The organism is Rhodocyclus purpureus, from assembly GCF_016653115.1.
In the GTDB taxonomy this organism is placed as follows: domain Bacteria; phylum Pseudomonadota; class Gammaproteobacteria; order Burkholderiales; family Rhodocyclaceae; genus Rhodocyclus; species Rhodocyclus purpureus.
This window is the reverse complement of sequence record NZ_NHRX01000013.1, coordinates 34460-83611: the sequence shown is the minus strand read 5'-3', so window position 1 is coordinate 83611 and position 49152 is coordinate 34460. Positions and strand designations below refer to the sequence as shown.

Here is a 49152-nt window from a genome sequence, read left to right as displayed (position 1 = left end):
GGCGAAGCGGGGGGCGGAGAAGGCGCAGGGGCCGGGGCAGCCGGCAGCACCGCGCAGGCTGCGCCTGAAGGCGCAGTGGCCACGCTCGCCGACGACGGCAGCCACCGCGCCGCCTACGAGACGATCATGGACTGGCCGGCTTTCGAGCGCTGGCTGGCGAAGATCGAGGCCTGCGAACTCGTCGCGCTGGACACCGAGACGACCAGCCTCGATCCCTTCGCCGCGCGCCTGGTCGGCATCTCCTTCGCCGTCGCGCCGGGCGAAGCCGCCTACCTGCCGCTGACCCACGTCGGCGAGCAGGCGCAGCTGCCGCTGGCCGAGGTGCTGGCGCGCCTCCAGCCCTGGCTCGAATCGCCAGAACACGCCAAGATCGGGCAGAACCTCAAGTACGACCAGCACGTCTTCGCCAACCACGGCATCGCGCTCAAGGGCGTCGCGCACGACACGCTGCTGCAATCCTACGTGCTCGAATCGGGCAAGGACGGCGCGCGCGGCCACGACCTGGGGCAACTGGCGCGCCGCCACCTAGGTCTCGAGACGATCTCCTACGAGTCGCTGTGCGGCAAGGGCGCCAGCCAGATCGGCTTCGAGCAGCTGCCCATCGAGCAGGCAGCGCCCTACGCCGCCGAGGACGCCGACCTCTGCCTGCGCCTGCACGCGCGGCTTTATCCGCAGATCGCCGCCGAAGCGGGCCTGGCGCGCATCTACGGCGAGATCGAGATGCCGGTGCGCGACATCCTCTTCCGCATCGAGCGCAACGGCGTGCTCATCGACGCCGCGCAACTCGCGCGGCAGAGCCACGAGCTCGGCAGCCGCCTGCTGCAGATCGAGCAGGACGCCTACGCCGCCGCCGGCCAGCCGTTCAACCTGGCGTCGCCGAAGCAGCTCGCCGAAATCCTGTTCACCAAGCTCGGCCTGCCGGTGAAGAAGAAAACGCCCGGCGGGACGCCATCGACCGACGAGGAAGTCCTCTCCGAACTCGCGCTCGACTACCCGCTGCCGAAGCTGCTGCTCGAATCGCGGCAACTGGCCAAACTCAAGGGCACCTACACCGACAAGCTGCCGCGCATGATCAACGCCGCCAGCGGCCGCGTACATACCAGCTTCTCGCAGAGCGCGGCGGTCACCGGCCGGCTCGCGTCGAGCGACCCCAACCTGCAGAACATCCCGGTGCGCACCGGCGAAGGCCGGCGCATCCGCGAGGCCTTCGTCGCGCCTGCCGGCAGCGTGATCGTCTCGGCCGACTACTCGCAGATTGAACTGAGGATCATGGCGCACCTCTCCGGCGACGAGCGCCTGCTCGACGCCTTCGCCCGCGGCGAGGACGTGCATCGCGCCACCGCCGCCGAGATCTTCGGCGTCAGCGCGCAGGAAGTCGGCGCCGACCAGCGCCGCGTCGCCAAGGTGATCAACTTCGGCCTGATCTACGGCATGAGCGCCTTCGGCCTCGCCCGCCAGCTCGACCTCGACCGCGGCGCCGCGCAGTCCTACATCGACCGCTACTTCGCGCGCTATCCCGGCGTGGCGCGCTACATGGAGGAGACGCGGATGAAGGCGCGCGACCGCGGTTACGTCGAGACCGTGTTCGGCCGCCGCCTGTGGCTGCCCGACATCCGCGCCAGCCAGCAAGGCCGCCGCCAGGGCGCCGAGCGCGCCGCGATCAACGCGCCGATGCAGGGCACCGCCGCCGACCTGATCAAGCTGGCGATGATCGCGGTGCAGGGCTGGATCGACCGCGCGTCACTGGCGACGAAGATCGTGCTGCAGGTGCACGACGAACTGGTGCTCGAGGTGCCTGACGCCGAGCTGGCGCGGGTGCGGGAGGAACTGCCGGGACTGATGACGCAGGTGGCGACGCTCAAGGTGCCGCTGGCGGTCGAGGTCGGGGTTGGAGGGAGCTGGGGGGAGGCGCACTGAGCGTGGCTCGTCCATAATGTTCGCCCCGTACTGACGTTTCACCTTGAAGATGCGCCTCTCCAGCCAACAAACCCGGAAGATTCGCCAGATCGTCCGCGAACTTGTCGGAGAAAAGGCCCAGGTGCGGCTGTTCGGCTCGCGCCTGGACGACCAGCGCAAGGGCGGCGACGTAGACCTTTTGCTCGAACTGCCGGAGCCTGTCGCTGACCCCGCCCTCGTCGGCGCCCGTCTGTCGGCACGCATCTCGCGCGCACTGCTCGGGCGGCGAGTCGACGTGCTGATCCTCGCGCCGAATCTGCGACACCTGCCGATTCACGACATCGCGCTCAGCGAAGGACAAATCCTGTGATCCTCGATCAGAAAAGTGAAGCCAGACTGCGTTTCGTCCTGAACTTGTCGAAGGGCGTTGCCTGCACCGGGCTTTGACAGGGCTTCGGCAAGCTCAGCCCGAACGGAGGCTAGGGAAGCGTAGTGGACATTTGCGGCATCCGCAGCCGGGGAATCCGCTTCCGGCGCTTGCCGAGGCGACGCGGCGCAGCCGGTACGCCAATCGCCCATGACGTGCCGGCGCGATATCGCGCGCGGCTGCCGGTCGAGGTGTCGGCACCGGTATAATGATTGATTGCACTTCAGTGCGATCGGTCGAACGTGCTTGCCTCAAGATGAGCCTCAAGATACTCCATACTGAATCCTCCACCGGCTGGGGGGGGCAGGAACACCGGACCTTCAAGGAACTGGTGGCCCTACGCGAGCGCGGCCATACCCTCGAAGTGGCGTGCCGGCCTGGCGCCCGGCTCGGTGATCGCGCCGAAGAGGCCGGCTTCGCCGTGCACCGGATCGCCATGCGTGGCGGCGGCGACCTGATCGCCGCCTGGAAGCTGGCGCCCCTGCTGCGGCGCAAGCGTTTCGACATCGTCAATACCCATAGCGGACACGACAGCCTGCTGGGCGGCCTGGCCGGCCGCCTGGCGTTCACTCCGCTGATCGTCCGTACGCGCCACCTGGCTTTGCCGGTGACCTCGCTGGCGACCTACAAGCTGCTGCCGCACAAGGTCGTCACCGTCAGCGAGTGGGTGCGCCGCTACCTGATTTCAGTCGGCGTCCCGGCCGATCACGTCGCCACCGTCTATACGGGAATCGAGCCGCCGCCCAAGGTCGAGCACTCGACCCTGCGCGCCGAACTCGGTCTTGCTGCAGACGACATCCTCATCGCCACCGTCGCCATCCTGCGCTTCGAGAAGGGGCATCGCGAACTGATCGACGCGGCGCTGCCGCTCCTCGCCGAACGCCCGCAGGTTCATCTCGTCTTTGCCGGTGATGGTCCGATTCATGAGCGACTGGTGGCCTACATCGCGGCCAAGGGCGTCAGCGACCGCGTCCATCTCCTCGGTCTGCGCCGCGACATCCCGAATGTCCTCGCCGGCTGCGATTTCTTTGCCCTCGCCACCTGGCAGGAGGCGCTCGGCACCTCCTACATCGAAGCCATGGCCGCCGGCCTGGCGACCATCGGCACCGCGGTGGATGGCGTTCCGGAAGTGATCCAGGACGGCGTCAGCGGATTGCTGGTGCCGGCGAAGGACGAGCAGGCGCTGACGCGGGCGCTGTACACGCTGGTCGATGATCCGGAACTGCGCCGGCGCTTCGGCCGGGCAGGGCAGGAGATCACGCAGACCCGCTTCAGCGTTGCCACGATGGCCGCCGAAATGGAAGCCTTCTACCTGAAGAGCCTCGCCGAGAGGGGCAGACGATGAGGGCTGCGCGCTCGGTTCCGGTGCTCATGTATCACCACGTCTCGCCGTCGCCGGGACTGGTCACCATCAGCCCGGCGAACTTTGCCGACCAGATGCGTGGTCTGCGCGATGCCGGCTACCGGACCCTCAGTGCCCGCCAGTTCGCCGATTTTCTCGCGGGCGCCGCAGTCCCCGACAAGTCGGTGTTGCTCACCTTCGACGACGGCTATCTCGACAACTGGGTCTACGCGCACCCGGTACTGCAGCGCCATGGCTTTTCGGCGCTGATGTTCATCGTCACCGACTGGGTCAAGGATGGCGCGCAGCGCGCGTGTGCTGGCGTGGACAAGACCGGCATTGTGGATGCGGCAGCGGCCTTGCCGGCGACGCCCGAGCACAATGTCTGCAAACAGCTCATCGCCGCGGGCAAGGCCGACGACGTGATCGTCCGCTGGAGCGAAATCGACGCCATGCGCGCGGCCGGAACTTTCGAGTTCCACAGCCACACGCATACCCACACGCGCTGGGATGCGCAGTGCCCGGATGCAGGCGCCAAGAGCGCCGGGCTGGCTGGCGACCTCGCCGCGGCGCGTGCGGTCCTGAGCGATCGCCTTGGCAGTGCCTGCGACCACCTGTGCTGGCCGCAGGGCTACTTCGACGACGATTACCTCGCGGTCGCCGCCAGCGCCGGTTTTCGGCACCTCTATACCGTTGCCCCCGGCGCCAATCAGCCGGGCGACGATCCGCGCCATATCCACCGCATCGTGACCAAGGACAAGCCCGCCGGCTGGCTGCTCAGCCGGCTGTGGCTGTACCGCCGGCCGACGCTGGCGCGCTGGTACGCGCGCGGCCGTAAACGTTGAGCTCCGCCATGCTCCAGCCTGTTCTCCTCTTCCTCTTCAGCCGGACGGCAAGCTGATGTGTGGCATCGCCGGTTTTTTCGGTCGCCGGGCGATTGCCCCGGCCACGCGCCGGGCGATGCTCGCTGCCCTCGCCAAGCGTGGCCCCGACGCTGCACACGAAGCGGCATGGATCGGTCCGCGTGCGGTGACGCCTGACGCGGAGGCGACCAGCGCGCTGCTGCACGCGCGCCTTGCCATCCGGGACCCGCGCCCGGTCGCCGATCAACCGATGGTCAGCGACGACGGCAACGTCTGGCTCTGCTACAACGGCGAGGTTTATGGCTGGGAGGACGAAGCCGCCGCCCTCGCTGCCCGGGGCGCCGCCTTCCGCACGCACTCGGATACCGAATTCATCCTGCGCGCCTACGAGGCCTGGGGCTTTCCGGCGCTGCTCGACCACCTGCGCGGCATGTTCGCGCTGGTCATCCACGACCGCCGGCTCGGCAAGGTTTTCCTGGCCCGCGACCGGATGGGGCTGAAGCCCCTGGTCTATGGCGTGCGCCCCGACGGGCTGGCCTTCGGCTCGACGGTGCGCTCGCTGCTTCCCTGGCTGCCGGAGGGGGAACGCGGGTTCAGCCCGCAGGCGATCGATGCCTACCTCGCGCACCGCTACGTTCCGGCGCCGCGCACCATTTTTGCCGGGCTGCAGCGGCTCGAAAACGCCCACTATCTGATTTACGACATCGCCAGCGCTCACCTGGAAAAACGCCGCTACTGGGCGCTGGGGGCGACCGCTGACGGCGCGACCACCGCCGACGAGGCCCTCGCCGAACTGCGCAGGGCAGTCTCCCTGCGCACCGTCGCCGATCGCCCGCTCGGCGTCTTCCTGTCCGGCGGCATCGATTCGAGCGCCATCGCGAGTGTCCTCGCCACTTCCGGCCATGGCGACCTCGGCACCTTCACTGCCGCCTTTCCCGGATCGGGCTTCGACGAGAGCGCCGACGCGCAGGAGATTTCCCGCCAACTCGGCCTCGCCAACACGGCGATTCCGGTCCCGATGCAGTTGGGCGGAAACTTCGAGCGCATCGTTGCCGATCTCGACGAGCCCTTCGCCGATCCGTCGAGCATCCCGACCTGGTACCTCGCCCGAGAAACCGTGCGCCACGTGACCGTCGTTCTCGGTGGTGACGGCGGCGACGAGATCTTCGCCGGCTACAAGCGACATCCTAAGCACTTGCGCACCCTGTGGCGCGCCGGCCTGTCGCTGCCGCTGCCTGCTCCCGCCTCTCTGGCCGGGAAGGGCTGGAGCAAGCTCGCCGACGAACTGCGCATGTCCTGGAGCGATGCTTACTCGCTGCGCTTTTCCGGCTTCTCGCCGGCCCAGCGCCGCTATCTGCTTGCCGACGGCCGCCTCGAACACGATGTCTGGTGGCGCCCTGCCGACGCGCACGCGGCGACGCCGATCGAGCAACTGCTCGCCTGCGATTTCGCCAACACCCTGCCCGAATACATCCTGCGCAAGGCCGACCTGTGCACCATGGCGCACGGCCTGGAGATGCGGGCGCCGCTCCTGGATCACCGCTGGCTGGAGAAACTGGCCGGGGTCGCCCGCGAACAGAGGTTCACACAGCCGGCCAAGCGTTTCCTCGAACCGGTCATGGCGCCGCTGGCGCCACTCAAGCTCTTCGAGCGCAAGAAGCGCGGTTTCAACCCGCCGCTGACCGACTGGCTGCAAGTGGATCTGAGGCCGCGTGCCGACGGTCTCGGCGAGCGGCTGGCCAGCCTCAGCGACGGCCTGCTGCGCAGTTCCGCGGTCGACGAACTCGCCGCCGCCTACCACGCCGGCGCTACCCATTTCGCAGAGCAGTTGCTGCAGCTCTACCTCCTCGACGAAAGCCTCTCCCAACTCGCCGTGCTGCGTGGCCAGGCATGAGATTCCGTTTCTTCAGCAACTCGCGCCTGCCCGGCCGACTGCTGGTCTTCTTCCTGCTGCTCTGGCGCCTGCCGACACTGCTGCGACGCCGGCGTCCCGAACAGCCGCAACGGATCTGGGTGCTGCACCACCTCCTGCTCGGCGACACCATCATGCTGGCGGGGCTGCTGGCCAAGCTGCGGCAGCGCTACCCGGCTGCGCAACTGCATCTGGCCACGCCCGCGGCGACGGTTGCGCTGTTCTCGGCTCATCCCTACGGCGTCGAGGCTCACCCGTTCAACCCGCGCAACTTCAGCACCCTACTTGCCCTGTGCCGGCAGCCCAGGCCGGATCTCGTCATCATCCCGGCCGAGAACCGCTATTCGCTGCTCGCCGCTGCCCTCGGTGCGCGCTGGATAGTCGCCTTCGAGGGCGACAGCCCGGCCTGGAAGAACTGGCTGGTCGACGAGTTGCGTCCCTACCCGGACACCCCGACCGCCTGGCCGGACATGGCCGCCACCCTGATCGACGGACCCGCGCCCGAACCCTTTCGGCCGCAGGACTGGCCGGCCCCGGCCTGCCGCCCCTTCGCTCTCCCGGACAGGCCTTATTGCGTCCTCCACGTCGGCGCCAGTTCGGTCCTGCGCCACTGGGCGCCCGAGAACTGGCGGGAACTCGCCGACTGGCTCAGCGCCCGCGGCTACACCGTCGTCTGGAGCGGCGGCCGTGGCGAGGAAGACCTCGTTCGCCAGTGCGATCCAGAAGCGCGCTACGCTTCCTTCGCCGGCTGCCTCGATCTCCCGCAGCTCTGGCATCTTCTCGCCAACGCTGCGCTGCTGGTTTCTCCGGACACCGGCGTCGCCCACCTCGGCAAAGCCGCCGGCGTCGCCTGCGTGACCTTGTTCGGTCCCGGGTCGTCGCTGATCTACGGACCCGGCCACTTCTGGGCTGGCCTTCCCTATCAGGCGGTGACTGTCGAGGACTTCCCGTGCCGCGACGGCAGGATGCTGTTCGAACGCACCTTCGTGACCTGGGTGCGGCATTGTGCGCTGCCTCCATCCGCCTGTGCCTGCCCGCGCTGCATGCAGGCGCTGACCCCGGAGGCGGTGCAAAACGCCGTCGCCACACTCTTGCCTTCAGCAGATCCGATCCATGACCGCAAAGCCCGCTGATTCGTTGTTGTCGTCCTTGTCGTCATCCGATCGCTGGCTGATCGGGTTGGCTTGTGCCCTGCTTTTCGTCTGGTCCTTGCCGGGGACGATCGCCTTGCGTCTCTTCATCATCGTCGTCCTGCTTGGTCTCGCCGTCTGGAAATACCTGCAACCTGGCCTCGGTATCGGGGAAACGCTTCGTACGCACCGCAAGCTGTTTTTTACCTATGGTGTCCTCACTCTCTGGATCGTCGTCGAGGCACTTCTCTTTGCCGACGACACGGCAGCCGTCCTGAAGGAGTTCTGGGGTCAATGGATCAGGAGCGGCATCACGGGTCTGATCGGCTTCCTGGTCGCCGCTCTGCTCGTCCGCCGCCTGCCGCATCGCGGCGGGCCGCTGCTGGCCACCGCCTTGATGCTGACCCTCGCGCTACAGGTCGGTCTACATGACCTGGATACGCTCTGGCGTTGGTGGGACGAGGGGAGTTTGCCTTTTCAGGAAACCCGCATCACGCAAAACCGGGCCGGGCTGAGCTTCGTCACCAACCTGCTGATGGCCTTGCTGAGTGCCGAGGCGATGTCCCGCCTGCTCTATCGCCGATCCTACATGCCGATCCACTGGGCATGGCTTCTGCTTCTGGTCGGCCTCTGCTTTTTCGCGACCTATGTGCTCGGCACTCGCTATGGAACGATGGGCTTCCTTGCCTTGCTTATCTCATGCGCCATCGTCGCGCTGATTGCCAAGCGCCGCGAGATCAATCTGGCGCTGCTCGTAGGTGCAGCCGCTGTCGTGCTTGCCGGAATCGGCGCATTCGGTTGGTCCGCCATGAAGTCTGATCAGCGCTGGCTGAGCTTCGCCGAGACAGTGCCGATCGCGCTCGACACCGAGCATCAGCGGGCGTGGAGAGACGATGCGCAACCGCTGCCCCTGATGGCCAACGGCTCGCCGGTGGATCACTCTGCATACATGCGCTTCGCCTGGGGCAAGGAGGCTTTCCTGGCTATCGGTCGCGACCCGTTCGGCGTCGGCTACGGACGGAATGCCTTCGGCACTGCCATGCTCCGTATCCATGAGGATTACGCATCGAGCAAGCACTGCCATAGCGGGGTGCTCAACTTTGCTGTCGGTGCCGGAATTCCCGGACTGCTGCTCTGGTTGGGCTTTCTTGGCATCTTGGCGGTGAATGGCTGGCGCTCATTCTTCAGGGACGAAAACCCCGCCGGCTTGCTGCTGCTCTTCGTGGTCAGTGGCTTCTTCATGCGCAGCATCGTCGATGGCAACTTCCAGGACCACATGTTCGAACAGTTCATGTTCCTGGCGATGCTGTTCAACGCGCTGGCTCTGGAGAGCCAGCGAACAGAATGAACGATATCACTACAGGCCGGTCGGTACCTCGATCAGGCCCTGCTTCTGCTTCCAGTAGAGGCAGAAGCGAAGCAACTTCTCGGCGCGATGTACGTAGCGATGCTCGGCCATGACTCGATGATGAGCCGCCTCGGCGATGCGCCGGGTGACATCGAAATTGTCGACGTGGTAGCGGATTTTTTCGAGGCAATCGTCGAAGTCGGTGAATGATGCCCATTCGCTGTCGACGACGAAATCGTCGAAGGCGTGTGCCCGTTCATCACTGAGCAGGAACCCCCCGCAGGCAGGGACGCCGAAGCAGCGCTCGGGCAAGCCCCAACTGAAGGGTTCGCCGTGGTAACCGCCCTGGTAGCGCACGTCACAACCCGCGTAGAAACTCAGATTGATGACCGAGGTCTGGATCAGTTCGACCTGAGCCTGGAGCGGCGTATTGTGATCGCCAAAGAAATAGCGCAGCTTCATCGCCTCCAGCGCCGGCTTCAACCTGGCAACGAATTTCGCACGTAACTCTGTTTCCGGGTATTTCACGGGATCGATGCGCCCGAAGAACGAGACGTCGTAACGGTATTGCGACCGATCACGCAAGGATTCGAGCGTTGCACCGGCAAGGTTGTAGCGTTCTTCCCAGACGGCGTTGGGCAGATAGATCACCTCGTCGGCGAACTTTCCGGCATCCTGCATGGTATGCGTGGCATAGGCGTCCATGAAGGCGACGTGCTTGAGCAACCAGATGCGCCAGGCCTTCTCGCCCATATGCGACGGACCGTCGCGATCCCAGAAGATGAAGGGAGCGCCCAGGCGATTGATCCTCTTCTTGATCGCCAGACTATGGAACGGGCGCTTGATGTCCGTGTGGATATTGCTCAGACAGGCGACCACCTCTCCGTGCGACAAGCGCTCCAACTCGCTGTCCGGAGGGTCAACCCAGACCTCGTAGCCGAGTTTTTCGAACCCAAGGACCAGTGGGTCAATGTTCCAGATGCCGCGTATCACCACGATACGGCCTATCCCATCAGGCGTCGGGTTTCTCTGACTATCGACCATGCTGCATCTCCGATTCGGTACTTCCAAGCAGGCCTTGCTGCCTGATCAAGCCCATCAGGTAACGTGAGCCTTCCGGTGTCAGATGGCTGTCGTCGAAGGCCATGACTGCCTTGGCAAAGTCATCGTGCTTCGGCTGGACCAGGCAGCCTTCCTCATTGCACAACAGCGCCAGCGGCGATATGTAGCGTGCACCGCTTGCGTGCGCAATCTCCCTGAGCGAACGGTCGATGACGAATTTTTCGCGGTCGAGCCCTTCCTTGATCCGTTGGGGAATTTGCTTGAATGGCTTTGCCTTGTATTGCTTCAGCAGCGTGGCTGCCAGATCGGGATCCCATCGCGGTACCGGTCCGACGACAAGCACCTCTCGCACGCCGGCTTCACGGATGCGGAGAATGGTGTTCCTGATTTTTTCAGCTTCGCCCACGCCCAGCCAGCGGGAAGCGAGCAGGACAGTCTCCGGCTTCAGTGCGCGTACCCTATCCATGACGAACTCGTTGACTTCGAGGCATCGGGGGAAACCCGGAACGTCCCAACCCAGGATCGGCTGGCAGCCTGGCGACGTATATTGTTCGAGGCGCAGGTTGGAGAAGTGCTGGCGCAGCCCGGAATACAAGTGCGCGGCGTGCGAGTCGCCCCACAGGAAGAGCGCCGGCTTGTCAGCTTCGCCGTTCGCCGCACACTCCTTGGCGAATCCCTCCGGCCCTGCGTTGACGCGCAGGTGACAGGTCCCGGAGCGGAAGTATCGATCATCGTCGAACTTGAAGACCATGATCGGTTGCAGCACCGTCGGGTAGCGAAACGCCCAGCCACTCCGGAAAGGCAAACCGTTGCGTTGGTAGTCATTGAAGCCGATGTAGCCGATCAGGACGGCCCCGACGATCAGCAGAGCCGTCTTGTAGGGGCGCTTGCTGCCGAAGCGGATCGGCTTTTCGATAAACCGGTAAGTCAGCCATGCCAGGAGGATGCTCGCCACGACGATCAGCGCACGACCGAGGAGCGTGACCCCTTCGAACTGGATGATGCGGGCAAAGGACAGCAGGGGCCAGTGCCACAGATAAAGGGGGTAGCTGATCAGCCCGATGAATACTAGCCAAGGACGAGCGAGCAGATGACGATTGACCAGCGCGTGCGGTCCGGCGGCGATCAGCAGGACGGCTCCAGCGACGGGAAGCAGCGCTCGCCAGCCGGGGAAAGGATCGTTCGGGCCGATGAACGCCAGCGCGATGCCGATCAGTGCCAGACCCGCCAGCGAGGCGAGGTCGAGCAGTCGTCGTGTCGGTAAAAAGGATTCGGAGGCGTCTCCCCGGCCCTGCCGGGGTGGGTCCGTCTGGCGGAAGAAATGGCGCAGGTGGAGGCTCGCGAGCAGCGTACCTGCCAGCAGTTCCCAGCCCCGAAACTGGGGAAGGAAGAAAGTGGCCGTCGGATTGTCATGGATCGAGAAGAGATTGAGACAAAACGACACGCCGGTCAGCAGCAACAGCACGCCAAGGATGCTTCCCCGCCAGCGCCAGAGCAGCCAGACCAGCAGCGGGAAAACCAAGTAGAACTGTTCCTCGATACCCAGTGACCAGAGGTGCATCAGTGGTTTGAGTTCGGAGGCGCGGTCGAAATACCCGGCCTCACGCCAGAGGATGAAGTTTTCAGAAAAGCCGACACCCGCGGCGATGTGCTTGCCGAGTTGGGCAAACTCCTCGGGCAGCAGCGAGAACCATCCCGCGATGAAAGCACTGAAGAGAACTACGACCAGCGCCGGGAAGATGCGGCGGACCCGGTTGGCGTAGAAGTGGCGGAACGAGAAATTTCCCTGCTGCAAGCCGCGGAAGATGATGCTTGAGATCAGGAATCCGGATATGACGAAGAAGATATCGACGCCGACGAAGCCGCCGGGAAGTGCGGTGGGAAAGGCATGGAACAGCACCACCGAGCCGATGGCGATGGCGCGCAAGCCGTCGATGTCCGGACGATAAAGCGGATAGTTAAGCGCTTCCGCGTTGCCGGGAACTGGTGTTTGCTGTGACTTCATTGGCTGGCCGCTGCCTCTCGCAAGGTCGTGCTCAGGCGCATTCAGTCCGGATCGCCAAGCTTGAGATAGCGCACTCCTGGCTGCGAGGGCTGCGCGCGCCAGAGCGCAGGGCGTACCAGACCACCGAGCGCAAGCGAACTCACCCACGCCAGGCGACGCCAGAAAGGCCCCCGGCTCCGACGATAGGTCGGGAATTTGTAGAGGAATGGCAGGCCGGAAAGCTCGCTCTTGATGTCTCGGCGGGGCAGCGATGGATCGTCGACGCTGCCGGCCCTGAAAAGATGCTCAGGCCAGTGCAGGCAGGAAATTCCTAGGCCGGCTGCCATGATCCGCTGATTCAGTCCAAGTTCACCGTCGACGATCGCCGACGGGTTGTCCTTGCACCGGCAGCCGGGAAATTCGTCGATCAGCGGCGCAAGATGTCGCCACTCGCTGAGATAGACGTAGGTCTGTACATGCCGGACATCGTCGGTCGTGACGTGCCAAGGCGGGCCGACGAGGCTGATCGTGCTGCCGACCAATCCCGTATCGGGATGCTTCTCGTACTGCGCGACATACGCACTGTACCAGTCATCGCAGAGTGGTCCGTAAGCGCTACGGTTGCGCAGCATCACGTAGTCGGTGGGCGCGGCGACCTCCGCCATCGACTGCAAACAGGCTTGAGCCGAACTGAAATCCCTGCCGACATTGCCTTTCCAGATCACCGTGCGCACGCTCAGCCACGGCGAAGCTTCGGCCAGGCGTACCAGCGCGTCGATTTGCCGGAGATTGGCTCTGGAAACGGGGCGGACGCGGCTGATCGCGATCGTTATCTCGACGTGCTCCACTCCGGGGTGACGCCGCGCCATGTTGCGGAAATTCAGATAGTCGATACTGAAATCCCTGCCATCGTTGGCGGTCAGGTAGGCCAGGCGGTAACAGGGGGGACGATCGGCCATTGGCGAAATCAAGCAGCCTCGGCGACTTGGAGGTGATGCAGTTGGGCATAGGCCCCGTTTCTGGAGAGCAGTTCGCCGTGCGTGCCTGACTCCACGATCTCCCCGCCCCTCAGGACGAGAATCCGGTCAGCGCTTTCGATCGTCGACAGCCGGTGCGCGATCACGATCGTCGTGCGCCCCTTCATCAGCGTTTCCAGTGCCGCCTGGACATGGCGCTCCGACTCGGTGTCGAGCGCCGAGGTGGCCTCATCGAGGATCAGGATGGGGGCATTCTTGAGGAGGGCACGGGCGATCGCCAGACGCTGGCGCTGACCGCCGGACAGCTTGAGTCCTTTCTCACCGATCTGCGTGGCGAAGCCTTCCGGCAGCGTTTCGATGAACTCCAGCGCGTGCGCTGCTTGTGCTGCTGCACGGATTTCCTCGATGCTCGCTCCCTTCTTCACACCGTAGGCAATGTTCGCCGCGATCGTGTCGTTGAAGAGCATGACTTCCTGACTGACCAGCGCGATGTTGTCGCGCAGGCATTCCAGCCGGATGTCCTCGATCATGTGTCCGTCGATACGGATCGCGCCTTCGTCGATTTGATAGAAGCGGGGCAACAGGTTGGCGATGGTCGTCTTGCCGCTGCCCGACTGGCCGACCAGCGCGATGCTCTCGCCGGGTTCGGCGGTGAAACTCACCAGCTTGAGCGCACTGCGTTCGGCTCCGGGATAGGCGAAGGACACATTCGCGAATTCGACCAGACCTTTGGCGCGGCCGATCTCGACCGTACCGCTGTCGGGCTCGGAGGCCTCGTCCATCACGGAGAAGACACTCTCGGCAGCAGCCAGGCCGCGCTGGATCGTTGCGTTGACATCGGTGAGGCGCTTGACCGGCGCCAGCAGCATCAGCATCGCGGTTATGAAGGAAACGAAGCCGCCGACCGTGGTCTGGTCGCTGGCTGCCTGCTTCAACGCGATCGCCATGATCGTCGCCAGCGCAATCGCCGCAAAAAACTGGACGATCGGCCCCTGCGCAGCCGCGGCGATGGAGGCGCGCATGTTCAAGCGGCGCTGTTCCTGGATCACGCCCCTGAAGCGATCGCATTCGTATTGCTGGCCGCCGAAGATCTTGACGACCTTGTGCCCCTCGATCGCCTCCTGCAGCACCTGCGTGATCGTCCCCTGCGAGGCCTGGATGCCGCGTGAAACGCGCCGAAGACGTCCGCTGAAAGCTCTGACGGCGAGCGCGATGAACGGCACCATCGCGAAGGCGACCAGCGTCAGCTTCCAGTTGAGATAGAGCAGCCAGCCGAGCAGGCCGATCACCGAAAGACTGTCCTTGACCAGCGTCGTCAGCGCCCCCGTGGCCGCGCCGGCGACGCCATTGACGTCGTAAGCCACCCGCGACATCAGGCGGCCGGAAACATGTTCGCTGTAATAGCTGACCGGCAGGTTGACGATGCGCTCGAACATCACCTGCCGCAACTCGGTGATGACGTTGTACGCGACCCAGCTCATCGCGTAATCGCCGATGAAACCAAGGAGCGCGCGTGCGAGAAAGACGCCGACGATTGCCGCCGGGTAGAGCAGCCAGTCCCAACTGTCCTTGGCCGTGGCAAAGCCGTTGTCGAGCATCCCCTTCATCAGCGCCGGAAAAACCGGTTCGACGACCGAAGATAGGCCCATGCAGACGATGGCGGCGACGAAGGCCAGCCAGTAGGGCCGGACATGATTCAACAGGCGCAGATAGATCTGCGTACTGTTGAGCTGGGGTGTTTGGCTGGGCGTCATTGAACCCACAATTATACAAGCCCCCACCTGCGCTGACCCGGTCTCCGTTGCCGAAGGACTGTTCAGCTTCCGCTGCAGTGTGAGCTCCCGGTGTGATCTTTTGGTAGGAGCTTCTGGTGGGAGCTTCTGGTGGGAGCTTCTGGTGGGAGCGGCGGCAGCCGCGAACGAGCGCGTTTCTCAGCAAGGAGGGCCGGAACTCGCCACGATCGTCAGGCGCGCAATGACCCTAAGAGTGCCTCGCCGGCTCATACTCCGGCACCCAGCGCTGCAGACCGGTTCGCACATCCTCATCCGCTACTGGCCCCGGCTGCGCAAGCCATAGCCGAAGTTCGTCGAGGAAGCTCTCCGCCACCGGCCGCGAGCGTGCGATGCGCAGCTTGGGATGCGGGGTTTCGCGAGTCTGCTCGGCGTCGGCGAGGAGTTCCTCGTACAGTTTCTCGCCCGGACGCAGGCCGGTGAATTCGATGCGGATCTCGTCCTCGCTGTAGCCGGACAAGCGGATCATGTTGCGCGCGAGATCGACGATCTTCACCGGCTCGCCCATGTCGAGGACGAACACCTCGCCGCCTTGGCCCATCGTCGCCGCCTGCAGCACCAGTTGCGCCGCCTCGGGAATCGACATGAAGTAGCGGTTGATCTCCGGATGCGTCACCGTCACCGGCCCGCCGCGCGCGATCTGCTCGGCGAACTTCGGGATGACGCTGCCGGTGCTGCCGAGCACGTTGCCGAAGCGGACCATCTCGAACTGCGTGGAAGACGTGTCGCTGCGCGACGAATGCAGCGCCTCGCAGCACATCTCGGCCAGCCGTTTCGTCGCTCCCATCACGTTGGTCGGGTTCACCGCCTTGTCGGTGGAGATCAGCACGAAACGCTCGGCGCCGTGGCGCAAGGTGTGCTCGGCGACGTTCAGCGTCCCGAGCACGTTGTTGCGCACCGCCTGCCAGGCGTTGCCGACTTCCATCAGCGGCACGTGCTTGTAGGCCGCGGCGTGGAACACCAAGTGCGGCTTCCAGGTGCCGAAGATCTCTTCGAGCCGCAGTGCATCCTTCACGTCCCCGGCAAGTGGCACCACCGCGAGTTCAGGCCGATGTTGCTTGAGCCATTGCTCGATTGTATACAGCGCAAACTCGCAGGCCTCGACCAGCACCAGCCGCGCCGGAGCAAAGCGGGCGATCTGACGGCAAAGCTCGCTACCGATCGAACCGCCTGCGCCGGTGATCAACACTGTCTTGCCTGTGAGCATCGCCTGCACGTGCTCGCCGTCGATCTGTACCGGCTCGCGCCCGAGCAGATCCTCGATTTCGACCGGCCGCATGGTGTTGATCGCAACGTGGCCATTCATCAAATCTTCGAGGCCGGGAACAGTGAACACGTGAGCGCCGGCACGCGTGGCGATGTCGGTGGCACGAGCCAGGGTCTCCCGAGCTGCCGAAGGCATCGCCAGAATCACGTGCTTCGACGTGTAGTCCTCGAGCACTTGCGGCAACAAGTCCACTCCGCCCACGACCGGATGTCCATGGAGTTCCAGCCCCCATTTCGCCCGGTCGTCATCGACCAGCGCCACCACGCGCCAGTCCGGGCTGCGTTCGAGTTCGCGCACCAGCATCGCACCGCCGGTGCCGGCGCCCGCCACCACCACCGGCTTGCCAGCGCCGATCAGGCCGCCATAGAGACGATGTTCCTTCCACATCCGCCCCGCCGCCCGTCCGCCGCCCATCATCACCAGCAGAAGCAGGGGATAGAGGACTAGCAGCGAGCGGGGAATCGCAAGCTCGCTGCTCCGGTCCAGAGCCGTGAGGGCGACCAAGACTGCCGTCGAAACCGCCACCGCCTTCAGCACACGCTTCAAATCAGGGAGACTGGCAAAGACCCACATGCCGCGATACAGCCCCGCCCAGCGACAGGCGATCCCTTGTGCAGGCAGCAACACCGCCAATCCGAGCAGCATCTTGGGCACGTACTCGGCAGGCCAGTCGAAGTTGAAGCGGATCAGGAAGCCGCAGCTCCATGCAAGGATGGCAGCAAGAAGGTCGAAGAGAATGACGAGTGGCAGGCGCATCGATTTTTTCATCTGTGTTACAGCTCGTGACGACGCGAATATGTTATTCAGCTTGTGTCATCATTCTATCACCTCATAAGAGCGCATCGACTCGCAGGAAATGGCCAGAAGCCATGGGCTGAGCGCAAGCGATTGTTACTTAATGATTTTTAGATTTTTCAGTCGCAATTTTTGGCATAAAATACCAAGAGTGTTTTGCTGATGGCTTACTGAGTTTGCGGAGGTCATTGCAGGGGCCTATGACTTTAGTCGTATTTACAATAAATAGCCGATGACCTATCATTGACCGACTTGTAGGCGATGAGCGTGATTCTGCTCACGGGTGGCGCTCGTCTCATTTACAGTAACCTGAATCCGTGACCCTCCACGCTCAGGACGTAGCCATAGTTTCTGCCCGTGAGATTTGAGCAAAATTCCGAGATACTTGCTCGGGCGACCCCGATGCTAGGAGCGAGTCGTTCGTGTTATGCGTTTGTCATCGATTCAGCGTGCCGTAACGCTCTGGTCGAGCGCTCGCACGGACGCACAGTCAGCCAGATCGCTTCGGTGCTGCCTGCCAAGGGGACATTGATCTGGCCGAGTGGCCGAAATGCGCGACGTTCGGCCGTATCGACTCGATCCGGATTGGCGACGACAATGAATCCGGGCTTGATCGTTGTTACTATATCAGTTCGCGCACGCTGAGCGTCGAGGCGCTCAGCCTGAGCACTGGGCGGTGGAAAATCGCCTACATTGGACGCTGGACGTCAGCTTCAGCGAAGATGCTGGCACGCTGCGCAGGGACCACGCGCCGCAGAATCTGTCGCTGCTTTGTAAGATGACCCTGAATATCGTTCACTTCAACAAGATGATACGAGAAAGGCGAGTCTGCGTTTGAAGCGTAAGAGTATTGTTTGGGAGATATATATGCCCTCGACCTCTTTTGTCAAAACTAAGGTATGAGAAATTACAATCCTCGCAAGCGCCTCTTCTTTACGGGTGGATCTTGCTTCCTCGGTTCTCGCCTCATCGACAGCCTGCTGGATCGCGGCGATGAAGTGGTGTGCGCCGACAACCTCTTTAACGGCACCAAGCTAAACATCGAGCATCTTCTGAACCATCCCCGCTTCGAATTCATCCGACACGATGTCACCTTCCCCTTCTACATTGAGGCTGACCAGATCTACAATTTGGCCCGCGTCGCTAGCCCTGTGACTAGCAACATGACCCCGTGCAGACTACCGAGATCAGCGTGGACGGCGCCATCAACATGCTGGGTCTGGCCAAGCGTCTCAAGGCTCGCATATTCCAGGCTAGCACCAGCGAGGTGTATGGCGTCGCGTCCGTCCACCCCCAGACGGAATCCTACTGGGGCACCGTCAATCCCATTGGACTGCGTAGCTGCCACTACGGAGGCAAGCGCTACGCCGAGACGCTGTTTTTTGGTTACCATCGGCAGCACGGCTCCGACATCCGAGTCGCGCGTATTTTCAACGCCCACGTTCCGCGAATGCATTCCAACGGTGGCCGGGTGGTGAGCAACTTTATCGTGCAAGCCCTGCACGGGAATGACTTCGCCATCTGCGGCGAAGGTCTGCAGACCCGTAGCTTCTGCTATGAGAACGACCTGATCGAGGGCTTCTTCCGTTTCGTGGACATCCCCCGTGGGGCCGACGGCGCGCCAAGCTTTCCCGGCACCATCAATCTGGACAATCCCGGCGGATTCACAATCCGCCAACTGAACGAGGAGGTAATCGCCATGACTAGCGCCCCTCCCGCTTGGTGTTCAGGCCGCTACAGGCCGATGACCCCATGCAGCGCCAGCCTGACATCAGCGGCGCCTGGCAGCACTTGCGCGGCTGCGCGCCCCAGGCGCCGCTGGAGGAAAGCCTGAAGAATAACATCGCCTACTTTGACCAACTGCTCGCAAACGAGGACTGATGAAGATCGACTGTCTCTCCTACTTCAGCCCCCTCAAGTACGGCGGCGGCGGGGAAATGGTCACTCGCGCTTTGATCGAGGAGGGGCGTCGCCGTGGTCATACTATTCGCCTGCGCTCGGTGCGGCCTCGCGTTGACGAGAGCGACGGTCCGGCCGACCTGTACTGGCTGGTGGATGTGTTCAATTTCCCGCAGACGCTCAAGAGTCGCGGCGCTTGGCTGTGCTTCCCCCCCGCGCTGCTGGAAGACATCGCCGCCAATCGCCTTTTTATCCACATGAGCAACGCCTATACGGACGTTTGCAACCTAGGACACTTGCCGTGTTCCGGCCAAGCGCAAGCGCAGTGCGCGCACAAGTCGCCGCTGCGCCTGGTGCACAACTTGGCCTTGCGTGATTTTGGGGTGCAGTGCTTTGCGCAGAACCCGCTGGTGCGCAATCTGTTTTCTCGGTCTGCGCTCAACATCTATGTATCGCCCTTGCATCAGCGCACCATCGAAGGCATCTTGGGTGAAGCCCGGGGGCGGGCCTCCTTCGTCCTTAAGCCCATGATCGACAACACAGCCTTTTGCGACCGGGGGCTGGTGCGGGACATGGACTACCTCTTCGTCGGCCTCATCGGCGAAGCCAAGGGCCTGTCTACCATGCGCGAACGCTTCCACGATGCCGATATCCATTTCGTCGGCAAGATCGCCCCCGGCGAGAAGCTTGACTTCGGGACCTACCACGGCAGCGTGCCCTACAGCGAAATACCGAATTTCATGAACCGGGCCCGGCACTTCGTCTTCCTGCCGCGCTGGCCCGAACCGCAGGGCCGCGTAGTGACCGAGGCGGCGCTGTGCGGCTGCAAACTTATCACCAACCAGAACGTGGGCGCCACCTCCTTCCCATTTGATATCGGTAACCCAGCTAACTTCGCCCGCGCCGGCGACGAATTCTGGGCCGCCATTGAACAACTCCGATCATGACCGAATTACCCAAAATCAGCTTCATCATCCCAGTGCTGCACCTAAAGCGGCCTCTCAACAAGGCTCGATTTTTTATTCCACGTTATGCCTTGCCAGATGTGTTGCGTGACCTACACGAAAATGTCACCTTGCCACATGAGGTGATCGTGGTGTGCAACGCCCAAGATAAAGAACTTGTCGACTTTGTCTCTTTGCATCCGCATATCGACAAATATTGTCTCAATAATATGAATGTTGGTGTTGCGCGTTCGTGGAATATGGGCGCGGAAATGGCAGAGAGTGAGGCGCTGTGCTTCGTAAATGATGATGTCGAGGTCGGCAGGGGCGGCATTGAGCGTTTGTTCGCGATCCTCGCGGGCAGCGTGGAGGTTGCACAAGTCGGACCGATGGGCGCGCTGTGGAACGGGGCCGAGCACCTGCGTTATGTCGGCGAAAATGCGATCGAGGAGGCGCACGCGATATCCGGCTTCCTGTTCATGCTGCGTGCGAGCGCCTTCCGCAAGGTCGGCGGTTTCGATCCAGCCTACTCGCCAGCCGGCTTCGAGGAAATCGACATGAGTTTCGCCCTGCGCAGTTACGGCTGGAAGTGCCTCGTCGTCCCCGGCCTCAACATCAAGCACCATCATCACCACGGGGTCAGTAGCTACCGCAGCCGTGTTGCCTATCTGGGCAAGGAAATCGATACCCAGGAGTTGCATGAGCGCAACAAGGCCTACTTCATCAGTAAATGGCTCCCCGACCATGCTTGAAAGACTGATCCGCCGGTTGTTCCGGAAACCGGTCGTCTATGGCGACGAATTTTTCGGCGACGCATGGTTCCGCGAATGGGCGATGCTGGACGAGGTCCTTGCAGCGCTCATCGAAAGCGAGCCCGGGTGGCGCGCGGTGCTCGACTTCGGCTGCGGCCCCGGGATCATGATCGACAAGATGGCCGCACGCGGCCTCGATTACATCGGCTGTGATTATTCTGCAGAGGCGCGCGCGCTCTACCTTCGGCATTTCGGGCAGCACCCACAGCGCTACGTGGCCAGCCTCGACGATGCATTGACGCGCAGCTTCGACCTGCTGCTCGCCTTCGACGTCCTCGAGCACATGCGCGACGACGAGATCGTCCGGTTGCTGGGCACTGTCTGCGGGATTCCCGAGTTACTGTTCAACATTAGTCGCACACGCGGAATCCCCGGACACATCAATCTCAAGTCCGACCGTGCATGGATTGCCTTCATGCAGCGACAGGGCTGTCATTTCGAGGAGGAACGAACCCGGCGCCTGCGCGAACTCTACAGGCAGCACCGGCCGGGGGCGCCCGACCAGTGGGATCGCAACCTGTTTCTCTTCAGTCGCAGCACTTCATGACAAAGGAAGGTCTTGGGCTGGGCGAGGAATATTTCTCCGGGCAGTGCGCCGAAGTCGCCGCGCTGGTACCGCCGCATTGTGCGCGAGTCCTCGACGTTGGCTGCGCTTTCGGCGGCCTTGGCCGCGGCCTGCTGGCGTGCGGCGCCGAGCAGGTCTGCGGAGTGGAACTGAATCCCGCGGCCGAGTTAGTCGGGGTGTATGTCTTCGAGCATGCCCGCGCCTTTGCTCATTTTTTACGGTGAAGCAGTGGCATCAACCCTAAGAAAGGATTTGGCTTGGTCTTTGGGGCTGTATGGCCTTAGCTTTCTGGCGAGTTTTGCGAGCTTGTTCTTCATTTCCTACCATTTCGGTGCTTCGGCCGAGTTGGACGCCTACTGGGGAGCCTTTGCTCTGATGAATCTGTTGGCTTTTCCACTCGCCCCGCTACGCGAAGGGTTGGTGCCGGAGTTACACCGGCGTCTGCAGCAAGGGAGGGAAGCGGCCTCCGCTTATTTTTCTCCCGCGATGACCTTGATTCTCTTGGTTGCCAGTGTTGGTGGGCTGGTGGGCTGGTGGCTGGCTGAACCACTGACGGTTTTGGCGGTGAGCGAGAGTCAGCTACGTGTGCGCACCTTGGTGGTGGGCCAGCTTTACTGGCTGGCGCCGGCAGTCCTGCTGCTGGCGGTGTCGGAAACTCTCAACGCGATTTTGGCCGCTTACGATCGGCTGGTCCTGCAGTCTCTCGCCCGCTTGCTAGGGGCAGCCTCCACTTTGACGGTGCTGGCGTTGTTTGCCAACTTCTTGCAGTCACATGTCTTGCCTTTGAGCTTCATCGCTGCACAAGTGACTACTGTACTGGTACAGATCGTCGCTCTGCGCAGCCATGGTTTGACCTTCAAGCTGTCGTGGCCGCGTGCGCTGGGTGAGCGCTTCTTCGCAGTCAGCGGGGCGCTGCTTGCCACCTACGCTGCGAGCCAAGCTTACGCTGTGTTCGAGAAGCATACCCTGATCACCTTTGTGGCTGGTTTGGTGTCATCCTTCCAGTACGCCGTCTCCTTGACCAACGTACTCATTACCTTGGTTGGTGTCGTCCTCGCAAATGTCTTTTGGCCACGCTTCATGGCACAGGTCGCAGCGGAAGATCGGAACAGCCTCTATGCGGATCTTTCCACGCTGTCACAGTTTACCTTCTTGGTATTGGGTTGCTTGTGTGCATTGACTTGGCTTAATTCTACAGCATTGATCACATTGATCTTCGCACGCGGCGCTTTTGATGCGTCGGCAGTCACTCTTACCTCAGACGCGTTACGGATGGCAGTATTTGCTGCTGTGCCGATTTCGATAAACATGATCATGGGTCGGGCCCTGATTTCTATCGGAGCTGCGCGCGGCATTGTGGTCGCCGGGTTTACTACAACTTTTGTCGGCACCACCATCTTGGCTATGGGGCAGTTCCTAAACAGCCCAGCCTTGGCTCTTTCTCATTGGTTGCTAGCTAACTCGGCTGGCCTTGCGATTCAGGCGATATTCTTGGCGCGAGCCTGCGGCCATTTTGCCGGCGCTCCCGGCCGCGCGCTCTGGTGGCTGTCGCGTTGGTTTGTCGCTTTGGCCCTTTCTGGAATCACCACCCAAGCGATACCGGTAGCCCAGCATGGCATGATCGCCTTGGTGGCGGACATCGCCATGCGCGCCTTAGTTTTCAGCGCGCTATTTGGTGCCTTTGCTTGGATTTTCGGCCTGATGCGCGGTCTTCCTCCTTTTTTTCGGCGATAGTCTAGCCATGCTTATCCTCGTTGACACAAAGAACCTCGCCCTCTATGGAGGCGGCATCTCACATTGGTTTGCGCCACTGCTTGCGGCTTGGATCGTAGATCGGCCGGATGCCCGCTTTCTATTGGTCGGTCCGTCTTTCGATACTGCTTTTCTTCCCGAGTGCAGCAATTGGGAGCATGTGAGTCTAACTTGGCCCGAATGGCTTCCTCGCTCGTTCCGACATCCGTGGTACGACAATGTGCTGTTTCCCCGCGTCGTTAGGCGGCTGCGCCCGGACTTTGTCATGAGTCCATATCATGACGTCCGTATCCCCAAGGGCGTGCCGAGCGTTATCAGCGTGCATGACTTGTGCTTGGATGAACTGGAATCCGTCTACCCTCGCCGCATCCGTGCTTATTATCTCACATTGCTGCGGCGCAACCTGAGGCAGGCGGCTTTCGTACTCACCGTTTCAGAAACCAGCCGCAGCAAGCTTATTGAGCGCTACGGCGTGCCTCCGGATCGGGTGGGAGTAGTTTACAACGCCCCTCCTGCTGCGTTCGATGGTGATCATGGAGCGGAAGGAACCATTGATTTTCGAGCACGTTTCGGCCTGCACGGTCGTCTGCTGTTTTACCCTGGGGGGGCCGAGTACCGTAAAAATATGATGCGCCTAGTGCAGGTGTTCGCCAAACTTGCACAGAGTTATGATGATCTCTTCCTTCTTGTGACTGGGGAAAACAATGCCCGCTGGAGCGCGGCCATAGCCGGACTGCCGAACGTGCTGAGTCAACGGATCGTGTTCACCGGTAGGCTAGATGACGCTGATCTTCGCTTAGCTTACTCCGCTGTCGATGCTGTGATCTATCCTTCCCTCTGCGAAGGTTTCGGGCGGGTCTGCTTGGAGGCCATGGATACAGGAACGCCATTGGCATGCTCAGATTTGCCGGTGATGCGCGAGGTGGCCGGTGACTACGCCCATTATTTTGATCCATACTGCGTTGACTCCATGTGTCAGGCGACGGCAGCGGCTCTGTCGCAAGGCCGCCGCCATCCGGTGAAGGAGATGCGTTTTCAGACGGTTGCTGTCAGGGACGCTTTTCTGTGCGCGATGGATCGCTTCACGGAGGCGAAACCATGAATTCCCTCGCTACATTCTTTTCAAGAGGCTGGGCATTTTTCAGTGGCAGACCTGCCGCTGTAGTTACGTTCATTTTCCTTGTACTTAGCTGCCTACTTGTTAGCCACTACTTCCGGCGATTCGTGTTCTGGTTCCCCCTGTTGTTATCGGTGTACTGGCTGGTTGTTGTCCGCCGCGACTCAAACATGGTGCGGAGATTTGCCACCCTGCTGCCGCTTGGCATGTGGCTGGCACTTGCCGGCTACATGCTGTCTCTGCTGGTAGCGAGTCTGATTTCTCCGTCTTGGGAAACTGGGGTCAGGGAGTTGCTGCTGGCGGTGGTCAGCCCCGTGCTCATCGCTGTTCTCGCAGGAAGAATGACGTGGCCGGAGGGCGTTGAACGTCGGGTGCTTCTTGCTCTGGTGTGGAGCGGAGGACTTCTTGCCGCCACGGATGTAGCCCATCACATCACCGATTTGGCGACCAGTGGGCAGTTTGCCAGCGACTTTTCCCATCGCTGGCGCGCCACGGGTTTTATCCTTTTTCTGCCATTTCTCATCCTCTTTCGAGATACTCTGATGGGATGGCGAAAGGTAGCACTCAATGTCGGGCTGTTAGTATTTTTTCTGCTGGCTGCTTGGACAGGTTCGCGTACTGCGTGGGGAACCATCATGCTCGAAATTGCTTTTCTCGGCATTTTGACACGCCAGCCCCGGTATTTTGTCGATATTGCCATTTTTGGTTTTGCCATAGCGATCGCTCTGACGTTGATGCCACATGAAACAGGAATGGCTAGCCTTGAAAGAGGTCTTAGTGATAACAATCGCATAAATGGGCATTGGCTGCCTGCCATACAGATGAGCGAGGACTCTTTTTTTTCTTTCTTGATCGGTCACGGCTATGGCAGTGAAGTCGTGGTGCCTCCCCAGTTTTCTGGTCAAGCCACTCCTTTGCTGGCTGGACCACATAATGTTTTCCTGCAAGCTTTTCTAGCTGGTGGATTGGCTGCTCTGGCGACTTTGAGTTGGCTATTCGCTGAACTCGGTAGGCTGTTCTGGCGTTTCCGTAAGCATCACGATGCGAGACTGAAAAGGTTGGCGGTTGGAGGGGGCATTTCGTTCGCTGGCTACTTTTTGATCGCAGGAATGGTGGGCGACCCGCGCCCGGAACCACTCGCCATGTTCATGCTTGTCGCGATGATTCTGTATCGATATGAATCTGCTGCAAGGCTTTCCTCAACTCGCTCTCCTTCTCACGAAATTGCGTCAAGTCATGCCTGAAGCCACTTGCTCTGCCCCGGTCAGCGTCATTATTCCATGCTATCGATGTAGTGGGATGGTGGAGCGTGCGCTTGATTCGGTGTTGAATCAGACGCTGCCCCCTGCTGAGATCATACTGGTTGACGATGCAAGCGGAGATGACACGCTTGCTCTCCTACACCGTCTTGAGAAGAAGTATGCGCCCACTGTGAAGGTGCTTGCGATGTCAATCAACGGTGGGCCAGGACTGGCTCGTAATGCTGGCTGGGAGGCAGCTAGTAGCCCGTGGCTCGCGTTTCTGGATGCTGATGATGCTTGGCATCCGCGCAAGCTGGAAATTCAATGGACTTGGCTCAGATCTCATCCAGAAGCGGTTCTGTGCGGCCATCTTTCGCAATTTTCTGCTGGTCGGATCGACTTTCCAGTGAAAGATGCAACAGTCGCTATTCGGCTGTCGCCTATGCAAATGCTGATTTCGAATCACCTAGCGACGCGGTCGGTTATGCTGCGGAGGGAATTGCCATTTCGTTTCTGCGCAAGAAAATATTCTGAGGACTATCAGCTTTGGCTAGAGATTATTTTGGCTGGACATCCTGCTTATCGCTTGGAATCGTACTTGGCTTATTGTTTCCGTCCGGAATTTAGTCCCGGCGGTTTGAGCGGGGATCTTCGTATGCATGAAAAAGGGGAAATTTCTGCTTTGCGGACCATGTACAACTTGGGCAGAATTGGTTGGTTGATGTTTGCCTTCTCGGCTACTTGGTCCTTCGCGAAGTTCCTGCGACGCTTGTGGCTCATGCGGGGGCTCCGGTGACTGCAAAGCCGAAAATGTGCGTAGTCGCTGCTACGCCGCTTACCATTTATTTTTTCTTGCAGCCTCATCTCGTCGAGTTATCCCGGGAATTCGATGTAACGCTGGTGTGCAACCCAAGCAACGACGCATATCTGCCTCCGCTGGAGCTGCCGGTGCGTCAAATTGCTATCGGGATGAAACGCAAGATTTCGCCACTGCGTGACTTACATACTTTGCTCGAGTTGTCGAGACTGTTCCGGAGAGAGCATTTTGATATCGTGGTATCGGTGGCGCCCAAGGCAGGCTTGCTTGGAATGCTGGCTGCGGCGTTTGCTGGTGTGGAATATCGTGTTCATATATTTCAGGGCGAGGTCTGGGCGTCTAGAACTGGCTTGATGCGCGTTTTCCTCAAAGCGATGGACCGCATTACTGCCACGTCGGCTACGCATATCATGGCCGTGGGCCGGAGCGAAAGACGATTTCTCGAAGAACAGGGGGTGGTAAAGGTTGGTCGTGTAGAAGTGCTCGGTTCAGGGTCGATTTCGGGCGTGGATCTGGAGCGATTTCGCCCCAATCCGCTGGTGCAGCGGGAGTTCCGGAGCGAGCGTGGCATTCCTGACGACGCGATCCTGTGCCTCTTTCTCGGTCGTCTGACAGCCGACAAGGGTGTCTTTGACTTGGCTCGCGCATTCTCGTTGTCGGGAGCGGCAAATCCTAAACTCTGGCTGATTCTGGCGGGTCCGGACGAAGAGGGAGTTGGAGAGCAACTTCGCCAAGGTGTTGCCGGCGAAGTGTCGAAGCGCATGTTGATCGATGGATTCACCCATGCCCCGGAGCGTTACCTCGCAGCTGCGGATTTCCTCTGCCTACCAAGTTACAGAGAGGGATTTGCGATGGTTATCATCGAGGCAGCAGCCGTCGGCATCCCTTCTATCGGCACGCTGATTTATGGGATCGCTGACACAATCGTCGATAATGAAACGGGCGTCCTGGTTAGTGCTGGCGACGTTTCAGCGCTGGCGGAAGCCATTACCAAGATGTCGACGGATGCTTCGCTAAGAGAACGAATGGCTCGCGCTGGGCGCGTCAGGGTTGAGGTGGAGTTCAGTCAAGGAAAGGTTGTTGCTGGTTATGTGGATTTCTTTCGACGGCTTTTGTCATCGTGAAAAGGTTGTTTGATCTGACTCTCGGGATGGTCGCAGCGGTATTGCTCGCAATCCCGTTCCTGCTACTCGCGATTTTGGTACGGTTGACGTCCGCGGGGCCTGTCATCTACTGGTCTGACCGCGTTGGCGCGAACAACCGTATCTTTCGGATGCCCAAGTTCCGCAGCATGCGCATCGACACACCTGCCGTGGCCACCCACTTGCTACAGAACCCGGAGCAATGGCTGACGCCGATTGGTTCGTTTCTGCGCAAATCCAGCTTGGATGAATTGCCACAATTGTGGAGCATCCTCAAGGGCGACATGAGCTTTGTAGGGCCTAGGCCCGCCCTATTCAACCAAGCGGACCTGATCGCCCTGCGAACGGAGAAGGGTGTTCATGAACTGCTTCCTGGCTTGACGGGGTGGGCCCAGGTAAATGGTCGCGATGAATTACCCATTCCGCAAAAGGTGCAGTTCGACGCAGAGTATCTCCAGCGGCGTTCATTACTATTTGATCTGAAGATACTTTGGATGACGGCGGTGAAAGTACTGGCCAAGGACGGAGTGTCTCATTGAAGAGAAAGCTTGATCCTCTGGGCTGGATGCGGCGGTAACCGATGATGACGTGAGCTGGTGTCTTACAGCCGCAGGTCCGCCAGTTCCTGCGGCAGCACATACTTCAGGTCGTAGAGCACATGCTCCGACCTGCCCAGCGCCCGCAGCGCCGCGGCGCCCATCTCCCTGAACTGCCGGTGCGCGACGGCTACGATCACCGCGTCGTAGGCGCCGGCCTCAGGCTCGGCCACCGGTGTGATCCCGTACTCGTGCCGGGCTTCCTCGGCGTCGACCCACGGGTCGAAGACGTCGACGCTGCAGTTGTACTCCTTCAGTTCGTCGACGATGTCCACGACGCGGGTGTTGCGCAGGTCGGGGCAGTTTTCCTTGAAGGTGAGGCCGAGCACCAGTACGCGCGCGCCGTCGACCTGGATGCGCTTCCTGGTCATCGCCTTGACCAACTGGGCGACGACATAGGCGCCCATGCCGTCGTTGATGCGGCGCCCGGCGAGGATGATCTCCGGGTGGTAGCCGATCGACTGCGCCTTGTGCGTCAGGTAGTACGGATCGACGCCGATGCAGTGGCCGCCGACGAGGCCGGGGCGGAAGGGCAGGAAATTCCACTTGCTGCCGGCCGCCTGCAGCACGGCTTCGGTGTCGATGCCCATGCGGTTGAAGAGGATCGCCAGTTCGTTGATCAGCGCGATGTTCACGTCGCGCTGCGTGTTCTCGATCACCTTGGCCGCCTCGGCGACGCGGATCGTCGAGGCCTTGTGCGTGCCGACGGTGACGATCTCGTTGTACAGCGCGTCGACCAAGTCGGCGACCGCAGGGGTCGATCCGGAGGTGATCTTGCGGATCGTCGTGACGCGGTGTTCCTTGTCGCCCGGATTGATCCGCTCGGGGCTGTAGCCGGCGAAGAAGTCCTCGTTGAACTTGAGCCCCGAGAACTTCTCCAGCACCGGGACGCAGTCTTCCTCGGTGCAGCCGGGGTAGACGGTTGATTCGTAGATGACGATGTCGCCCTTCTTCAGCACTTTGCCGACCGTCTCGCTGGCCTTGATCAGCGGCGTCAGGTCGGGCCGCTTGAACTCGTCGATCGGCGTCGGCACGGTCACGATGAAGACGTTGCACTCGCGCAGGGCCTCGCGTTCGGTCGTGTACGAGAGATGACGAGCGGCGGCGAGTTCCTCGGCCGAGGTTTCGAGCGTGCGGTCCTCGCCGGCCTGCAGCTCGGCAATGCGCCGGCTGTTGATGTCGAAACCGACGACCGTGCGCTTCTTGCCGAATTCGACTGCGAGCGGCAGTCCGACATAGCCGAGGCCGACGATGGCGAGCTTGATCGTATCGAGAGTGTGCATGCTTGACCTCCGCAGTCGGGGGGGTAGGGAAATCGATGGTTCAGGCAGTCTGCCGCTGACGCGGCAGCAGTGAGCGGTAGAGGTCGATCATCTTCGTGGCCATGGCCTCCAGGCTGAAGGCTTCGGCGGTCTGTCGGGCCACCGGGCGCATCGCGGCAAGCCGCTCCAGATCACAGAGCGCGCGCATTCCGTTCGCCAAGCCGGCGTCGTCGAAGGCGTCGCAGACGTAGCCGTTACGGCCATCGACGACGAGCTCGGCGCCGCCGCAAGTCGTCGTCGTCAACACGGGCAGACCGGTCGCCATTGCTTCCAGGACGACATTGCCGAATGGTTCGTAGATGGTCGGGAAAACGAAGGCATCGGCGGCACCGTAAAGCTTGCCGACATCCTTCTGCGGGCCGGCAAAACGCACACGCGCGCCAATCCCGAGGGATTTTGCCATATCTTCGTAGTGCGACTGGCGGCGGTCTTTCCCCACGACCAGGAGCCAGGCCGCGGGCGGCAGATTGCGCAGGAGCGCAGCCAGGCCCTTGCGCTCGAAGCCTGAGCCGACAAAGATGAACAGCGGTGCGGCAGCGTCGATGCCGTAGTGCGACCTCACTTCCTGGCGATGCTGCTGCAGGCGGGGATTGAACCGGTCCAGGTCGATGCCGTTGTAGATGACGTGCAGGCGGGCATCGTCGATCCCGAAATTGGCCTTGATCTCGTCGCGCACCATGCGCGAGATGCAGATCACTGCTTTCAGCCGCGGGCTGCGGAAAAGCGCCTCTTCGGCCGCCAGGACGTAGCGGTTGTAGGGATTGAGGTCGAGCCAGAGACGGCCGGCCGCTCCCTGCTGTTTGCGGCGCTGCGCGAGCCAGACGCGGTGTACGCCGTCGCCGGCGCGATAGATGTCGCAGCAGGCGACCTTCTCGTGCGACTGCACCAGGTCGAAGCCTTCCTCGGCAACCAGTCGGCAGGCCTCGCGCGCAAAGCTGCGGTCGCGCCAGGTGCTTCCCAGATAGAAGGGGTCGCAGCGCAGTTCGCGGAAACTGCCGCTGCCGACACTGGCGTTCGCAGCCCACTGCCGGGTGATCAGGGTCGTCTCGACAGCTTCCTGGGTGCCGAGCGCCTCCAGTGCGCGTTCGACGAAGCGCTCGGCGCCGCCGAAGGGGTTGTAGCGTTGCCGGATGATCGCCAGTCTGATGCTCATTGCAACTCCCGTGCAGCAGCGAGGACGCGCTCGACCGACAGCGAGGCCAGGCAGTCGCTCACCTTGCCGCCGCCGCAGCCGTCGATGCCGCAGGGGCGGCAGGGGTGGCGGTCGCTGGCGACGACGCGGTGGAGCAGCGGGGCGTCCACTACCGGCGCCTGCCACGGCCCCCATTCGCGGTCGCCCGAGGGGCCGAACAGCGCGACGCAGGGCGTTCCCATCGCCGCGGCGATGTGCATCGGCGCCGAGTCGACGCCGACGAAAAGTCGGGCGCGGGCGACGAGCGCCGCCAGTCCCTTGAGCGAAAGCTGGCCGGCGAGGCTGATCGCCGGGCGTTTCAGGCGGGCCTGGATCGCGTCGATCATTGCCAGTTCGGCGGGGTCGGGCGCGGCGCTGAGCACGACCTGCTGCCCTGCGCCGTGCAGGCCATCGATCAGCGCCGCCATCTTCTCCACCGGCCAGCACTTGAAGTGCCAGCGCGACGCCGGATGGACATGGACGAAGCTCCCTTCGGCGACACCGTGCCCGGCGAGCAGCGCCGCCACGCGCGCGTCGGCGTCGGCACCGGCGACGAGCGTAACCACGCGTTCTTCGGGCGCCGGGTAGATGCCGATCCGGCGCAGCGCGTCGAGGTTGCGTTCGACCGTATGCCGTAGCGCGTTCATGGGCGCGCCGGTGAAGTGCGTGAAGGCGTTTTTCCAGAAACGCCCGCGCCCGCGCACCTTCGGCGCCACCGCCCAGCGCGCACCGACGAGGCGCGCGATCCACGCGCCGCGCGGGTGTTCGGTGAGGTGGACGACGAGGTCGTAGTGCCTGCTGCGCAACGTTTGCAGCAGTTGCCACTCGGCGGATGCCTGCCCGAGCGGTCCCAACTTCTTCCAGTTGCGGTCGATCGTATGCACCTGGTCGATCGCCGGGTGCAGCGTCAGCATCTGCGCCGTATCCGCATAGACCAGCGCGTCGATCTCGACCTGCGGCGCGCGCGCCTTCAGCACCGAGAAGACGGGCGCACTGAGCAGCACGTCGCCGTGATGACGCAGCTTGATGACGAGCGCGCGGCGCACCTCGCCGAGCGGGACGGGATCCTTGACCATGGGGCGCTATTTTACCCGTTCGAGGTATGCGGGGCTGCGTTCTCTGAAATGATCTGACCAGGTCTGAAAAGTGAAAAGGGGCCAATCTGCGCCGTCATTGCGAGGCGCGTAGCGCCGTGGCAATCCAGTTCGTTCTCCCAGTTGAGCGGCCTCGCCAACTCGGGCGACCCGACAGCAGCCCTAGGCACTGGATCGCCACGCCCTGCGGGCTCGCGATGACGGGCTGCCGATCGCGACGGCATCGGCAGATCAGGTCGGCCGATATTTCGGGCCCGCCGGTCCGCCCACGAGAGTGTGGAAAGGGGCCAGGCTGCGCCGTCATTGCGAGGCGCGTAGCGCCGTGGCAATCCAGTTCGTTCTTCCAGTTTCGCGGCCTTTCCAACTCGGGCGACCCGACGGCAGCCCCAGGCACTGGATCGCCACGCCCTGCGGGCTCGCGATGACGGGCTGCCGATCGCGACGGCATCGGCAGATCAGGTCGGCCGATATTTCGGGCCCGCCGGTCCTCCCACGAGAGTGTGAAAAGGGGTCAGGCTGCGCCGTCATTGCGAGGCACGTAGCGCCGTGGCAATCCAGTTCGTTCTTCCAGTTTCGCGACCTTTCCAACTCGGGCGACCCGACAGCAGCCCCAGGCACTGGATCGCCACGCCCTGCGGGCTCGCGATGACGGGCTGCTGATTGCGACGGCTTTGGCAGATCAGGTCGGCCGATATTTCGGGCCCGCCGGTCCTCCCACGAGAGTGTGAAAAGGGGCCAGGCTGCGCCGTCATTGCGAGGCGCGTAGCGCCGTGGCAATCCAGTCGTTCTTCCAGTTTCGCGGCCTTTCCAACTCGGGCGACCCGACAGCAGCCCCAGGCACTGGATCGCCACGCCCTGCGGGCTCGCGATGACGGGCTGCTGATTGCGACGGCTTTGGCAGATCAGGTCGGCCGATATTTCGGGCCCGCCGGTCCTCCCACGAGAGTGTGAAAAGGGGTCAGACTACGCGGTCATTGCGAGGCGCGTAGCGCCGCGGCAATCCAGTTCGTTCTTCCAGTTTCGCGGCCTTTCCAACTCGGGCGACGCGACGGCAGCCCCAGGCACTGGATCGCCACGCCCTGCGGGCTCGCGATGACGGGCTGCTGATTGCGACGGCTTTGGCAGATCAGGTCGGCTGATATTTCGGGCCCGCCGGTCCTCCCACGAAGGGCCCATGAAAAGGGGCCAGGCTCAATAATTCATGCAAAGTTTCGCTTTAAAGCTAAAATTCAGACATGCATGAGATCGTCCACTACCTCGACGAGGCCGAGCACGACCTGTACCTGGACTGGCTGGACTCCCTGCGCGACCGGGTTGCGAAAGTGGCGATCATCAAGCGTGTCGCCCGCATGGAGGTAGTCCTGTTTGGTGACTGCAAGCTCTTGCGCGAAGGCGTCTGGGAACTCAAGGTCGATGTCGGTGCGGGATACCGCGTGTGCTACGCGCACGTGGGCAACAGGGTGATCATGCTTACCAGCGGCGGCGACAAGAAGTCGCAGAGCCGCGACATCGAACGTGCCGTGAAGTTGTTGAAGGACTGGGAGAAGCGAAATGGCTAAGACACACCGAACTCACGAGGATGCGACTGTCGAGATGTTCCGCAAGGATCCGGAACTGGCCGCTGACTACCTCAACTCTGTGCTGGAAGACGGCGACGAGACCGATCTGATGCTGGCCCTGCGCACCCTGAGCAAGGCGTTCGGTGGTGTGCAGGAGGTGGCCCGGCAGGCAGATGTCAATGCCCACACCCTGTACCGGACACTCTCCGAGAAGGGCAACCCCGAACTCAAGACCCTGTCGGCGATCCTGAAGGTGATGGGCATGCGCTTGGCGATCCAGCCGCTGAACCTCCACAGGCAACAACAGGCCCACGCTTGACACGGCCACGGCGGTGGCCGAGATGCGGTTCGTCGCCGCAGGCCGCCTGCCGGCCGCCGGCCAGACCGTTGCCGATGCGCTGGCGAAGGCGAGGGCAGCAAGTTGAACGAAGAGTCTTTTGCTCTCGAATCATTTTTAAACTAAAATCCTAAGTTAGTGCGGCACGAAATTAGGAGATTGCCATGGTTGCATCGATTCATCCCCCAACGGTCAAAGTCATCGGAAGCAATGGACAAATCTCGCTCGGCAAGCAGTACGCTGGGCGGCAAGTCTTGGTAGAGGAACGGGAGCCTGGCGTTTGGGTCGTGCGCACCGCCACGGTCATTGCCGACAATGAGCGTTGGTTGCATGAGCCCCGAGCGGCGGCTGATTTGCAGGCCGCCTTGGCTTGGTCGATGACACATTCCCCGTCAGACGAAAACGTTGATGACGTCCTGCACAAGGTCGGCCATGGGTCGGAGTGAAAGCCATGTCAGGCTTGACCTGAACAACCCCGTTTTTCAGGAAAACCTGCTGACACTGCAAAAACCTGAGCGACACGCGGCCTTGGATACCCTCAACAAGATTCGGCAGTTGAGCTGGAGCCAGGTCTATCGCGATCAGGGGTTGAAGTGGGAAAAGATCACCAGCGTGAAGCCGCCCGGAGGTATCGATGCCATCTACTCACTGCAGATTACCCAAGCGCGTCGTGCGACGGCTTACCGCGAGGGTGACTTCATGCGCTTGTTGACGATTGCAGCAGATCATGACAGCACGTACGGGCGCAAGTAATTAAATTCTGGGGACGTTATACTTAATTACAGTGAATGGGCCAAAGGAAACTGCCTCGCCCGGAGAAACGTATGAGATTGGCCGAAACGGAACGATCAGCGATCCGCGAAGTCATTCGCGAGGCCGATACCGAGGCTTTGGTCTACCTTTTTGGCTCGCGCATCGATGATTCAGCCAAGGGCGGCGATATCGACCTGTTGGTTTTTTCGAAAAAAATCACGCTCATGACGAAGCTCGGCATACTGGCGAAGCTTCACCAGAAGCTTGGTGAGCGAAAGATCGACATTGCCGTGTATCCAGATGATTCAAGGCCCTTTCCCAGAATGGTCATGCAGGAGGGAGTGCGCTTGTGACGCGAGTGAAACTTGAACTCTTGCAAGAAGAACTGGCCGGCTTGCAACTTGCCGCCGGATATCTTCAATACTCCATGGAGCGATGCCGCAATCTCGTCGGCCAGGAGGCATTGCCGCCCGAACAACTCGAGCGTCTGGAGTCGCTGACCAGCCGCTTTGCTCGACTGGCTGACTTGCTCGTCCAGCGTGTTTTCCGCCTGGTCGATGAGATCGAGCTTGTGGGAGGCGGTTCCATTCTCGACAGAATCTACCGCGCAGAAAAACGCGGTTGGGCAAACGCGGCGGAACTGATCAATATTCGCGAGCTGAGAAACCTGATCGCGCATGAATATGCTACAGAGAAAATGGCCGAGATCTATTCTGCCGTAGCGCTACTGTCCCCGGTTCTCCTTGAGACGGTGCCCAAGGTGGTCGAATACACGGAAACGATGATCCGGAAATATCCAGCCTGACGTCGGTCGTGTCGATCAAAAAGGGGCCAGGCTCGAATTAATTAAGGGGTCAGGCTCCAAAAAAGGAAAAAGGCGCAGTCCAATCAGATAAATTGCTGCCAAGCGATGTATTCCGAGCGACGCAGCCGATACCGGGCGATGCTGCCTTCGTGCAATTGGTGCAATGCCACCGTTAGCATCTCCCTGAAGGCGGCTTGGTCGGCCTCTGCGGCGTGATCACGTGCCACTTCCGCGATGACAGCTTGACTGGGCTGCCGCAGCCCCTTGACCACTGTCTGAACCGCCAGGATCAGGGCCTCCCGATACCTGATCTTCAAAGGGTCGGGTTCGACCATGGTTTGCGTGATGGCTAGATAGCGCTGGCAAGAGCGCTCATACGCCCAGACAAACACATCACGCAACAACTCGATCTGCTTAAGCTCGTACACGCCCAGAGTCGCCTCGATGTAGGCACGCTCCGGCACGTCGATGAAGGACAGCGGGCAGAGATTGTGCTTGATGAGCGGAATATTTGCACCGATGCGCGAGACGCGCTTGTTCACATCCTCAAACGGCTGCAGATAGGGCAGTTGCACCATCAGGAAGAAGGCCTGCTCGAACGGGTCAGGGATGGTGGCTGCCTTGTCCAGCAGCAGCGTAAAGCAGTCCTCAATCACCTGTGGCAACCCAAGTGGGTGAAACACCGTGCCAGCGATGTCCACCGGCCGCCGACGCAAGCGCCCACTCGCATCCGGGTTGCGCAGCAAGTCCTGGGACAGCACAGCGTGGAGGTTCTTGAAGGTGAAAGCATCAAAGCCCACCTCTTCGGCATCCTCGATCAGCATCTCGATGGCCGCCTTGTGGTTCAGGATCATCTGCGTTTCGATGACATCCTTGCCCTTGGCGACTTGGCCTAACTCGATCAGGTTCTGGGTGTCGAGCCGGCTGTAGGTGTTACCTTCCAATTTCGATGAGGCCCATGACAGATCGACGAGCAAGCGACCCAGGATGTCTCGGGCATAGGTGCCTGCTGGTCTCTCATCAGCAGACGTGCGGCCCATCTCGTGCAATTGCCGCCGCAGCGATTCAGGCAAGTAGAAGGTTTCTCCGGGCTGGTAGGCCTCCAGAAATTCGCGCTGGTAACCCACTGGCCGGCGGTGCATCAGTGGCAGCCTGACCTGATCGCGAATGGTGGCCCCTTGCGGGGATACTGGTACATAAAGCTCCGCCTCGACCGTTGCATTGGCTGTCACTGTGCCGCTGGTTTGAACCACGGCACCAGAGATCAACTTGTAGACCAAGGCGATGCTTTCCCCCTTGGTGGTCACGTGCTGCTGATCGATGAGCTTCTGCAGACGGCGTTGCAGTGTGCGACGGTTGAGCTTGTCTCCTTGGCGTCGCGCTATTTCCGCTTCGATGTCGGCAATGCGGATGCCAGACGGATGCGCCGCGATGATGGATTCGATCAGCTCGAGTTCTTCGGTTGGTGTGGCGCGTGGCATCTGCGCTGGCTCCCTGGGGGCAATTTGTCACGCAATGTCGCGCAGGAGCGACAAAGCACGGCACTATTATGTCGCGCAAGGTGTCGCGCTTCAAGTGAATACTGTCGCGCCCAGGTCCGTCACAGCAAAGGAGCCAGGCTCAATTCTGAGGGCTTGGTCGAAAAACCATAACGTCCCGGGATTGAGAGTTCAGCCGTTCAGTGTGTGCAGCACGGCTTTCCAGTCGCCGGCGTTCGCGCCCTGACCGGTATTCGCCGCCAGCGCTGTATTTTCGGCGACGAAATCGACCCGCGTCAGCGCGCCGAATTCGAGCTTCAGTGTGCTCCACTCGGCGAGCGGCAGTCCGAGCCAGTGGCCGAGCAGGACGCGGATGACACCGGCGTGGGTGACGAGGACGAGGGTGTCGCCTGAAGCGGCCGGCTGACTGCTCGCTCCGGTGGCGCGCTGAATTCCGGGCAGCGTGTCGACACCGGGAACGCCGAGGTCGGCGGCGCAGGCGAGAGCACGCGCGGCGAGCTCGCTGACCGATTCGCCGCCAGGCGGCACGAAGTGCATGAGATCGGCCGCCCAGGCGTCGATCAGTTGCGGGTCGATGTCGTCCCAGCGGCGGCCTTCCCAGTCGCCGAAATCCTTTTCGAGCAGGCGAGCGTCGTAGTGCGGCGTCGCGCCGAGTGTGGCGGCCAGCGCGTCGGCGAGTCCGCGGCAGCGCCTGGCCGGGCTGGCGACGATGCGGGGACAGCATGAGTCATACTGTCTCCCTGGATGGGCAACCGCTAACGGGCCAGTCAGCACTTCCCTTGCCAGTCGTGCAGCGAGCCGTTCGCTGCTTGCCCGCAGGTGTTCCGCATCCGCGTCGACATCGAGCCGCCCGTAGCAGACCCCCGGCTCGATCAGCGGCTGCGGATGCCGGATCAGGAAAACGCGCACAGCAGTCCGCCGTAGAAGGCGACTTCGGAAAGCTGCTGCACGGCGCCGAGGCAGTCGCCGGTGTAGCCGCCGAGCCGGCGCCGGTACATGCGCGCGAGCCAGAAGGTCGCCAGCAGCGCCAGTGCGATCCCGGTTGCCGCCGCCAGCGGCGGCAGGAAGACGAGCGCCGGCAGCACGAACAGCGCGCCGACGACGATCTCGCGGCCCGACAGCTTGCTCGCCACCGCCTTCGCCTTGCCTTCCTCGCGCGCGTAGTCGAGCACCGCCATCAGCGTCGTCGTGCAGAAGCGCGACAGCGCGTGGCCGGCGATCAGCGCCGCCGGGATCAGTTCGGCGCCGATTTCCAGCAGTGCGCAGAACTTGAAGAGCAGGATCAGGTTCAAGGCCGTCGCGCCGAAGCTGCCGATGCGCGAGTCGCGCATGATCGCGAGGATCTTTTCCTTGGTCCAGCCGCCGCCGAAGCCGTCCACGGTGTCGCTCCAGCCGTCCTCGTGGATCGCGCCGGTGAGGTAGATCGTCGCGGCCATCGACGCGAGTACCGCCAGCGTCAGCGGCCAGAAGATGTACGCGATGGCGAACACCGCGGCGCCGATGCCGCCGACGATCAGCCCGACCGCCGAGAAGTAGCGCGCCGATCGCGACAGGGCCGGCGCGTCGTGGCCGATCCAGGCGGGGGCCGGCAGGCGCGTGAAGAAGTAGAGCGCGGCCAGGAAGAAGCGGAATTCACGCTTGAGCGCGCCTTGCTGGGGCGCGGCCTGGCCGGCGACTTCGCCGGCGTCTGCAGTCGTGGTGCGTTCCTCGCTCACGAGCGCGCTCCGCAGGATGAACTGGCGGCAGCGCTCACCCGCGCGCCTCCGTGCCGCTGACGCCGGCCGATTCGAAGCTCGCCATTTCGTTGAGGAAGGCGACCGCCGAGTGCACCAGCGGCCAGGCGAGCGCGGCGCCGGTGCCTTCGCCGAGGCGCAGGCCGAGGTCGATCAGTGCTTCGGCGTCGAGCGACTGCAGCTGCGCATGCGAGGCGGGTTCGGCCGACTTGTGGCAGAAGATGCAGTACTCGCGGATTTCCGGGCAGATGCGCGCCGCGATCAGCAGCGCCGAGGTGACGATGATGCCGTCGATCAGCAGCAGCGCCCCGCTCTGCGCCGCGCCGAGCATCGCGCCGGCCATCATCGCGATCTCGAAGCCGCCGAACTCCGCGAGGACGCCGAGCGCCTCCTCGGCCGTCGCTCCGAAGCCGGCCGGCAGTGCCGCGCGCGCGGCGGCGGTTTCGAGCAGCCTGAGCTTGTGCGTGAGGCCACGGTCGTCGAGTCCGGCGCCGCGGCCGACGCAGACGGCGAGCGGCGTTCCGGTGAGCTGGCTGGTGATCAGCGACGCAGCGGCGGTGTTGCCGATCCCCATCTCGCCGAAGGCGAAGAAGCGCGCGCCGGTATCAATGGCGATGCGCTGCGCGATCGCGTGGCCTTTGGCCAGCGCCGCATCGCGCTGTTCGGCGCTCATCGCTGCCTGTTCGAGGTAGTTGCGCGTTCCGGAGCGGCTGATCTTGGCGTCGATCAAGCCTTCACGCGGACCGAACTCGTGCGCGACGCCGGCGTCGACCACGTGCAGGCGGATGCCGTGCTGGCGCGCGAAGACGTTGATCGCCGCGCCGCCGGCGAGGTAGTTCTCGACCATCTGCCAGGTCACGTCCTGAGGGTACGGCGAGACGCCGGCTTTGGCGGCGCCGTGGTCGGCGGCGAAGACAAGCATCTGCGGCGCCCCGAGTTCCGGCGACAGCGTCTTCTGCACGCGGCCGATCTGCAGGGCGACCTTTTCCAGCAGCCCTAGCGCGCCGAGGGGCTTGGTCTTGTTGTCGATCTTGTGCTGCAGGGCGGCGTCGAGAGAGTCGTCGACGCGGGGAACTGAGAAGTGCATGGCGGGCCGTGGATGGAGTGGGTGGGGCCTGATAGGCGACGAATTGGTGATGAGTTGGCAGCGATTTGACAACGAACAGGTGCCGAACAGGCGTCGAACGGTGACGAAATGAGGCGAACCGGGAGAATCAGTTGGCCACGAAAGGCACGAAAAACACTGGATCATTCATGGGGTTCGATGTCGATCGGGCATCACCCTGATGGGTTGGGCTCCATACGACTATGACCACATGCTTTATTTCGTGGCTTTCGTGTTTTTCGTGGCTGAAAATAGGTTTCAAGGGTCAATGAGCGCGTAGACTCGATCGAGCGGCGCGTGCGGCGAGCGGCGCAATCCGGGGCAGTCACGCAGCGCCGGATGGCCGCAGCCCAAGTCCGGGAGAGCCTGCCATTATACGCGCCGCGTGCTAAGCTCCCGCGCCCATGAGAGAACTGATCATCGGCGGCGCCCGTTCGGGCAAGAGCCGCCTCGCCGAAAGCCGCGCCCTCGCCAGCGGACTGCCCGTCACCTACATCGCCACTGCCACCGTCAGCGACGACGAGATGGCGCGGCGCATTGCCCTGCACCAGGAGCGCCGCCCGGCCGGCTGGGGCCTCGTCGAGGCGCCGCTCGACCTCGCCGGGACGCTCAGGAAGCACGCTGCTCCCGACGCCTGCCTGCTGGTCGACTGCCTCACCCTGTGGCTCGCCAACGAACTGTGGGCCAGCGAAGCGGCGACCTTGGCCGACGCCGACGAGCCGGTGACGCCGGCGACCTGTCCGCGCTTCTTCGCGGCCATCGACGCGCTGGTCGACACCTTGCCGACCTTGCCCGGCCGCATCGTCATCGTCTCCAACGAGGTCGGCTGGGGAATCGTCCCCATGGCCGCGGTCTCGCGCCTCTTCGCCGACGAGCAGGGACGCCTCAACCAGCGCATCGCCGGCGCCTGCGAACGCGTCACCCTGGTCGCCGCCGGCTTGCCGCTGACGCTGAAGTAGCCTGGGGTCAGGTCTCTTTTTGTAGCATCACGGCTGCGTCGGCAGACCCGGCGCAGCCCTCCGGCACCCGCCTGGCTGCCTGGCGGGAAATACCGGGGCGCGCTGTACGACGGTGAGCCGCGTCAGGGAGAAATGCAACAATGCGAGACCTGACCCCGTGCCCTTTGAATGAATCGCTTGCCGAGGCTAAACTCTGAGCTGTCTAGTCAGACTCAGTGAGGCTGTGATGCAGACATGGCAAATGCAGGACGCCAAGGCGCGCATGTCCGAAGTGGTCAGGGGCGCGCAAAACGAGCCGCAGGAGATCACTGTGCACGGCAAATCCGTGGCCGTCGTCATTTCGCGCGCAAGTTTCGATCGGCTTTCGCAGATGCAGGGTTCGCTGCTCGACTTCATGCGGAGATCGCCTTTGTATGGTGCGGACGACATCGAGTTCGAGCGTGATCGTAGCCCCACGCGGGAAGTGCCCTTGTGAGCTACCTCGTCGATACCAACGTACTCTCGGAACTGCGGCGCAAGTCCCCGGATGCTGCCGTCGTCGAGTGGGTCGCTCAGCGTTCGCCGGCCACGCTTTACTTGAGCGTCCTGACCTTGGGGGAGATTCGCAAGGGGATCGAAGCTGTCGCCGACAAGGCGCGGCGCCGCAGTTTGATCGATTGGCTGGAAACCGATCTGCCGACTTTTTTCTCGTGGCGAATCTTGCCGGTAGACGCTGCTGTCGCCGACCGCTGGGGGCGCCTTGTCGCTGCTGCCGGTCGACCCTTGCCGGCGATAGATAGCCTGCTCGCCGCCACCGCTTTGGCGCACGACTTGGTGCTGGTTACGCGCAACGTCAAGGATTTCGCCGGCTTGCCGGTCGAGATTTTCAACCCTTGGCGGAGTTGAGGGGCGTGGGGTCAGGTTGTGGCATCACGGCTGGGCCACGGTGATCCGTGTCGGGGAGAATGCAACAATGCGAGACCTGACCCCGTGTTCGTTCGCGGGAGCATATTCCGTCATTGCGAGGCGCGTAGCGCCGTGGCAATCCAGTGCGTTCTTCTGTCTCCTCGCCCTTACCCGCTATCCACGGGCGACCCGATTCAGCCCTACGCACTGGATCGCCACGCCCTGCGGGCTCGCGATGACGTGTTGCTGATCGCGACGGCTTCGGCAGATCAGGTCGGCCGATGTTTCACGAAATTGTTCCTCGTTTCGCGTCAATCCGACCTGCCCGAAAAGCCTTTCAGCGCGGTGTCGAGTTTCTGCCAGTCGAGTGCCTGTTCGACTGCGTCGGCGAGGCGGTCGATGTCCTGGTCGCGGCGCGCTGCCGGGTCGAAGCTGGCGGCGTTGGGGGAGCGCAGTCCGGCCCAGGCGAGCAGGGCGCCGAGGGCGGCTGGCTGGTCGAAGAGGCCGTGGCAGTAGGTGGCGAGGATCTGGCCGTCGGCCGAGATCGCGCCGTCGGGCAGCGCGTCTTCCGGCCGTGTGTTGGAACCCGCCGGGAGCGGCGGTAGCCACGAATGATTCGGGCCTTCCGGCCCTCCCACGACAGCTTGCTGCGGCAGCCGCGAATCGAGACTGTCCGGGGCGGCGGCTTCCTCGCTCTCGACCGCCAGAAACGCTGCCGGCCGTGCCAGTGACGCGCCGCTCGTTTCGCCGTGATGGATCTCGTAGCCGGCGATCTCCGGCGAACCGGGCAACGCCAGGGTTCCGCGCACGCGGCGCAGGGTCTTTTCCGGGGCCAGGGCCGTCGTCACGTCGAGCAGGCCGAGACCTTGAACGCTGCCCGGCTTGCCCTCGATCCCGTGCGGGTCGTCGAGCCGCGTGCCGAGCATCTGGAAGCCGCCGCAGATGCCGATCAGCTTGCCACCGTAGCGCAGGTGGCGTGCGATCGCTTCATCCCAGCCGCGCTCGCGCAGCCAGGCGAGGTCGGCCTGGACCGATTTCGATCCGGGCAGGACGATCAGGTCGCAGGCGTCCTCGCCGGCGGGCGGCGGCTCGTTCGGGCCGACGAAGCGGAAATCGACACCGGGGTGGAAGCGCAGCGGGTCGAAGTCGGTGTGGTTCGAGATGCGCGGCAGCGCGGGGACGGCGACGCGCAGGCGGCGGCCGTCGGAGCCTCCCCTGGTCGGCGCGCGCGGCAGCGCGTCCTCGGCGTCGAGGTAGAGATCCATCAGGTAGGGCAGGACGGCGAGCACCGGCTTGCCGGTGCGCTGTTCGAGCCAGTCGAGCCCGGACTGGAGGAGGCCGATGTCGCCGCGGAAGCGGTTGATGACGAAGCCGACGACGCGCTCCTGCTCGGAGGCGGAGAGCAGCGCCAGCGTGCCGACCAAATGCGCGAAGACGCCGCCGCGGTCGATGTCGGCGACGAGGATCACCGGGCAGTCGACGACTTCGGCGAAGCCCATGTTGGCGATGTCGCGGTCGCGCAGGTTGATCTCGGCCGGGCTGCCGGCGCCTTCGACGAGCACGCAGTCGTAGGCCGCCTGCAGCCGCTGCCAGGATTCGAGCACGGCACCGAGCGCGCGCGGCTTGTAGTCGTGGTAGTTCCTGGCGTCGAGGTCGGTAAGTGCCTTGCCGTGCACGATCACCTGCGCGCGCATGTCGGACGAGGGTTTGAGCAGCACCGGGTTGAAGTCGCTGTGCGGCGCGAGTCCCGCGGCCAGCGCCTGCAGCGCCTGCGCGCGGCCGATCTCGCCGCCGTCTACAGTCACTGCCGAGTTGAGCGCCATGTTCTGCGGCTTGAACGGCGCGACGCGGATGCCGCGGCGGGCGAGGATCCGGCACAGCGCTGCGACCAGCGTGCTCTTGCCGGCGTCGGAGGTGCAGCCCTGCACCATGAGGGAGGGGAAGGTCGGGAGGGCCGTGGCCAAAGCTCGGGATTCTTTCGTCGGGAGGTGGAAGACAGGGCGCTGACGGACTGCTTTTGCCGGCGTTTAACGCAAGTATTTGTGCAGGCCGGAGCAATTCGCCGGAGCTAACTATATAATTTTACTTTTATTGGCCAGACAGGGCTTCATTGCTACCCCATCCAGACCTTGACCGTGCGGCAAGTGTCGAGCCCAGCCTGCCGCTGCGCCGAATCGCTGTTCCTCGATGATTCGCAAGTTGCTCTCTGCCTTGGTCGCCCTCGGCCTGTTCGCCTGGCTGCTTGCGGAGCCGCGTGCGCAACAGGCCTTGGTGAGCCTTTTTGCGCTGCCATGGACGGTACTCGGTGTGCTGATCGTGACGCAGTCGGCATCGTACCTGTGTCGTGGCGGACGCCTCTACAGCCAGTTCAATCCGCGCATCCGTCTGGGTTTTCTTGCTTATCTGCGCATCAGCCTGCTGCACAACATGAGCGTCAATGTGATTCCGTTTCGCGGCGGCGAACTGACCCTGCCGGTGATGCTGCAAGGCATCGGCCTGCGTCTTCCGGAGGCCTTTGCCACCTTGCTGTGGCTGCGCCTGCAGGATGCCTTCGTCCTCGTGCTGATGACCCTGGCGCTCTGGCCTGGAATTCCGCTCGTCCTGCGCGTTGCCGGTATTGCCGCGATGCTGGCTGGGATCGTCTTCTTCGCCTTCGGCAACCGGCGACGTCTTGATGGCCTGCGCCAATTCCTGGCGCGAACACGGCTGGCCAAACTGGTCGATACCGTGTGGCACATCTTCGACGCCTCGGCGGTAAGTTGGGGCTGGAGCCTGGCCAACTGGACGACCAAGCTGGTCGGTCTGGCCGTCGTCCTCGCCGCGCTCTCCGACCTGTCGTTCTCCGCCGCCTCCGGCGGTGCGCTCGGTGGCGAGGTGTCGGCGCTGTTGCCGATACAGGGCGTTGCCGGTTTCGGCACCTACGAAGCGGGCGTGGCCTTTGCGTTGCGCCAGTCTTCCGACAACTGGTTGGCCTTATTCACCGCCGCCTTCGCACTTCACTGCTTCACCCTGTTGCTGGCCCTGATCGCCGGCTCGCTGGCTTGGTTCGCGATTCCGGCGCGGACTGCAGCGCTCGACCGTTCTTCCGAAACCAAGTCATGACTACTGCCCAATATCCTTCCAAGCTGCCCGAACACCGACTGTCCATCGTCATCCCCTTGTACAACGAGGAGCAGTGCGTCGCGCCGCTGGCGGCCCGGGTTCATGAATGTCTGGCCGACTATCCCTGGCCGTGGGAACTGATTCTCGTCGACGACGGCAGCAGCGATCGCACGCCCGAGGAAATCCACAAGGCGGTGGCCCTCTGGGGCGAGCACATCCGCCCGGTCGAACTGGCGCGCAACTTCAAGCAGACCGCGGCCATGCAGGCCGGCATCGATGCTGCCGAAGGCGACGTGATCGTCACCCTCGACGGCGACCTGCAGAACGACCCGGTGGATATCCCGAGGCTGGTTGGTCGCCTGCTCAACGAAGACCTCGATCTGGTTTCCGGCTGGCGTAAGAACCGGCAGGACGGCCTGTGGCTGCGCAAGATTCCGTCGAAGATTGCCAACCGGCTGATCGGTCGCGTGACCGGCGTGCGTCTGCACGACTATGGCTGCAGCCTGAAGGCTTTCCGCGCCGAAGTTCTCCAGCGCATCCGTCTGTATGGAGAGATGCACCGCTTCATCCCGGCCTGGCTGAGCACGGTGACGGCCCCGCGGCGGATCGCCGAAGAGCCGGTCGCCCATCATCCGCGCACGCTGGGAAGCTCAAAGTACGGCATCTCGCGCACCTTCCGCGTCATTCTCGACCTGCTCTCGGTCTACTTCTTCATGCGCTTCCGCGACCGCCCCGGCCATTTCTTCGGCGGTGTCGGTCTGGCGCTGTCGAGCGTCGGCCTGCTGATTCTCGGTTACCTCGGCATCGTCAAGCTGTTCGGCGAGAACATCGGTTCGCGTCCCCTGCTGATGGTCGGTTTCTTCGCACTGATGGCTGGCGTGCAGTGCGTGCTCACCGGCGTCCTTGCCGAGACCCTGTCGCGCATCTACTTCAACAGCGGTTCGGGCGCCTCCTACGTGCGCATTCCAGCGCGGCCGTCCGATCGCGTCTGGCATGTGCCGCCGGCCAAGGCGGAGTGAACCGGGGACTCAGTCCGTCAGCGCCCCTCGCTGCTGCTCCCTTTTCTTCCCGAAAGCGCCGCGCACGACGATGAACAGCGCGAGCAGGATCAGCAGCGGGTCGAACAGGACGTCCCACAGGTTGGCGAAAACTCCGCTCGCATAAGCCGCGAGGTCGATGGCAAGAATCAGCAGCCAGCGATCCGCGCGCAGCCAGTAGAGCACGGCAGCGAGCGGGATCAGCGCGAGCAGCAGAAACCGCGGCTGGTAGCCGAGGGCATAGGGGTCGAAACTGGTCCAGCCCAGCGCCAGCGGATAGAACACGGCAGCGATCAGCAACAGGACCAGCGCGGGACGGAAGCTCAGTGGCGTCGGGCGCGGCGTCAGCAGCGCCAGCAAGGCGAGTTGCAGGAGCGTGACCGATGGCGTGCTGAACGTACCGTAGACAGCCATCGCAAGACCGCTGGCCAGTGCCAGGCCCGCCGCCAGCAGCCCCGCCGGTCGCCGCCATCGGCCGAGCGGCAGGCAGGCGACCAGGGCACCGCAAATCACCGCGTCGGCCAGCAGGCCATAGTTCGCCAGGACGGTCATTGCAGCTTCTCGTCCAGCCAGGCTTCACTGAAGCTGGCGTGCTTGATGCCTTCCCGAAACCAGGTGTAGGCCAGATGGATCATTCCGTCGCTTCCCAGTAGCAAGGCAGGGTAAGAGAACTCGGCTTTCGGGTCGGTCGAAGTCTCGATCGTTCGACTCGCCTGCCAGGTCTCGCCTTCGTCGTCGGACAGCCAGAGCATCAAGGCCGAGCGTCCGTTCTGCGGATTGCCGGCCAGCAGCAGTCGACCGCCAGGCAGGCGCAGCAGGGCGACCGACGAGTTGGGATTGGGGACGTCGAGTGCGACTGCCTCGCTCCAGTGACTGCCGGCGTCAGTGCTCAGCATGCGCTGGACATTGCCGGCCCCCCGGCCTGCGTCGCGCAGGACGGCCACGGCACGCTGCGCGTCGAGCGCGACGACCGCCGGCTGCAATGTCCGCCGGCTGTGCGTCATGCGCACCTTGTCGACAATCTGCCCGTCCGCCGCGAGGCGCAACCACTCGCCGTGCTTGCTGCGTAGTTCGTGATAGACCGGCAGGCCCAGCCCTCCGTCGGCGAGCGGCAGTGGTGGGGTGCGCACCAGCGTGCTGATGTTGATGAAGGGTGAAGTCTGCAGCCTGACGGGCGGGCTCCAGGTCTCGCCACCATCGGTCGATATGCTGTGGTTGATCGAACTGCAGGCCCAGCCGCCGACGGCAGCGCTGACGTACCACAGGTGCAACTTGTCGCCTTCGGCGTGGAGAACCGGATTGCCGATCTTGCGCACGTAGGCGCCGGTGCCTTGCGTGGTGAAGTCGCGCGTGGCGATCGCCCGCGGCGGCGTCCAGCGCCCGCTGTCCGCGACGCTGAACCAGATCGCCACATCGTCCGCACCTTCCTTCGTTCCGGCAAACCAGGCGGCGGCAAGCCGCCCGTCGGCGAGTTGCGCGAGGCTGGCAGCGTGTCCCGAGGCTGCCGCCCTTGGCAACATCTCGCTGGAGAATCGTGCGGGGAGCGATGACTCGGAAGGGGGCGGCGGTGCGACGAAAAGCGTCGGTTCGGGGGCGGGCGCACGCCAGTAGGCCGCGGCCAGTGCGGACAGGAAAAGGGCCGGGGCCAGCCTGCGCACTCCGGAACGCGAAAACGAGCTCACGGCGTTCTGATTTCGAACCAATGCACGCGGGTCAGCAGTGGCGCCAGCGAACGCTGCCGGAAGGCTTCCTGCCAGTCGGCTGACTTGGCGCCGATACGCGCAAAGCGCAAGCCGGACCCGTGCGAGGCGAGAGTCAGGTAGGAACCGAGTTCAGCCGCCGACAATCCGGCCGCAGCGACGTCCTGCCGGAAATTGGCGAGATCCTTTTCCTCGACGAAGACGGGCATTTGCTGCGCCATCAGTTCGCCCAGCGCCGCAGGCTCGAGACGCCCGTAATGGCGATGCGGCTGCCCGCTCAGGATCGGCAGCATGGCCGGTTGCGGGCCGTCATACATGGCGACTGCCTGTCGGCGACCGAGTTCGACCACGCTCTCGGGAACGGCATTGACGCCCAGCGCCGGAAATACGCCCCAGAGCAGCGCCATCCAGAAGACCGCCGGCGCCGCCAGCGTATGCAACAGCGAGCTTCTGCGCCACCAGGCCCAGCCCAGATAGAGGGCCGGGACGACCAGCCAGTACCAGCCGCCAAGCCCGAACCAGAACGCGAAGCCGGCCAGCACGCTGCCGAAGAGCAGGGCCAGGCTCGCGCCCAGGCGGAAAGGCCAGCGCGCGGAGAGTTCGGGCAAGGCCATCGACAGCAGGATGGCCATCGGCACCAACGAACCGATCAGGTAACGATCGAAGGTCTTGACCAGCAGGAAGGGCAGGAACGTCAGCAGGAACCAGACGAGCAGCAGCCGAAAGCGGGCCGAACTCCGCTGTTGCCAGGCGGCGACCAGGAAAACGAAGCCCCACGGCAGCGCAATGGTGATCAGGCCGAGGAAGATATCCGGCGACAGCTTGAAGAACTGCCGGGATTCCAGTTCGTCGGCGAGCACCAGACTGACCGCTTCCGGATAGAGCTGGCGAACGACCCAAAACCAGGGCAAGGCCAGCGCTGCCCACAATAGTCCGTGCCCGATCAGGAGCAAGGCATTCGCGCGCAGTTCGGCCAGCGTCAGCTTTCGGCCGAAGAGCAAGGCCAGGACGCCGCCGCCGAAGACCATGGCGACGATCGGGCCCTTGGTCAGAAAGCCGGCGGCCAGCAGCAACGTCGCCAGCGTCAGCCACAGGACGCGCTTGCCGTCGAGCCAGACCAGGAACGCCCAGAAAGCGGCGGTCGACAGGGCGGCGACCGGGACGTCGAGCATGAAGCGACGGGATTCGGTCGCCATGCCCATGCAGCCCAGCAGGATCGCGGCCGCCACCCAGGCGGTGCCCGGCTTGCCCGAAAGCCGTCGGGCGATGGCAGCGGTCGTGGCGACAAGCGTTGCCGCGAAGAGAATGCCGACGAGACGCGCGCTGGTGAGCGAGACGCCGAAAGTCTCGTAACTGACCCGGCCGAGCCAGTAAAGCAGCGGCGGCTTGCGGATCCGCGGCACGCCATCGAGGAAGGGAACCAGCCAGTGATCGTGCGCCAGCATTTCCATCGGCGTGCGCAGACCGAGGAAGAACTCGTCCTTGCCGGTCAGGCCCGTCGCTTCCCAGATCCCGGGAAAGAGTACGGCCACCGCCAGCAGGAAGATCAAGGTTGCCTGACGGCCAGTGGACATTTCGCGCATGGTCTTCATTTTAACGTGAAACTGCGAAGGGACGAGGCAAAGGCGCAGCCCGTCATCCCATGCTTGATCTGCCACCACGGAATGGACGTATTCGAGGCGCGCATGGAGAGGGGCCGAGAGCGTAACAGTCATCGCGAGCCCGCAGGGCGTGGCGATCCAGTGCGTAGGTCTCGCATCGCGAAGGTCGCAGATACGGAAGAACGAACTGGATTGCCACGGCGCTGCGCGCCTCGCAATGACGTCGGTGCGGCCACGGCGCTACGCGCCTCGCAATGACGGCAGTGCGAGGAGTGCATGGAGAGGGGTTGAGAGCGTGATCGTCATCGCGAGCCCGCAGGGCGTGGCGATCCAGTACGTAGGTCTCGCATCGCGAAGAGCGCAGAGACGGAAGAACGAACTGGATTGCCACGGCGCTACGCGCCTCGCAATGACGTCGGTGCTGCCACGGCGCTGCGCGCCTCGCAATGACGGCAGTGCGAGGAGTGCATGGAGAGGGGCTGAGAGCGTGATCGTCATCGCGAGCCCGCAGGGCGTGGCGATCCAGTGCGTAGGTCTCGCATCGCGAAGGTCGAGGAGACGGAAGAACGAACTGGATTGCCACGGCGCTGCGCGCCTCGCAATGACGGCAGTGCCAGGAGTGCATGGAGAGGGCCTGAGAGCGTGATCGTCATCGCGAGCCCGCAGGGCGTGGCGATCCAGTGCGTAGGTCTCGCATCGCGAAGGGCGCAGAGACAGAAGAACGAACTGGATTGCCACGGCGCTACGCGCCTCGCAATGACGTCGGTGCGGCCACGGCGCTGCGCGCCTCGCAATGACGGCAGTGCGAGGAG

At 62.9% G+C, this 49152-nt stretch carries 44 protein-coding genes and 2 pseudogenes; 30 read left to right on the top strand and 16 right to left on the bottom strand.

Annotated elements, in window-relative coordinates:
* The 7 genes from polA to CCR84_RS02430 form a co-directional block, all read left to right on the top strand.
* On the top strand, positions 1–1917 hold a 1917-nt coding region (polA, locus tag CCR84_RS02460), incomplete at its 5' end, for a DNA polymerase I (protein ID WP_201209351.1).
* Between the two features lie 49 nt (positions 1918–1966).
* Entirely contained in the window at positions 1967–2266 is a 300-nt protein-coding gene (locus CCR84_RS02455) for a nucleotidyltransferase domain-containing protein (protein ID WP_201209358.1), read from the top strand.
* A 313-nt stretch (positions 2267–2579) separates the two neighbouring features.
* Positions 2580–3668, top strand: coding sequence for a glycosyltransferase (locus tag CCR84_RS02450; protein ID WP_201209350.1), 1089 nt, complete (start codon positions 2580–2582; stop codon positions 3666–3668).
* Between the two features lie 26 nt (positions 3669–3694).
* Complete coding sequence (locus tag CCR84_RS02445) at positions 3695–4510, top strand: polysaccharide deacetylase family protein (RefSeq protein ID WP_242508490.1); 816 nt, start codon at positions 3695–3697, stop codon at positions 4508–4510.
* Positions 4511–4565: 55 nt separating this feature from the next.
* Positions 4566–6422 carry an asparagine synthase (glutamine-hydrolyzing) gene (gene asnB, locus CCR84_RS02440; RefSeq protein ID WP_201209348.1) on the top strand — a complete coding sequence of 619 codons (1857 nt, stop codon included), beginning with the start codon at positions 4566–4568 and terminating at the stop codon, positions 6420–6422.
* Positions 6419–7573: a glycosyltransferase family 9 protein gene (locus tag CCR84_RS02435; protein WP_201209347.1), complete on the top strand. Its 1155-nt coding sequence runs from the start codon at positions 6419–6421 to the stop codon at positions 7571–7573. The genes asnB and CCR84_RS02435 overlap by 4 nt, the downstream gene beginning before the upstream one ends.
* Complete coding sequence (locus tag CCR84_RS02430; RefSeq protein WP_201209346.1) at positions 7554–8918, top strand: O-antigen ligase family protein; 1365 nt, start codon at positions 7554–7556, stop codon at positions 8916–8918. The genes CCR84_RS02435 and CCR84_RS02430 overlap by 20 nt, the downstream gene beginning before the upstream one ends.
* 9 nt (positions 8919–8927) lie before the next feature.
* Here CCR84_RS02430 and CCR84_RS02425 read toward each other — a convergent pair whose 3' ends face one another.
* From CCR84_RS02425 to CCR84_RS02405, 5 genes are all read right to left on the bottom strand, one after another.
* Positions 8928–9962, bottom strand: a complete 1035-nt coding sequence (locus tag CCR84_RS02425; RefSeq protein WP_201209345.1) for a glycosyltransferase family protein — start codon at positions 9960–9962, stop codon at positions 8928–8930.
* Positions 9952–11985 (bottom strand): acyltransferase family protein, encoded by a 2034-nt coding sequence (locus CCR84_RS02420; protein WP_201209344.1) that lies wholly within the window; start codon positions 11983–11985, stop codon positions 9952–9954. The genes CCR84_RS02425 and CCR84_RS02420 overlap by 11 nt, the downstream gene beginning before the upstream one ends.
* 41 nt (positions 11986–12026) lie before the next feature.
* Complete coding sequence (locus CCR84_RS02415; protein WP_201209343.1) at positions 12027–12923, bottom strand: hypothetical protein; 897 nt, start codon at positions 12921–12923, stop codon at positions 12027–12029.
* An 8-nt stretch (positions 12924–12931) separates the two neighbouring features.
* A complete protein-coding gene (msbA, locus tag CCR84_RS02410) occupies positions 12932–14695 on the bottom strand; it encodes a lipid A export permease/ATP-binding protein MsbA (RefSeq protein ID WP_201209342.1) in 1764 nt (587 codons plus the stop codon).
* Positions 14696–14921: 226 nt separating this feature from the next.
* Positions 14922–16766: a polysaccharide biosynthesis protein gene (locus CCR84_RS02405; RefSeq protein ID WP_201209341.1), complete on the bottom strand. Its 1845-nt coding sequence runs from the start codon at positions 16764–16766 to the stop codon at positions 14922–14924.
* A 465-nt stretch (positions 16767–17231) separates the two neighbouring features.
* Here CCR84_RS02405 and CCR84_RS16385 point away from each other — a divergent pair.
* The 12 genes and pseudogenes from CCR84_RS16385 to CCR84_RS02350 form a co-directional block, all read left to right on the top strand.
* Positions 17232–17696 (top strand): annotated as a pseudogene (locus CCR84_RS16385) (ISAs1 family transposase); the annotation flags it as partial.
* Positions 17693–18627, top strand: a pseudogene (locus CCR84_RS02400) (NAD-dependent epimerase/dehydratase family protein). The pseudogenes CCR84_RS16385 and CCR84_RS02400, both read left to right, overlap by 4 nt.
* Before the next feature lie 46 nt (positions 18628–18673).
* Positions 18674–19639 carry a glycosyltransferase family protein gene (locus tag CCR84_RS02395; protein ID WP_201209339.1) on the top strand — a complete coding sequence of 322 codons (966 nt, stop codon included), beginning with the start codon at positions 18674–18676 and terminating at the stop codon, positions 19637–19639.
* Positions 19636–20388, top strand: a complete 753-nt coding sequence (locus CCR84_RS02390; RefSeq protein ID WP_201209338.1) for a glycosyltransferase family 2 protein — start codon at positions 19636–19638, stop codon at positions 20386–20388. The genes CCR84_RS02395 and CCR84_RS02390 overlap by 4 nt, the downstream gene beginning before the upstream one ends.
* Positions 20336–20995, top strand: coding sequence for a class I SAM-dependent methyltransferase (locus CCR84_RS02385; RefSeq protein WP_201209337.1), 660 nt, complete (start codon positions 20336–20338; stop codon positions 20993–20995). The genes CCR84_RS02390 and CCR84_RS02385 overlap by 53 nt, the downstream gene beginning before the upstream one ends.
* A complete protein-coding gene (locus tag CCR84_RS02380) occupies positions 20992–21237 on the top strand; it encodes a class I SAM-dependent methyltransferase (protein WP_201209336.1) in 246 nt (81 codons plus the stop codon). The genes CCR84_RS02385 and CCR84_RS02380 overlap by 4 nt, the downstream gene beginning before the upstream one ends.
* Positions 21238–21241: 4 nt before the next feature.
* Complete coding sequence (locus CCR84_RS02375) at positions 21242–22747, top strand: lipid II flippase MurJ (protein ID WP_201209335.1); 1506 nt, start codon at positions 21242–21244, stop codon at positions 22745–22747.
* A gap of 7 nt (positions 22748–22754) precedes the next feature.
* Positions 22755–23867: a glycosyltransferase family 4 protein gene (locus CCR84_RS02370; RefSeq protein ID WP_201209334.1), complete on the top strand. Its 1113-nt coding sequence runs from the start codon at positions 22755–22757 to the stop codon at positions 23865–23867.
* Entirely contained in the window at positions 23864–25126 is a 1263-nt protein-coding gene (locus tag CCR84_RS02365; protein ID WP_201209333.1) for an O-antigen ligase family protein, read from the top strand. Before CCR84_RS02370 ends, CCR84_RS02365 begins: the two co-directional genes overlap by 4 nt.
* The gene (locus tag CCR84_RS02360; RefSeq protein ID WP_201209332.1) at positions 25119–25919 is read left to right on the top strand and encodes a glycosyltransferase family 2 protein; all 801 of its coding nucleotides are present in this window, start codon (positions 25119–25121) and stop codon (positions 25917–25919) included. The genes CCR84_RS02365 and CCR84_RS02360 overlap by 8 nt, the downstream gene beginning before the upstream one ends.
* The gene (locus CCR84_RS02355) at positions 25916–27064 is read left to right on the top strand and encodes a glycosyltransferase (protein ID WP_201209331.1); all 1149 of its coding nucleotides are present in this window, start codon (positions 25916–25918) and stop codon (positions 27062–27064) included. The genes CCR84_RS02360 and CCR84_RS02355 overlap by 4 nt, the downstream gene beginning before the upstream one ends.
* The gene (locus CCR84_RS02350; RefSeq protein ID WP_201209330.1) at positions 27061–27621 is read left to right on the top strand and encodes a sugar transferase; all 561 of its coding nucleotides are present in this window, start codon (positions 27061–27063) and stop codon (positions 27619–27621) included. Before CCR84_RS02355 ends, CCR84_RS02350 begins: the two co-directional genes overlap by 4 nt.
* A gap of 62 nt (positions 27622–27683) precedes the next feature.
* Here CCR84_RS02350 and tviB read toward each other — a convergent pair whose 3' ends face one another.
* Genes tviB through rfaQ form a run of 3 tightly spaced genes read right to left on the bottom strand, consistent with a single transcriptional unit; the run spans position 27684 to position 31247 of the window.
* Positions 27684–28961: a Vi polysaccharide biosynthesis UDP-N-acetylglucosamine C-6 dehydrogenase TviB gene (gene tviB, locus CCR84_RS02345; RefSeq protein WP_201209329.1), complete on the bottom strand. Its 1278-nt coding sequence runs from the start codon at positions 28959–28961 to the stop codon at positions 27684–27686.
* 40 nt (positions 28962–29001) lie between these two features.
* Positions 29002–30153, bottom strand: a complete 1152-nt coding sequence (locus CCR84_RS02340) for a glycosyltransferase family 4 protein (protein ID WP_207186184.1) — start codon at positions 30151–30153, stop codon at positions 29002–29004.
* The gene (gene rfaQ / locus CCR84_RS02335; protein ID WP_201209328.1) at positions 30150–31247 is read right to left on the bottom strand and encodes a putative lipopolysaccharide heptosyltransferase III; all 1098 of its coding nucleotides are present in this window, start codon (positions 31245–31247) and stop codon (positions 30150–30152) included. The genes CCR84_RS02340 and rfaQ overlap by 4 nt, the downstream gene beginning before the upstream one ends.
* A gap of 1253 nt (positions 31248–32500) precedes the next feature.
* On the opposite strand from rfaQ, the gene CCR84_RS02330 reads away from it, so the two are divergent.
* From CCR84_RS02330 to CCR84_RS02305, 6 genes are all read left to right on the top strand, one after another.
* Positions 32501–32824: a type II toxin-antitoxin system RelE/ParE family toxin gene (locus CCR84_RS02330; protein WP_201209327.1), complete on the top strand. Its 324-nt coding sequence runs from the start codon at positions 32501–32503 to the stop codon at positions 32822–32824.
* Entirely contained in the window at positions 32817–33143 is a 327-nt protein-coding gene (locus CCR84_RS02325; RefSeq protein ID WP_201209326.1) for a helix-turn-helix domain-containing transcriptional regulator, read from the top strand. The genes CCR84_RS02330 and CCR84_RS02325 overlap by 8 nt, the downstream gene beginning before the upstream one ends.
* Before the next feature lie 182 nt (positions 33144–33325).
* Positions 33326–33607 carry a hypothetical protein gene (locus CCR84_RS02320; protein ID WP_201209325.1) on the top strand — a complete coding sequence of 94 codons (282 nt, stop codon included), beginning with the start codon at positions 33326–33328 and terminating at the stop codon, positions 33605–33607.
* A complete protein-coding gene (locus CCR84_RS02315; RefSeq protein ID WP_201209324.1) occupies positions 33594–33914 on the top strand; it encodes a hypothetical protein in 321 nt (106 codons plus the stop codon). The genes CCR84_RS02320 and CCR84_RS02315 overlap by 14 nt, the downstream gene beginning before the upstream one ends.
* A 71-nt stretch (positions 33915–33985) precedes the next feature.
* Positions 33986–34267: a nucleotidyltransferase domain-containing protein gene (locus tag CCR84_RS02310; RefSeq protein ID WP_201209323.1), complete on the top strand. Its 282-nt coding sequence runs from the start codon at positions 33986–33988 to the stop codon at positions 34265–34267.
* A 5-nt stretch (positions 34268–34272) separates the two neighbouring features.
* On the top strand, positions 34273–34719 hold the full coding sequence (locus CCR84_RS02305) for a hypothetical protein (protein WP_201209322.1): 447 nt from the start codon (positions 34273–34275) through the stop codon (positions 34717–34719).
* A gap of 83 nt (positions 34720–34802) precedes the next feature.
* On the opposite strand, the gene CCR84_RS02300 is transcribed toward CCR84_RS02305, so the two are convergent.
* From CCR84_RS02300 to cobT, 4 genes are all read right to left on the bottom strand, one after another.
* A complete protein-coding gene (locus CCR84_RS02300; RefSeq protein ID WP_201209321.1) occupies positions 34803–36200 on the bottom strand; it encodes a Fic family protein in 1398 nt (465 codons plus the stop codon).
* 189 nt (positions 36201–36389) lie between these two features.
* The gene (locus tag CCR84_RS02295) at positions 36390–37127 is read right to left on the bottom strand and encodes a histidine phosphatase family protein (protein WP_201209320.1); all 738 of its coding nucleotides are present in this window, start codon (positions 37125–37127) and stop codon (positions 36390–36392) included.
* Positions 37112–37933: an adenosylcobinamide-GDP ribazoletransferase gene (locus CCR84_RS02290; protein ID WP_201209319.1), complete on the bottom strand. Its 822-nt coding sequence runs from the start codon at positions 37931–37933 to the stop codon at positions 37112–37114. Before CCR84_RS02290 ends, CCR84_RS02295 begins: the two co-directional genes overlap by 16 nt.
* A 34-nt stretch (positions 37934–37967) precedes the next feature.
* A complete protein-coding gene (gene cobT, locus CCR84_RS02285; RefSeq protein ID WP_201209318.1) occupies positions 37968–39038 on the bottom strand; it encodes a nicotinate-nucleotide--dimethylbenzimidazole phosphoribosyltransferase in 1071 nt (356 codons plus the stop codon).
* 422 nt (positions 39039–39460) lie between these two features.
* Here cobT and cobU point away from each other — a divergent pair, with 422 nt between their 5' ends.
* The 3 genes from cobU (at position 39461) to CCR84_RS02270 (ending at position 40900) form a co-directional block, all read left to right on the top strand.
* Positions 39461–40015, top strand: coding sequence for a bifunctional adenosylcobinamide kinase/adenosylcobinamide-phosphate guanylyltransferase (cobU, locus tag CCR84_RS02280; RefSeq protein ID WP_201209317.1), 555 nt, complete (start codon positions 39461–39463; stop codon positions 40013–40015).
* Between the two features lie 226 nt (positions 40016–40241).
* Positions 40242–40490: a type II toxin-antitoxin system Phd/YefM family antitoxin gene (locus CCR84_RS02275; RefSeq protein WP_201209316.1), complete on the top strand. Its 249-nt coding sequence runs from the start codon at positions 40242–40244 to the stop codon at positions 40488–40490.
* Complete coding sequence (locus CCR84_RS02270) at positions 40487–40900, top strand: PIN domain-containing protein (RefSeq protein WP_201209315.1); 414 nt, start codon at positions 40487–40489, stop codon at positions 40898–40900. Before CCR84_RS02275 ends, CCR84_RS02270 begins: the two co-directional genes overlap by 4 nt.
* A gap of 311 nt (positions 40901–41211) precedes the next feature.
* Here the strand turns inward: CCR84_RS02270 and CCR84_RS02265 are convergent, their stop codons facing one another.
* On the bottom strand, positions 41212–42831 hold the full coding sequence (locus CCR84_RS02265; protein WP_201209356.1) for a cobyric acid synthase: 1620 nt from the start codon (positions 42829–42831) through the stop codon (positions 41212–41214).
* A 256-nt stretch (positions 42832–43087) separates the two neighbouring features.
* Here CCR84_RS02265 and CCR84_RS02260 point away from each other — a divergent pair, with 256 nt between their 5' ends.
* Together CCR84_RS02260 and CCR84_RS02255 are read left to right on the top strand one after the other, a co-directional pair.
* A complete protein-coding gene (locus CCR84_RS02260) occupies positions 43088–44002 on the top strand; it encodes a lysylphosphatidylglycerol synthase domain-containing protein (protein WP_201209314.1) in 915 nt (304 codons plus the stop codon).
* Entirely contained in the window at positions 43999–45021 is a 1023-nt protein-coding gene (locus CCR84_RS02255; RefSeq protein ID WP_201209313.1) for a glycosyltransferase family 2 protein, read from the top strand. Before CCR84_RS02260 ends, CCR84_RS02255 begins: the two co-directional genes overlap by 4 nt.
* 9 nt (positions 45022–45030) lie before the next feature.
* On the opposite strand, the gene CCR84_RS02250 is transcribed toward CCR84_RS02255, so the two are convergent.
* From CCR84_RS02250 to CCR84_RS02240, 3 genes are all read right to left on the bottom strand, one after another.
* Positions 45031–45591, bottom strand: a complete 561-nt coding sequence (locus CCR84_RS02250; RefSeq protein ID WP_201209312.1) for a hypothetical protein — start codon at positions 45589–45591, stop codon at positions 45031–45033.
* Positions 45588–46559 (bottom strand): sialidase family protein, encoded by a 972-nt coding sequence (locus CCR84_RS02245; RefSeq protein ID WP_201209311.1) that lies wholly within the window; start codon positions 46557–46559, stop codon positions 45588–45590. The genes CCR84_RS02250 and CCR84_RS02245 overlap by 4 nt, the downstream gene beginning before the upstream one ends.
* Before the next feature lie 158 nt (positions 46560–46717).
* On the bottom strand, positions 46718–48313 hold the full coding sequence (locus tag CCR84_RS02240) for an ArnT family glycosyltransferase (protein ID WP_201209310.1): 1596 nt from the start codon (positions 48311–48313) through the stop codon (positions 46718–46720).
* Between the last annotated feature and the right edge of the window lie 839 nt (positions 48314–49152).

Bases quoted from the DNA above. Each gene is read 5' to 3' on its own strand.
- CCR84_RS02455 (WP_201209358.1), top strand. From the start codon at position 1,967: ATGCGCCTCTCCAGCCAACAAACCCGGAAGATTCGCCAGATCGTCCGC.
- CCR84_RS02450 (WP_201209350.1), top strand. From the start codon at position 2,580: ATGAGCCTCAAGATACTCCATACTGAATCCTCCACCGGCTGGGGGGGG.
- CCR84_RS02445 (WP_242508490.1), top strand. From the start codon at position 3,695: ATGTATCACCACGTCTCGCCGTCGCCGGGACTGGTCACCATCAGCCCG.
- asnB (WP_201209348.1), top strand. From the start codon at position 4,566: ATGTGTGGCATCGCCGGTTTTTTCGGTCGCCGGGCGATTGCCCCGGCC.
- CCR84_RS02435 (WP_201209347.1), top strand. From the start codon at position 6,419: ATGAGATTCCGTTTCTTCAGCAACTCGCGCCTGCCCGGCCGACTGCTG.
- CCR84_RS02430 (WP_201209346.1), top strand. From the start codon at position 7,554: ATGACCGCAAAGCCCGCTGATTCGTTGTTGTCGTCCTTGTCGTCATCC.
- CCR84_RS02425 (WP_201209345.1), bottom strand. From the start codon at position 9,962: ATGGTCGATAGTCAGAGAAACCCGACGCCTGATGGGATAGGCCGTATC.
- CCR84_RS02420 (WP_201209344.1), bottom strand. From the start codon at position 11,985: ATGAAGTCACAGCAAACACCAGTTCCCGGCAACGCGGAAGCGCTTAAC.
- CCR84_RS02415 (WP_201209343.1), bottom strand. From the start codon at position 12,923: ATGGCCGATCGTCCCCCCTGTTACCGCCTGGCCTACCTGACCGCCAAC.
- msbA (WP_201209342.1), bottom strand. From the start codon at position 14,695: ATGACGCCCAGCCAAACACCCCAGCTCAACAGTACGCAGATCTATCTG.
- CCR84_RS02405 (WP_201209341.1), bottom strand. From the start codon at position 16,766: ATGAAAAAATCGATGCGCCTGCCACTCGTCATTCTCTTCGACCTTCTT.
- CCR84_RS02395 (WP_201209339.1), top strand. From the start codon at position 18,674: ATGAAGATCGACTGTCTCTCCTACTTCAGCCCCCTCAAGTACGGCGGC.
- CCR84_RS02390 (WP_201209338.1), top strand. From the start codon at position 19,636: ATGACCGAATTACCCAAAATCAGCTTCATCATCCCAGTGCTGCACCTA.
- CCR84_RS02385 (WP_201209337.1), top strand. From the start codon at position 20,336: ATGAGCGCAACAAGGCCTACTTCATCAGTAAATGGCTCCCCGACCATG.
- CCR84_RS02380 (WP_201209336.1), top strand. From the start codon at position 20,992: ATGACAAAGGAAGGTCTTGGGCTGGGCGAGGAATATTTCTCCGGGCAG.
- CCR84_RS02370 (WP_201209334.1), top strand. From the start codon at position 22,755: ATGCTTATCCTCGTTGACACAAAGAACCTCGCCCTCTATGGAGGCGGC.
- CCR84_RS02365 (WP_201209333.1), top strand. From the start codon at position 23,864: ATGAATTCCCTCGCTACATTCTTTTCAAGAGGCTGGGCATTTTTCAGT.
- CCR84_RS02360 (WP_201209332.1), top strand. From the start codon at position 25,119: ATGCCTGAAGCCACTTGCTCTGCCCCGGTCAGCGTCATTATTCCATGC.
- tviB (WP_201209329.1), bottom strand. From the start codon at position 28,961: ATGCACACTCTCGATACGATCAAGCTCGCCATCGTCGGCCTCGGCTAT.
- CCR84_RS02340 (WP_207186184.1), bottom strand. From the start codon at position 30,153: ATGAGCATCAGACTGGCGATCATCCGGCAACGCTACAACCCCTTCGGC.
- rfaQ (WP_201209328.1), bottom strand. From the start codon at position 31,247: ATGGTCAAGGATCCCGTCCCGCTCGGCGAGGTGCGCCGCGCGCTCGTC.
- CCR84_RS02330 (WP_201209327.1), top strand. From the start codon at position 32,501: ATGCATGAGATCGTCCACTACCTCGACGAGGCCGAGCACGACCTGTAC.
- CCR84_RS02325 (WP_201209326.1), top strand. From the start codon at position 32,817: ATGGCTAAGACACACCGAACTCACGAGGATGCGACTGTCGAGATGTTC.
- CCR84_RS02320 (WP_201209325.1), top strand. From the start codon at position 33,326: ATGGTTGCATCGATTCATCCCCCAACGGTCAAAGTCATCGGAAGCAAT.
- CCR84_RS02315 (WP_201209324.1), top strand. From the start codon at position 33,594: ATGGGTCGGAGTGAAAGCCATGTCAGGCTTGACCTGAACAACCCCGTT.
- CCR84_RS02310 (WP_201209323.1), top strand. From the start codon at position 33,986: ATGAGATTGGCCGAAACGGAACGATCAGCGATCCGCGAAGTCATTCGC.
- CCR84_RS02300 (WP_201209321.1), bottom strand. From the start codon at position 36,200: ATGCCACGCGCCACACCAACCGAAGAACTCGAGCTGATCGAATCCATC.
- cobT (WP_201209318.1), bottom strand. From the start codon at position 39,038: ATGCACTTCTCAGTTCCCCGCGTCGACGACTCTCTCGACGCCGCCCTG.
- cobU (WP_201209317.1), top strand. From the start codon at position 39,461: ATGAGAGAACTGATCATCGGCGGCGCCCGTTCGGGCAAGAGCCGCCTC.
- CCR84_RS02275 (WP_201209316.1), top strand. From the start codon at position 40,242: ATGCAGACATGGCAAATGCAGGACGCCAAGGCGCGCATGTCCGAAGTG.
- CCR84_RS02265 (WP_201209356.1), bottom strand. From the start codon at position 42,831: ATGGTGCAGGGCTGCACCTCCGACGCCGGCAAGAGCACGCTGGTCGCA.
- CCR84_RS02260 (WP_201209314.1), top strand. From the start codon at position 43,088: ATGATTCGCAAGTTGCTCTCTGCCTTGGTCGCCCTCGGCCTGTTCGCC.
- CCR84_RS02255 (WP_201209313.1), top strand. From the start codon at position 43,999: ATGACTACTGCCCAATATCCTTCCAAGCTGCCCGAACACCGACTGTCC.
- CCR84_RS02250 (WP_201209312.1), bottom strand. From the start codon at position 45,591: ATGACCGTCCTGGCGAACTATGGCCTGCTGGCCGACGCGGTGATTTGC.
- CCR84_RS02245 (WP_201209311.1), bottom strand. From the start codon at position 46,559: ATGTTGCCAAGGGCGGCAGCCTCGGGACACGCTGCCAGCCTCGCGCAA.
- CCR84_RS02240 (WP_201209310.1), bottom strand. From the start codon at position 48,313: ATGTCCACTGGCCGTCAGGCAACCTTGATCTTCCTGCTGGCGGTGGCC.